This is a genomic window from Vibrio lamellibrachiae, assembly GCF_050337265.1.
In the GTDB taxonomy this organism is placed as follows: Bacteria; Pseudomonadota; Gammaproteobacteria; order Enterobacterales; family Vibrionaceae; genus Vibrio; species Vibrio kyushuensis.
Genome location: NZ_JAKJSU010000014.1, coordinates 1 through 57,671 on the forward strand (window position 1 = coordinate 1; position 57,671 = coordinate 57,671).

The following is a 57,671-nucleotide window of genomic DNA, read 5'->3' on the forward strand; positions in this document are numbered from 1 at the left end:
CTGTTGGGATAATAGCCCTATGGAGCGATTTTTTAGAAGCTTGAAGACCGAGTGGATCCCGACGGTAGGTTATCGTAGCTTTATTGAAGCACAGCAAGAAATTACTCGATACATAATTCAATATTACTGTCAGCTCAGACCCCATCAATATAATGGCGGGCTGACACCTAATGAGTCAGAACGGTTGTTCTGGTTAAACTCTAAGATCGTGGCCAATATTAGTTGACCACTACACAATCGACTTCTTCGTTACTTCAGGGGACACCAGCCCTTGGATAACAAAGGTAATTTCATCAAACTTCATATATTTCCATTGAACCTAACTCAACCAAAGAAGTAGACTATCGAAGCCTTTTAGACTCCAATGAATACTGCGTTTTTCATCTCTTTCTCAAACGATCACTTCAATCGGTCTAATTTCCCTTGCTTCCAGTTATTACCCTCTTGCTGGTAGCACTTATCAAAATCGATAACCCATAACACCTCATCAGTATCAATGAAAACATTGTGTATATTAAGTCGGGTTATGACTTGTCCATATCAACACTGACTTTAATGTTTAGACGTGTGTTTGCATGCATAATAAGCTTAGGATTGGGACCCGAATTCCGTGAATTATTATCCATATAAGGCACGTGAGGGACTCCATAAATGAACAATCATAAGTGTTATCTCATACTTTCCGAGTTAAAATCGGTAAAGTGTCATACTACTATAAAGTGATTTAAAAAGTGCAGGTGACAACGCTCAATCAATACTCAGATTTCAACACTTGGTAGCATGGAGCCTGTAGATATTTGGATACTGTTTAATGGTTTAGCGACGTTGATTCAGCCTATAATTGGCTCTTACCGTTAATCATCATGAGTACTATAGATATAGTGATTTCGGACTATAAGGTGTGAGTTCGTCGTGTTTTAGCATGTGCTTTAGTGTCGATATAAGCGTGGATATCTCAGAATCCATTTTTAACTCGTTGTTTCCGATAAAATCTCTAAAATCATAATTCCACCACTCTAATTCTATAAGTTGTCCTATCACTTGTTGAGAGAATCGGTATTTTATTACTTTAGCTGGCACCCCACCCACTACAGCATACGGAGGAACATCTTTTGTTACGACAGAATTGGCCGCAATTACAGCACCATCACCAATCGAAATCCCTTTCTTAAACAAAACATCATTAGCAACCCACACATCATTACCTATTGTTATTCCTTCTGCTTCTTGAAAAGAAGAGAATTGATAAGATGATTTTTTTAGGTACCTTGGTCGAGAATAAGTTATGTTAGAGGTGGTAAATCGCTCTAAAGGATGTGTAATCTCCATCAGCCTTACATTTGAGGCTATACTTGTATATCTACCAACGCTAGCATCAACGCTAAGGCTTGAACCTGAGTAGGAAAACGAACCTATAGAGAATAAGTTTCGACCAGAACAAAATCTAGAGTATGGCTCAATCTTTATTTCATGGTCTGGTAAAGAAAATAAAGACAAGAAGCTTTTCTTTGGTAGTAGTATGTTTTTTTTGTACATTTCTTGTCTAAGAAATGGATTTATAAAGATTTTTCTGCTCATTATCAAAACTCAAATATGGGGTCGCACCCAGTATTATAGAAAAAAATGATAAGGTTATCTATAACTGGGTTATTACTCCAAAACTGATGGAGTGTTCCATTAGAGGAGTTATTGACAGCTACTCTTTGGCTCTTCACGTTATAAATGGATTTCAAGATATCAACGGCCTGACTGCAATCATGTAAATCATCAGCAAATCTGAAATTCTAGATATATACCGTATTAGCTAGTGATACCTTTAAGTATATCTTCAAAACTGTCTGATACCCATTTGATTTGGCGCTTGTTTAACTCTTTCTCAAACGATCGCTTCAATCTGTCTAAGTTACTCGGCTTCCAGCCATTACCCTCTTGCTGGTAGCACTTATCAAAATCGATAATCCATACCTTCTCATCACTATCGATAAGAATATTATGGATATTAAGATCAGTATGATTCACCTGAGCATCGTGCATTTTTTTAATCTCTGTCCCTATCTTTTGATAAACCGTTTTGGATAGCGGCTTTTCCTGTAAAATAGCCACAAGATCACGAGCATTCACAATTTTTTCACTCAAGAGATCAGCTTGATAGGTAAACCCTGAACGAACTGCTCTTGCAGCAATAGGACGTGGCACATTGACCCCTGCATCGATCAATTGATTCAGTAACTGAAACTCTTGATAGCTGCGTGTTCTGTTCCAGCCAATAAATATATAACTATCAGATACTAACTTGCCAAACAAACCACCTCGGCGGTAGTGACGCAATGCAGCTTCCGTCTTTTCGGTTTTGACAAACCAAGTGGTGCCCCTGCCCTCTGCACTCCCAATAACCTTGTTATTTTGCTTCCAGAACTCTGGCTCAAACACTTGGGCGACTGGCTCTGACAATAATAGCTCGTCATAGCAAATTATTTGATTATCATTCTGTACTGTTTTCATAGAGGGCTTTCTGCTGATCACTAGGATTCGCTTAGTAATATTAGGAACCATTTTACATTTATTATGTTGGTCTGCATAATTCCATGTTCATTATGACTACTTGATTCTAATCATGGCCTTATTTACCTCAGCCCCATCGTCTATCTGCATACTCCGTTTATCCGCGATTGGTGACGTATGCAATACCATTGCCGCCGTTCAAGCTATCCAAAAGCAGTGGCCAACGACACGGATCACGTGGGTGACCGGGGCACTGGAAGCAAAGCTTCTTGCTGGCATTACAGGCGTTGAACTGATTGTTTTTGATAAAAAAAAAGGGTGGCATGCTTACCAAAAGCTTTGGGCTGATCTTGCTAACCAACACTTTGATGCACTACTTCATATGCAATATGCGTTTCGAGCCAGTATTGCAACGTTGGGGATAAAGGCCACTTATAAGCTTGGTTTTGATGCCAAGCGTAGTCAAGATTTTCAAACTCTTTTTACCAATGTCAAAGTTCCTTCACCTGAAGGAGCCCATGTTCTCGATGGGCTACTCGCATTTGCAGAGCACTTAGGTATCAAAGATGTCCAGCCCAAATGGTCACTGCATTATTCTGGACAAGATGCGACATGGGCAGAAAAACAATTATCGAGTTCGAAACGAAATTTAGTTATTGTACCCGGTGCCAGCAAGGCCTATAAAAATTGGCATGCAGAAGGCTATGCTAAGGTTATTGAGCATGCGACTCAGGCTAATTGGAATATTATACTGGCCGGTAGCCCTGCCAACGTTGAAACTGACTTAGCCCAGCAGATCACTGATTTAACTAGCTGTAGTACAAGTATCAGCAACACCGGTATCAACAATTTGGTTGGCCAAAGTTCATTGATGCAAATGTTGGCACTGCTAGATAAGTGTGATTTGGTGATCGCCCCTGATACTGGACCGGCTCACATGGCGAATGCCGTAAATACTCCTGTTCTTGGGCTATATGCTCACCATAACCCAAAACGTACAGGGCCTTACCAGTATCAAGACTATGTTGTGAGCGTTTGGGAGCAAGCTATTGAGCAACAGACAGGAAAGCTTCATACTGAACAAGATTGGCGATCTCGTGTCAAAGATAAAGATGCAATGAATTTAATTACTTCACATCAGGTTATTGATATGTTTAACCTGATCTGCCGAAAAGAGTCTCTGTAATGAACAATACGATCAAGCGATTCAGCATTGCAGCTGTGATTATTACCAAAAATGAACAAAGTTCTTTACGTCAATGTTTAGAGAGTCTTCGTTGGGTCGATGAAATTATTATTGTCGATTCTGGCAGTACAGATGCTACAGAATCAATCGCAAGAGAGTTTACAGAACATTTCTATGTAAATGCGGATTGGCCTGGCTTTGGTAAACAAAAACAGCTTGCACAGAGTTATGCTAAAAGTGATTGGATTCTGGCGGTAGATGCGGATGAACGTATTGATGAAATTTTACGTGATAATATTCTCGATATGCTGCAATCCCCGCCAGAAAATACCATGTTCGATCTCAATGAGCTCACATGGGTCTTTGGTCGCTTTCTTAAGCATTCTGGTTGGTACTATCGTCACGTTCGCTTATATCCAAATAGACTGACGACATACAACGATAACTTAGTCCATGAGTCAGTTATTATCCCTAAAGATTGTAAAATAGCAGAACTAGACGGTGATATTCTTCATTACTCATACCAAAATATAAACCACTATTTAGTGAAATCAGCTGGATACGCCAAAGCTTGGGCGGATCAACGCCAAGCCAAAGGCAAGAAAGCAACACTTTCACAGGGCTTCATACATGCTCTTGGATGCTTTTTGAAAATGTACGTACTTAAACGCGGTTTTCTAGATGGTAAGCAAGGCTTTCTTATCGCAGTACTTTCTGCGCACTCAACCTTTGTTAAATATGCAGACTTGTGGGCAAGAGATAACGATCCAAACTATAAATCTTAAGATAAAGAAGCTTGAGATATTCTCAAGCTTCTTTATCTCTATTGACGAATAACAGATGCTATCCAAGGTTTTAGTTCTACTAAAACCTTCCCAACTTCTATACGAGCCATATCTTCTTGACTAGTTTTATCCACTGCTTCTGGCGGACAAAAAGCAATATGATGGCCTTCAGAATTAATTGGTTTCCAACGTAATGGTGTTGCGGATCGTTTGCTTGGGAAAAAACCAACCGTTGGTATATCAATGGTGGCCGCAATGTGCAGTGGCCCTGTAGAGCCAGCAATAAACAGGTTGGCGCAGGCGATTGATTTAGAGAAGTCGACTAACCCATCATTGTTATCGTATAGCACAGCGGAGTGACCTTGCTGTTCAATCAAGACTTTTAATTCTGCTGCTTTTTGTTCTTCCCCAGGCCCCGCTGTAAGAATCACTTCACTTTCAAACTCTAAGCCGCACACAAGTCGAGTGTACTGCTCGAGTGATAGGTTATTGGCCGAACCACCACTGCCAGCATGGATAAACACCCAAGGCTTACTTTGGCTCAGTTTAAGTTGCGCCGCCAATTTCTGTCTCTGCTGCTGTAACTCTTCAAGATCAAAACTTAAGAATGGAGCTTCAGGTTCAATAATACTTTCACCGGCATCGTTCAAAAACGCGCGGATTAGATCTAAATTGTATTCAAACTCAGGTTTAGTCGATTGAGAACGCTTCTGTTTAATTCGATGATTATAAAAAATCTGAGCTAACTTAGTTGCAGGAGCTAGCCGGTATGGAATGCGAGCTTTCCACACAAGTAGTGCATTATAAGTCGTAGAAAATAAGCTGATAGAGGCGTCAAACTGCTGCGCCTTAATATCTGAGACTAACTGCTTCTGATCTGATTTACTGGCTTTATCAGTCGGATCAATCATTACTTCATCAATCCAAGGGCAAAGCTTCGCAAGTGCTACCGTATAGCTCGGCACCAAAGCGGTGATATGACAATAAGGCATTGATGATTTCAACATGGCGAAGCTTGGCCATGCCAACATAAAGTCACCAATTTTGTCATTTCTAATTACTAGCAGCTTTTTCATATCCAACTTATCTTCTGTTACTCACAATTCACAAACTCTATACTACCTACTTCAATAGGTAATTTTGAGCCTTTTTGTTAAGATTGAACGAGATATAACATAGTGAGTAAATATTGTGACTAAGAAACGCCTCTCTCGCGTCATCTACCCTGGTACTTTTGATCCTATTACTAACGGGCATCTTGACCTTATTGAACGAGCAGCTGAGATGTTTGATGAAGTGATCATAGCTGTTGCTGCAAGTCCCAGCAAAAAGACGATGTTTACCCTAGAAGAGCGAGTTGCATTTGCGACAGAAGTGACTAAGCACCTAAAGAGTGTCTCTTCAAAAGGTTTCTCTGGTTTAATGGTTGATTTTGCACGGGATGAAAAAGCAAACGTCCTGATCCGCGGGTTACGAACTACGGTCGATTTCGAATATGAGTTTGGTTTGACCAACATGTATCGACGATTAATGCCAGATTTAGAGAGTGTCTTTTTAACACCAGCAGAAGAGCACGCTTTTATATCTTCAACGATCGTACGTGAAGTAGCGATACATGGTGGCGATGTTGACCAGTTTGTACCTCAAGTTGTTGCTGATGCCCTACATAAAAAAGGCTCAGCAAAGTAGCAACGAATTACTCTCACTCGCTGCTATAAACTTCATTACACTTGGCACTGGGAGCAAAAGAACGTATTTCGTTGTCCTATTTTTTGCTCTTCAATTTTCTCGCCACAACTAGGGCAAGCTTCACCTGCTTTGCCATAGACTTGGAGCTCTTGCGCAAAATAACCAGGTTTGCCATCCGCTTGAGCAAAGTCTTTAAGTGTCGTACCGCCTTGCTTAATTGCGGTAGCCAGCACCTCTTTGATATTCGCCGTTAGCTCAACCCACTCATTGAGCGCCAATTTATTCGCTGGTCGTAATGGGTGGATACATGACGTAAACAAAGCTTCATTCGCATAGATATTCCCTACTCCAACCACGACCTTGTTATCCATTATAAATTGCTTCACTGCTATTTTTCTGACTTTGGCTTTATCTGAAATATACTCAGCATCGAACTCTTCGGTTAGCGGTTCAGGGCCAATGTTTTCTAACACCGAGTGTGACTCTCCTTTCTCCATCCATAACCAACAGCCAAATCGACGGGGATCGTTATAGCGTAGTACTTTGCCATTCGTCAGCTTAAGATCAACGTGATCATGTTTGGCAGCTTCAAAATCAGCATCTAGAACTCTTAACGAACCAGACATACCCAAATGCACAATCGCATTGCCAATGTCAGTCTCGATGATCAGATATTTAGCTCTACGAGAGATAGTTCGAATCACCTCACCTTCAAGTTGTTTTAATTCTTGAGGAATGTCCCAACGAAGCTTTGGCGTTCGAAAAGTGAGTGATTGAATGGTTTCGCCAATAAGATGAGGACTAATACCCATTCGGCTTACTTCAACTTCAGGCAACTCGGGCATGAGTTACAACTCCTTGATAAATTAGGTTATAGAAACGGTGTCTTAATAATTGGGAAGTAAATACTGAGTTTCGACAGAAAGGGCTATCCATTTATCCTGCCAATTCTTTAATAGCCAGAACTGTGGTGTTTGATAGTAAGTGATCCTTTGAGGCTCTTCTTGATCGATATACCAAACCTCTATGGTTTGTGGGTTGTTCAGTGTCGAATTGAGTGTTTGTCTTGTATCGTCATCGACTTCTGTTCCAACTAGCGATTGCCATCGTTTAGCCAGTTCTTCGGGTGCAATATCACTCGACACACTAATTCGCCATCGACCTTGGTTCTTCTCTAGTGACCACTGACTAAAATGGAGTGACTGAAGCTCTTCGTTAGGGTTGAGTAAATATGGGTACGGACTTTGTGGTGGTTCAATCAAATAGGTTTTGATCATAGTAGGGAGATACAAAATACCAATGAACGCCACAATCGCCAGCATAAGCAGATTGTTCCAACGTTTTCGACGTGCGGGTGGTACTCGCATGATGGTTCCCTATAAATACAATCAATATGATTTGAGTATAAGGGATTGTAAAAGTGACTGCGAGAAAACAGGATTAAAAGAGGAAGGAAAATAGGTATGAAAGAATTTAGCGACAAAAACTAAAAAACCCAGCTCGAAAGCTGGGTTTTATGCAATCTTCTCTAAACAAGAAGCTTTAAAAAGTTAAAACCAATTACTTGATTTTAGCTTCTTTGTACATAACGTGTTGGCGAACTACTGGATCAAACTTTTTGATCTCAAATTTGCCTGGCATGTTACGTTTGTTCTTGTCAGTTGTGTAGAAGTGACCAGTTCCAGCAGAAGATACTAGACGGATTTTCTCACGAATGCCTTTAGCCATTGCTTAATTCCTCTTAAACGTTTTCGCCACGTGCACGGACATCAACAAGTACAGCATCAATGCCTTTCTTATCGATAATACGCATGCCTTTAGCAGTTAGACGTAGTTTAACAAAACGTTTTTCGCTCTCTACCCAGAAACGGTGAGTTTGTAGGTTCGGCAGAAAACGACGCTTGGTAGCATTGCGTGCGTGTGAACGGTTGTTACCCGCTACAGGACGCTTACCAGTTACTTGACATACTCGGGACATGAAATGTCTCTCCAAATCGTTTCAGCTCGATATCAACCTTGGTGGCCGAACCTCTCTATCAATTCTGAAAATAGAGGTAAAAACCAAAATGGAAAATCCATTCAAGGCTATCAAAGGTCGCGCATTATACTAACTTGACATGCATTGCTCAAGACCCGAACAGATCCTTTTTACAGAATTTCGTGATCTTTTTTTGAACATCGCAGCTTATTGAGTAATCGAGGCTGATTTAAGGTTCTAAAAATGTGGCGGGAATGATAGCAGATTTTTATCAACTAACAAGGCAAAATGTGATTCAAATCCATCCACGTTCTGCAAAAGAAACGACTTCGCCATCACCAACAACAAAATGGTCTAACACTCGAATGTCCACGAGTGACAATGCATCAGTTAATTTTCGAGTAATTCGTCTGTCCGCTTGGCTAGGTTCTGCAACGCCTGAAGGATGATTATGCGCCAGTATAATAGCGGCTGAATTATGCTCCAGAGCCCGCTTGACCACCTCTCTTGGATAAACTGACGCTGCATCAATCGTCCCTTCAAAAAGAATCTCATCTTTTATTACCCGGTTTTGATTATCTAGAAAAAGAACATGAAACGCTTCACGCTGGCGATCTCTAAGGACACTAGAGAGATAAAGCTTGGTTTGTTGCGGGCTACTTAATGCGTCCCCCCGCTTTAATGTTTCCGCCAAATAACGTTGAGTCATCTCTAATACCGCTTGAAGTTGAACAAATTTAGCCTCTCCTAAGCCTTTGTGATAACAAAACTGATCTTTCGATGCTGAAAATAGCCCACGTAACGACCCCATATCTTTTAAAAGGACATCTGAAAGCTCCAAAACATTCATCCCTTTGGTTCCAGTTCTGAGAAAAATAGCCAACAACTCAGCATCAGTTAACGAGCTAGGACCATTTGCTAGTAACTTCTCTCTTGGCATTAATTCTGCGGGCAGTGCTTTAATACTCATAAATAAACTAGCCACTATTTAATAATGAAATAATCAATGTCGATAGAATAGAAGTCACTCCACTATTAATCTTGCCCTTTGATATTCATTGAGAGAGAACAATTGGAACGATGTAACTGTGATGTTTATTGAAGAGGATAAACGTATTCGCAAATAAGGGGGCTAGGAACAAAACCGAGCTCCGTGTTATCTTAGCGACAGAATTTTCAAAGGAAAACATCATGCAAACGCTAGCAGGAAAAAAGATTCTATTAGGTATCAGCGGTGGTATCGCAGCTTATAAGTGCGCAGAGCTTACCCGTCGCCTTATTGAACGCGGTGCTGAGGTCCGAGTCGTGATGACCAATGCAGCAAAAGAGTTCATCACTCCGTTGACCATGCAAGCGGTATCTGGAAACCCTGTCTCTGAAAGCTTATTTGATCCTGCAGCGGAAGCCTCTATGGGCCACATTGAACTCGCTAAATGGGCTGATCTTGTTTTGCTTGCGCCAGCTACTGCTGATTTGATTGCTCGAATGAGAGCGGGAATGGGTAACGATCTTCTCAGTACGTTAGTACTCGCTACCGATTCGCCTGTTGCCGTTTCTCCCGCGATGAACCAACAGATGTATCAAAATGCAGCAACCCAAGAAAATATTACTGCTTTAGAAAAACGTGGCATGAATATTTGGGGGCCCGGTTCTGGTGAGCAAGCATGTGGCGATGTGGGTCTAGGTCGAATGCTGGAACCTATGCAGCTTGTCGAGCGATGTGAGGCATTTTTCTTACCGAAATCTCAGCCACTAGCGGGAAAGTCTGTATTAATTTCTGCAGGGCCAACTCGTGAAGCGATTGATCCTGTTCGCTATATCTCTAACCACAGTTCAGGAAAGATGGGCTATGCACTTGCAGATGCAGCGGTAAGACTAGGCGCTGATGTTACCTTGGTGAGCGGGCCAGTATCACTATCATCACCTCAGAGCGCATCAGTAGTGAACGTAGAAAGTGCTCAGCAGATGTACGATGCTATTCTAGCCAACGCGCCTTCTCATGACGTTTTTATTAGCTGCGCTGCCGTGGCCGACTATCGTCCCGAGATCATTGCTGATCAAAAAATCAAAAAAACAGCCGATAGCGATCAAATGAGTATCACTATGGTGAAAAATCCAGACATCGTCGCTTCCGTTGCTGCATTGACTGAAAATAGACCATTTACTGTTGGCTTTGCGGCAGAAACTCAAGACGTTGAAAAGTACGCACGCGGTAAGCTAGTTAAAAAGAATCTTGATATGATCTGCGCCAATGACGTTTCAATCGCAGGACAAGGCTTTAATAGTAATGATAACGCGATCACCGTGTTTGATAAGCAAGGTGAGCATTCACTTCCCCTTGCATCAAAGTCTCAGCTAGCGCATTCAATCATGATACTTATCGAGAAAAGCCTCTAACATCACTATTTTTGCTTTAAAGCTCAGCATTTTAATTGAAACACTACGAACTCAATTCACTGTTGGTTACACTAACCGTCCACCAACCGTGAATTACTATTACGTTCTATTTCTCAAGTTGTCATCAAAAGGAAAGGGTCATGGCCGGCACAAGAAAATCCAATCGTCGTGAAGAAATACTGCAAGCATTGGCACAAATGCTTGAATCAACTGACGGGGCATCTCGAATCACGACCGCCAAACTCGCCAAACAAGTCGGAGTTTCAGAAGCAGCTCTATATCGCCACTTCCCAAGTAAAGCACGAATGTTTGAAGGGTTGATTGAGTTTATTGAAGAATCGCTCATGTCGCGAATCAACCGAATTTTAGATGAAGAAAAAGACACACTAAATCGTATTCGATTAGTAATTCAGCTTATTCTGGCCTTTTCAGAGCGCAACCCGGGGCTGACGCGCATTCTCTCTGGTCATGCATTGATGTTTGAAAATGAGCGCCTACGCGATAGAATCAATCAACTTTATGAACGCATTGAATTATCACTGCGTCAAATATTACGTGAACGTAAACTGCGTGAAGGTAAGTCTTTTCCAGTCGATGAGTCGGTGCTTGCTGCTCAGTTACTCGGTCAAGTTGAAGGTAGCCTCAACCGCTTTGTTCGTTCCGATTTTAAATATCAACCAACCGCTAACTTTGAAGAATATTGGGCGCTACTAAGTGCTCAAATCCAATAGTTATTGGTATTAAGTACTATGATGAAGAATAAAAAATTCGACCAACCAGAATTTTCCCGCTCACTACTGCACCCTAAACATTGGTTAACATGGCTCGGGTTTGGTCTATTTGCTCTTATTGTGAATGTATTACCTTATCGCGTATTACTCAGCCTAGGCTATTCTATTGGGCTGCTTAGTATGCGTTTTGGAAAGAAACGGATTCATATTGCGACTCGAAATCTAGAGCTCGCATTTCCTGATAAGCCACAAGATGAAATTGAGGTGCTAGTCAAAGAAAACTTTAAAAACACTGGCATGGCTCTGATCGAAACTGGAGTTGCATGGTTTTGGCCAACATGGCGCTTTAAAACTTTGCTTGTTGATAAAGATACCGAAGTCATGAAACAATATGAAGAAGAGGGCAAAGGTGTACTGCTTTGCTGTGTCCATGCTTTAAGTCTAGAAATTACTGCTCGCGCATTTAGCGTCATTGGTTTGCATGGTTATGGTGTTTATCGCCCTCACCACAATCCTGTTTATAATTTCCTTCAATTTCGTGGGAGAACTCAAAACGGCAATAAAACCATCGATCGTAACGACCTAAAAAAGATGATTCGTGTCTTAAGAAATGGTGATCGCTTGTTCTACCTTCCTGATCATGATTATGGCCATAAAAAATCAGTCTTTGTGCCATTTTTCGCTGTTGATGAGGCTTGTACTACTACTGGTACTAGCATTCTCGCCTACACCAGTAAATGTGCGATTGTCGTCGGCTCTGGTTTTAGAGATTCAAATGGTAAGTACGAAATGATGGCGGATAAATCGGTAGAAGCCGACTATCCTCAAAAAGATGAAGTCGCCGCCGCAGCATACATGAACAAATTTGTTGAAGAGATTATCCTACGAGCTCCTGAACAATGGATGTGGCTGCATAAAAGATTCAAGTCTCTACCTGACAAGTCTCTGACTAATTCGCGATACAAATAGCCCTCACCACTATCAATTAAGTAGGTTTCTCTATCAATGAGCAACGTAAATAGCACAGATAAACATTTGCATGACCCCACTTTTGAATGGTCTTTCCTACACCCTAAACATTGGGGCACGTGGATTGCCGTCGTTTTTGGTGCTTTTTTGGCCTTTATCCCGCCTAAATTACGTGATGGGCTAGCCAGAAAGCTCTCAACCATCGCTGTTAGAAAAAATGGACGAGTAGTACGTCGCTCACGTGTAAATCTAGAGTATTGCTTCCCTGAAAAGAGCAATGAAGAGCGCCAGGAAATATTAGAAGAAACCTTCGTAAAAGCAGCTCAATATATGCTTGGGTATTCAGAGTTTATTGTTCGCTCGACAAAACATAATCAAAACCGTGGAATAATGATTGGAGAAGAAAACCTACTACCACTCCTTGATGCAGGTGAAAACATCATTATTCTTGCCCCACACGCATGGGCAGTAGACTACCCCGCAGTCATGCTTGCAGCTAAGGGCTATAAAGTAACCACCATCATGAAACCGCAGCGTAGCCCTATCGGCGACTGGCTAATGCACGTGCAGCGTATGCAATATGGAGGCCGTATTTTCGCTCGTGATGCAGGTGTGAAACCTTTTGTCCGTTCTATCAAAGATGGATACCTTGGTTACTGGTTACCAGATGAAGACTTTGGTCTTGAAAACTCAGTGTTTGTGCCCTTCTTTGCAACCGAGAAAGCAACACTAAAAGGATTTGGTAAAATGGCGCGTTTATCGAAGGCAAAAGTAGTTCCAATTCTGCCAGCATACAACGACAAAACCAGCAAGTATGAAGTGCATATTTTACCCGCAATTGAAGATTTCCCATCAGGTGATGAAGAAACTGATGCTCGTGCCATGAATCAAGCGATAGAGGACCTACTTCGGCCTCGTCCAGAGCAATACATGTGGAATTTATCACTACTAAAGACACGACGAGATGGTGTAGGTATATACGATAACTCTCACTAATATAAGACTGAATAGTCCTTTCTAACAATAAAAAGCCAGCTATAAACTAGCTGGCTACATCAGATATCTTCACTTAGTTTTGCGAGTAATCTTACTATATTTAGATTCCGTACTGCGCACGATACGCTTTTACAGATTCTAAATTCGCAGCATCCGTTCCCTTCTCTTCCAAGAAAGTCACTAGATCTGTAAGGCTTACAATAGAGATAATCGCACAGCCAAAGTCACGCTCAACTTCTTGAATTGCAGAAAGCTCACCTTTGCCTTTTTCCTGACGGTCAATAGCAACCAAAACACCCGCTAAATCCGCACCGTTCGCTTGAATGATTTCCATAGACTCACGAATTGCAGTACCTGCAGTGATCACATCATCGACCAGCATGATACGGCCTTCTAATGCACTACCGACCAAGTTGCCGCCTTCACCGTGGTTTTTCGCTTCTTTACGGTTAAAGCAGTAAGGTACATCAGTATCGTGGTGGTCCGCTAGAGCAACTGCTGTTGTTGTCGCAATAGGAATACCTTTGTACGCAGGGCCAAATATAACATCATAGTCGATACCAGAGTCTGCCAGTGCCGCTGCGTAGAAGCGACCCAGACGCGCTAAATCACGACCTGTGTTAAACAATCCAGCATTAAAGAAGTAAGGGCTCTTACGGCCTGACTTTAAAGTAAACTCACCAAATTTTAATACTTCTTTCTCTAGTGCAAACTCAATAAATTCACGTTGATATGCTTTCATGCTTCTCTCTCACCTTTCAATTAACTTTTACAAAACTCTTTTTACAAATAACTGTTTCTACTTTCTTCATTTAAATAACTTAACGTCTATCCAAAATAAAGAAGGCAAAAAAATAGCCTCTATAATATAGAAGCCATTTCAAAAAACTATTCAGCTAACGCCGCTTTCTGCGCTGCGACAATCTCGCTAATGCCTTTGCTCGCCGACTCAAGTAGAGCCATTAACTCTTCGTGACTGAACGGTTCGCCTTCAGCTGTACCTTGAACTTCAATCATCTTACCGCCTTCTGTCATGACAACATTCATATCGGTATCGGCTTTTGAATCTTCTACATACTCAAGGTCACATAAAATGTCTTTACCTAGAATACCCACAGAAACTGCAGAAACATGCCCTTTCATTGGGTTCTTTTTAAGCTTACCGCTTTCAATTAGAGACTGAAATGCATCGGCCATAGCAACACTTGCACCAGAAATAGCAGCAGTACGCGTTCCACCATCCGCTTGAATTACATCACAATCAACCGTGATCATAATTTCACCCATCGCTTTCAAATCGACAACAGCACGTAGGCTACGAGCAATCAGACGTTGGATTTCCATCGTACGGCCACCTTGCTTACCACTTGCCGCTTCACGGCGAGTACGCGTATGAGTCGCACGTGGCAACATGCCGTATTCAGCTGTTACCCAGCCTTTGCCTTGACCTTTTAGCCAGCGCGGAACGTTCTCTTCGATCGTCGCGTTACAAAGTACTTTAGTATTACCAAACTCAACCAATACAGAACCTTCTGCATAAGCGGTGTAGTTGCGAGTAATTTTAATTGGGCGAACTTGGTCCGCTGCGCGATCGTTTGGACGCATGGGCATCTACCTTTATCTGAATTTGACGGATTGAATTGGGGCAAGATTATATAGGAAATGTCGCTTGGAGGCGAGTAGCGGATAGCGTACCTGCCCGTTTGTGCTACTATTACGCGGTTAATTTTCACCATATATTTAGACAGGAAAATTCGATGATTTATAGTATGACCGCCTACGCGCGCAAAGAAGTAAAAGGCGATTGGGGCACAGCTGTTTGGGAAATCCGCAGCGTAAACCAACGTTATTTAGAGACTTATTTCCGCATGCCTGAGCAATTTCGAGGCCTAGAGCCTGTATTGCGTGAGCGTTTTCGTAAGCGTTTAGCACGTGGCAAAGTAGAGTGCAATCTACGCTTTGAAGCTAACCCTGCCGCGAAGGGCGACCTTTCCATTAATGAAGATCTCGCTAAGCAAGTCATCAGCGCAGCCAATCAAGTAATGAACCTAACTGGTGAAGAGAGCCGTTTAAACCCATTCCAAGTGATGAACTGGCCGGGCGTGATGGAAACGCCAGAGCAAGACATGAACAGCATTAATAAAGACCTTCTTGTTGGTTTTGATGAAGCAATCAAAGAGTTCATCGAAGCACGTGCAAGTGAAGGTGCAAACATGAAAGCGCTGATTGATCAGCGTTTAGTCGCGATTACTGAAGAAGTTGTGAAAGTTCGTGCACGCATGCCTGAAATTCTAGAGTGGCAACGTGAACGTCTACTGAAGAAGTTTGAAGAAGCAAACATCGAGCTGGAAGGTTCACGCGTGGAGCAAGAGCTAATCCTACTCGCTCAAAAATCAGATGTGGCTGAAGAGCTAGACCGTCTTGATTCACACGTAAAAGAAGCGAATGCAGTAATGAAAAAAGGCGGTGCTTGTGGCCGTAAACTTGATTTCATGATGCAAGAGTTTAACCGTGAATCAAACACGCTAGCTTCTAAATCTATCAGCACAGACATCACTGCATCAGGCGTTGAACTGAAAGTTCTCATTGAGCAAATGCGCGAGCAGATCCAAAATATTGAATAGTGTAAGCATCACTTTTAATCGTTAATAAAAAGCCCTGTATTACAGGGCTTTTTTAGATTTCTATATTGATGCTTACTCAGCTAAACCCTTAACTCTTTCATACAGTGTTCACAAACCACTGGCGCTTTAGGCTTACGTGAAAAAACAAACTTTTGCCAAAATGACGGTTCTGCCTTGGTAATCAGAATTCCCCCTAGAAGCGGAAGCATCAGGAGTAAAGACGTCATTGAGATACTGTTTCCAGCAATCAACGTTGACAAGCTCAGCGCTATCAACGGAAAGAATAGAAAACAAATCGATGCAGTAAATGGCGTCGATACCTGCCCAAGTTTAAAATAAGCAACAATTCCCCCTACACTTGCAAATACCCCTAAGTAAATCACTGCAGTTATTGAGTCAGTAGAGAAAGACGCTATATCTGGCTGCTCCATAAGCCAAGATGTTGCAAACAGCCCCACCGACGCCACTAGGCTCGGAATTGCATTGTAAGTAAGCACTGGAATACCGCGACAGTACTTCTCAACAAATACATACATTACAGCGTGGATCGCAACCGCACCACCAAGAGCAAGAAATCCTAGTAGGTAATCGTCCCCTCCCAAGTTCATTTCAGTCGCTAGAATCAGAACTAAACTAAGCACCGCGATCAACAACCCTGCAATTTGCAATTTTTTCAACCTCAGGCCAAGGAACAAACTTGAGGTAATCATTACGGCTATCGGCATATTGGCGAAAATAATCGAAGCGAGACCAGAAGAGATGTACTGCTCACCAAAAATCATCAAGGTAAATGGAATCGCGAAATAGAAAGTCGCGACCATTAGCATCCAGTATCGTTGTCCTTTAGGAAAAAACAGCGGTTGCTTGAGTTTTTTTGCCAGTAATATCAATAAAGGCGATGCAATCAAAAAGCGCAGCCCTGTAGCAAAGATAGGTGGAATACTTGCCACCGCGATTTCCATCGCTAGCCAAGTCGTACCCCAAATCAGGCATACAGATACAAATAATAGAGCGGTTAAGTGCTTATGCTTCATAATAACCCCCGAAAACTAGGGTGTTATTAGGGGTAGTAATAAATTGCAGGTAAGCGTATTGCGCCAAGCGTTGCGCAGTAGAGGTTTTCATTTCAAATATCATTTTCTTATTCCCATCACAGGATGGTGCAAATAAACGTCGTTATTTACACAGGTATCAAAATCACACGATCAATTCGTGCAAATGTAGTGGTGCGATAAATCGCAGAGAAATAAGAGTTAGGCGATGGGAGGTCGGTAGAGCGAATGTAAGCTAGTGCTATTGTAACTAATGGATATGCTCGATATCTGAGCGAATTGAGAAGAAGCGTGATAAGAACGTACTGTGGTTTCAACTAGGGCTGTAGTCGAGGTTTGTACATGGTTACAGCACTGTTTTTCAAAGCATGAACCACCTGGCTCACAACACCCAGATTCAGCTTTATCTTTCACATCCGCATTGAAACTACATCCACCCAAGCTACTAATATCCAACATGACAGTTTGAGTAGCTGAGTAATTAGGAGAGACTTCCGCACGAACTGCACCACTAAATAGCGTAATAGCTACTAATGCCGTCAACAGGAAATAAATTGTGGATGTGTATTTACTCATCATCACACGGTCTCGTCACTAAAAAGGTAGGGTGTGAAGATAGCGGGACAAGCAGTAATTAACAATATCCGTTGAGAAGGTTTTACACTTCTTTACCCTAAAAGCTGCTTTCCACAAGAACAACAAAGCTAGAGCATCATCATGCTCTAGCTTTTTAGTTAATACTACTTGTCAAAAGTTAAGCCAACTGACGTTTAGAGAACCGATTAGTGCAGCGGTCGTTATTTCTCACTTGGTAATTTTTTATAGATTTCGACAAACTCACTGGCTAGCTCTTTCATCAATACCGCATTCATCAAGTGATCTTGTGCATGAACCATCACCAAAGTCACTTTCACCTTACCTTCACCTTGGTCCAAACCAATCAGTTTAGTCTGCACTTCATGAGCAAAGTTTAAAAACTTACGCCCCTCATCCAAGCTTTGAGCAGCATTATCAAAGTCACCAATTTTTGCAAAGCGAATGGCTTGCATGTATTCACTCTTCGCTTGACCGGCATTGGTGATTAACTCCATGACAATCATTTCGTATTCTTCCGTTGTCATCGTCATTAGCTCACCTTCTCTATCAAATTAAATTTCTGCCACGGCTTCAGCTGCTCTAAAAAGCGTAAGTTCTCTTCGCTAATTCGACCAACCACGTTTGAACAGCCCGTATTGGTATAGTCTTGCAGGGCAATATGCATTTCACCGGCGTATTTGGTGTAATCGTTATTTTCGACAATCACATCTCCACGCTTAATTTCCGCTTTGGTCAAGTTTGGAACGATTCTTTCGCCTCTATAGATGTCACGAGTGTGCGTAGAGCGAATCGTATATGGGTTAATATCGCCACGAACCCAATGGATTTGGTCAAACAAAACCTGCTTTTCTAATTTCACCGCTTTGTCGTCCAACTCAACGTCTAACTCGACCAACTGATTATTCACCGCTGCAAGTTCAGCAAGCTCTTGCTCAGAAGCAAAGGCATTAGCAATTAAGACATCATCTACCACGCCGGAATGAAATAACTCTTTCGCTTGAGTTGAAATTGACAACTCACGATGATCTTCTACTGTGCAAAGTCCTTCTGAAACCGGCCAGGGACCAAGCGTTGCACTAGGTGCGTTAACAAAAGCCGCTACACGTAATCCTTCTTTTTGGAAGCGATGAGAGCGCTCAATGAAGTAGTTCCAACCCAGTCCTGAATATTTCTTTGGATAGAAGTTATGGCAACCAATCAGCTTATCTCTGTTAGGTTGGTAACTTAAAATATTCTCCAAGTACTCTTGCTCTGGGCTAATATTGATTTCAATCAGTAGATTATCTTTGTTAAAGGTCATCATCGCTTCTTCAAAGCCGGTGAAACCTTCATCTAAGCGAATACCCGTTAACCCCATCTCTTTGAAAAAAGCCAAATCATCATGGCGTAGATTCAAGCTAGTAAACACTTTTGGAGCAACATCAGCGAGAATCATCATGTTGTGTTTCTTAGCGTGCATAACGACGGCTTTAAACTTTTCTAGTACCTCTTGTGCATCACCGTCGGCGCACAATAAGCAAGTAAATAGTCGGTTATAACCATAGCTAGCCGCTAGATCGATGTAATCTTTAATCTCTTCAACACTGCTGTGTTCTGGGTAAACCGAAATTCCGATACGTTTTGTTTTCATGTCAATAACCTATTTTGTCTTCGGCTTAGTAATCTTCTGGGAGCGTCTTTTCATACATACGTACAAATGGTAGGTACATAATCGCTGAGGTAATCATCAATACAATGCTCAAAATGAAAGCACTAACACCTAAGTTTGTTGCTAAGAAAGCGCCGAGTGGAGCAGGTGTTGTCCAAGGAAGCAGTGTCACAACGGTATCAATCAGGCCCATCTTAGTTGCTACCCAAGCAATAGTTGCGTTAATCATTGGAATCACAATGAATGGTAGGAACAGCACAGGGTTCATCACCAGTGGCGTACCAAAGATAAGTGGCTCATTGATGTTGAAAATGCCTGGAACAATACTGAGGCGACCAATCTTACGAAGATGCTGTGTACGAGCCCAGAATGCCATAACAATAGTCAGTGAAAGCGTACAGCCCGCACCACCAATAAAGATGAAGTAATCCCAGAAACCTGCTACGAATACTCGTGATGCCTCTTCTCCGGCAACAATCGCGTCTTGGTTGATTTGTAGGTTGGCAAACAGGAATGGCGTCAATACACTCAATACAATTGTGCCACCGTTAATGCCTGCCACCCAAAGTAGTTGCACAAAGAACACCGCCATCAATAGTGCAGGAAGTGAGTCAGACACCATAACCAATGGTTGAAGGACAGTAATAACGAGCTGTGGAAGTAGTGTCACGGCGCCGTCAGTTACAAAGTCTATGGTTAGATTAATAGGGTGCAGCAACACCATAATAAGTGCTACAGGCACAATCAACTCAAACGATTTAGCAATTGCAGGAGGAACTGCCTCTGGAAGCTTAATAGTAAAGCCTTTCTCAATCGAAAGACGCATCACCTGAATAGCAATAATTGAAGTAAAGATAGCCGTGAATATACCTTTTGCATCAAGGTACTGAACCGACATCATTCCACCTTCAACAGGAGCTGCCACGAGCATCAGCGAGAACATGGACAACAGCCCACCAGTCACTGAGTGCAATTTATAGCTGGCCGCCAAACTGCTTCCTATACCAAATGAGATAAAGAGCGCCATCACCCCCATACTCACATAGAACGGCTGCATATACAGACCACGTGCTTCTTCAACCCACCCTGTATACCAAGCCGAATATAAGAAGTTACTTGGATCGGTTAGCGGTAAATTCAATAAAAGTAGTACAAACGAACCAGTCAGTAAGAATGGAATTGCATAGGCAAAGCCATCCTTCATTGCATTGAGATAACGAGATTGACTCACTTTTGCTGCCACTGGCATGGCGTGATTCTCAATCATCGACATTACTTTTTCCATAATACTGCTCCTTGGAATTGTTCTAATTGATTGAGAAGTTAGGCAATCAGCTCTAGTGCGTAATCAAGAACTTTCTCGCCATTCATCACGGCGTAATCCATAGGGTTAATCACTTCAACTTGCTTGTTGTAATCGGCAGCACGATTTTTAAACTCAGCGTGCATGTACTTCAATTGAGGCCCTAGAAGCACCACGTCATATTGCTGAATCATCTCGTTGAAATACTCAGAACCATATGCTTCGACTTCAACTTCAATGTTGCGTTGCTCAGCGCTTTTTTGCATTTTTTGCACCATCATGCTTGTCGACATACCAGCGGTACACATCAGTAGAATTTTTTTCATAATCACACCTTAATTTTCATTATTATTCGTAGAGTTGCTAACTAACTTAGCCAGCCATTACTGCTTTCGTTAGATACAGTTTCAAATAGAGAAAATAATTTTCACAGCAGATAAATATGAAACTATTGCAGGGGTCACAATGAATTATCTTGTTACATTTTCGAGGTTACAGGCTAACCAAGTGACACTCTAACCAGCTAATACATTGAGACTTGCAGATTCTTTGCTGGCAATTTAATTTACTAAGTGAATTAAAAACAACGTTGAAAATAATTTTCATAGCAGTGAAAATATGAAAATGGATGTGCCTCATATAAATCGGTATTAAACATGGAACGAAAAGATGCGCTGTCTCTCATTTTTGAGCGTCAGAATGAATTTAGCGATACAGAAAAAAAAATAGCCTCCGCAATCACAAGGGATGCAACGTACTTTTCTATCACGGGTATTTCACAACTTTCAGAAGCGATTGGCGTCAGCGCCGCATCTATTAGTCGATTTGCTCGTAAAATAGGCTTTGAAAGTACCAAAGAACTTAAGTTCTATCTGGCACAACAATCAGGAAACGGAGAAGTAGCCAGTATTGATGAAAGACTCGTAACTGATGGGTTTAACGTCCTATACGAATCCATTAGTACGGTTTTACTAAATAATGTGGTCACTCTATCAGGGAGCTATATTTCAATTCTGGCTAACTTTATCGAGCAGTCAGAACGTCTGTTCATATTTAGCAAAGATCTCGCGTTTTCTGGCGTGTTAGTTGATGCTGAGTATCGCTTTGCCAAGCTCAATAAAAATATCACAACCGCAAGTCATTCTGATCTCATCAGGGTACACAGCCACTCTATACGTTCATCCGATGTCGTCATTTGTATAGATATAGACGGGCAAGATGAGGATCTGCTGAACGTCATTATGGCTGGAAAAAAAGCGCAAGCGAGGACGGTGAGCGTCTGTGCGGCGATGTCAGCCATTACTCAACATGCTGACTTAGTCATTGCCATTAATAGTATGGATCTCACTAATGACAACCAAACCTTAGCTTACCGCCACCTATTGATGGCCTACCTCGACTCGATTGAATTTGAAATCGAAAGCAAAAGGCGCGCTATGTACGATGCATTGATTGAATCAACAGATAACTAAAATGCTCCCCCTCCAGAAACCAAAAAGCCAGAGCATCTTGCTCTGGCTTCCCAATATCAATCAATGTTTCAAGATTAAAGCAGGACCAAGTAAGTCATAAACAGCACACACAGCGCATAAATCACTGGGTGTACTTGTTTGCCTTTACCTGCAACAACCATAGTAAATGCATAGCTAATGAAGCCCATCGCCATACCGTTAGCTGGAGAGAAGCTCAGTACTGTAAACATGATGGTGAAGAAAGCGGCAATACGTGACTCTTTCTTTTCCCAGTTTATTTGTCCAAGACGACCAATCATGTAGATACCAACAACAACCATCGCAGGTGCAACCATCGCTGCCGAGAAAATTGAGAACAGTGGGTATAGGAATAGCGAGATTAGGAATAACCCAGCCACCATTACAGCCGCCAAACCCGTCTTCGCACCTTGAGAAGAAGCAATGCCAGACTCAGAGAAGGCCGTAATAGATGTCGTACCTAATACAGAACCAATCACCGTGCCGCCAGCGTCAGCAACCAGTGCAGAGCGCGCATTTGGCACCTTACCGTCTTTATCAATAATACCTGCATCACGGCCAACACCAACAATGGTGCTTAAACCATCAAAGAAATCGACAATCAAGAAGATGATAACGATAAACAGTAGGTCGAACATCTTCTCTGCCGTGAAGCCTGAGAAGTTAAAGATCGCACCAAAGCTGCCTTCCATGCTTGGTGGCATAGTGACAAATTGCTCTGGAATCGGCGCATGGTTAGTACCAAGAAAGATATCCGCCAGAATCGTTAATACAATCGCGGAGATAAACGAGATGAACGTTGCCAGCTTGATATCACGAACCATACAACCCAAAGCGATAAAAATACTCACGAAAGCAATCAATACTTGCGGGTCAGTAATATCGCCCATTCCCACTAATACAAATGGGTTTGAAACAATGATGCCAGCGTTTTTTAGGCCCAAGAAAGCAATGAACAGACCGAGTGAAACGGTGATTGCTAGCTTCAAATCCTCAGGAATCGACTCAATCATCGCTTTACGCATGTTGGTCATCGACAGAATCAGATAAAGCACACCTGATAGGAAAATACCAAACAGTGCTTCATGCCATACTAAGGCAACAGAACCACTAAATAACAATCCCTTGAAGAAGCCGTTCATGCTCATGCCCGGAGCAAGCATCACTGGGTAATTACCAAATATTCCCATGATTAGCGTAGCAAGTGCCGCTGCTAATGCCGTTGCTGTAAAAATCGCACCGCGATCCATACCTGGAATATCGCCAAGAATGGCTGGGTTCACTGCCAATATGTAGCTCATTGCTAAAAAAGTAATGAAACCGGCGTACAGCTCAGTGCCAATAGTGGATTTTCTTTCGGTAATTTTGAAGGTAGATTCAAGAATAGAATCAGACGCTCTCTTCTTGATTGCAGTATCGACGCTCACGGTGAGACCTTATTCAGTTAATTTATAAATCGGTGGGATTATCACGCTGAATATGGTTAAACGCTCAATACAAGCAACCAACATAGGACTGTAGCAACCGAGTTAGGCTCAGTAGTAGAAACGTTTAGACCAAATCACTAAACATATACAGTGCGATAAAACTTTGGCGCGAATTCTAATTGCTCTCATGAATAATTCAATGATTTTCGACATTATTTTGCACAAAAATTACGCCATAAAATCAACTTGTTGATAAACAAGCAAACGTTTGCCAACAATTGAAAAACATACACTTTAATTTTGGCCCGTTTTATTTGAAAAATTAATGCTCTCTTGCCCTCAACAATTGCGGATTTCTCTCATGCACTCATCCGCTTGTCGAAATATGGCAAATCATGCTATTCTTCGCCTCCATTTTTCTGACCAAAAATCCATCGACTTAAACAGATAAATCAATGAATGATTTACCTCTCGATGACGATTATTTCGGTCAGTGCTATCTTTAATTGAAGACGAATCACTTTCGGCTTCCATCCAACCAAACGTGGAACAGTACAGATGGGCAAAGGTACTCTATATATCGTATCTGCACCTAGCGGCGCAGGAAAATCTAGCTTGATCTCAGCGATGCTAGAAACCAATCCAACATACGCGATGAAAGTATCGGTTTCTCATACCACTCGTGGTATGCGTCCGGGCGAGCAAGATGGCGTACACTACCACTTCGTACAAAAAGAGCACTTTGAAGAACTGATCAGTAAAAATGAGTTCCTCGAATACGCTGAAGTGTTTGGTAACTACTACGGTACGTCTCAGGTTTGGATTGAACAGAATCTAGAGAAAGGCATTGATGTCTTCCTTGATATTGACTGGCAAGGTGCTCGTCAAATTCGCCAGCAAATGCCACTAGCACGCAGTGTTTTCATTTTACCGCCATCGAACGGTGAGCTTGAGCGTCGTTTAAATGCTCGCGGCCAAGATAGCGATACAGTGATTGCAAAGCGTATGGCAGAAGCAAAAGCAGAAATTTCTCACTACAGCGAATACGACTACGTCATTATCAACGATGATTTTGATGCAGCATTAATGGACTTTAAAGCCATTATTCGTGCAGAAAGATTGAAGCAAGATAAGCAAGCTGCTAAATATAAAGGCATGCTTAACGCGCTTTTGGCGGAATAAGTCAGACAAACTGACTGAAACCGTTCAATTAACGTCATGACCCTAGCAATGAAATGATCATGCATAGCGTCATAACACCCCAAGATCCTTTAGGATCAAATCTATTTAATCGCTAGAAAGTGTCACATTAAACTTGTATACTTTCTCGTCATTAAAAATTTAAGTTAACTAATTGGAGTCCTCATGGCACGCGTAACTGTTCAAGATGCTGTTGAAAAAGTAGGCAATCGTTTCGACCTAGTTCTGATTTCGGCACGCCGCGCTCGTCAAATGCAGACTGGTGGTAAAGATTCACTAGTGCCAGAAGAGAATGATAAGCCAACGGTTATCGCTCTACGCGAAATCGAAGAAGGCCTTATTACTAAAGATGTTCTAGACGCACGTGAGCGCCAAGAACAGCAAGAGCAAGAAGCAGCAGAACTAGCAGCAGTAAGTAGCATCGCTCACACTCGCTAACCAGTTCTTTTTAAGGGATTAGTTCGCAAGGAATCTCTTTGCAAAGTAAGTTGCTTATACAATTAAACAACCTGCCGGGCCTATAATTTGTATCTATTTGATAGCCTCAAAGACGTTGCCCAAGAATACCTAACAGAGCCTCAAATTGAGGCTCTGCGTCAATCTTATGTGGTAGCAAGAGACGCCCATGAAGGGCAAACCCGCTCAAGCGGTGAACCATACATCATCCACCCTGTCGCTGTGTCTCGTATCTTGGCTGAAATGCGCCTTGATATTGAAACACTACAAGCCGCTCTCCTTCACGATGTCATTGAAGACTGTGATGTCACTAAAGAAGACTTAGAAGAGCAGTTTGGCAATACAGTTGCAGAACTCGTCGATGGTGTGTCTAAGCTGGATAAGCTTAAATTTCGAGATCGCAAAGAAGCCCAAGCCGAAAACTTCCGTAAGATGGTCCTTGCCATGGTGCAAGACATTCGCGTTATTTTGATCAAGCTTGCTGACCGTACTCACAACATGCGTACCCTTGGGGCACTTCGCCCTGATAAAAAGCGTCGTATTGCTCGTGAAACCCTCGAAATATACTCTCCTTTGGCGCATCGCCTCGGTATCCATAATATTAAGACAGAGCTTGAAGAGCTCGGTTTTGAAGCGCTTTACCCTAATCGCTACCGCGTCCTTAAAGAGGTGGTTCGAGCAGCGCGTGGCAACCGAAAAGAGATGATTCAACGCATTCACAGTGAGATTGAAGGTCGCCTAGAAGATGTTGGGCTTAAGGCTCGTGTTTTCGGTCGTGAAAAAAACCTTTTCTCTATCTACAACAAAATGAAAACCAAGGAACAGAAATTCCATACCATTATGGATATCTACGCCTTCCGAGTTGTCATTGAAGATGTAGACACCTGTTATCGCGTTCTCGGCCAAGTTCATAGCCTGTATAAGCCACGCCCTGGTCGCATGAAAGATTATATTGCGGTACCAAAAGCGAATGGCTACCAATCTTTGCACACCTCCATGATCGGCCCTCACGGTGTCCCTGTCGAAGTACAAATTCGTACTGACGATATGGACCAAATGGCTGACAAAGGTGTCGCAGCGCACTGGTCTTATAAAGGCGATGGCGATCGTACAGGTACCACCGCGCAGGTGAAAGCTCAACGTTGGATGCAAAGCTTACTTGAACTACAACAAAGCGCTGGTAACTCTTTTGAGTTCATCGAAAACGTAAAATCGGATCTGTTCCCAGATGAGATTTATGTCTTCACGCCAAAAGGCCGCATTGTTGAGTTACCTGTTGGTGCAACAGCCGTTGATTTCGCTTATGAAGTGCATACTGATGTCGGCAATATGTGTGTCGGTGCGCGGGTTGACCGCAATCCATACCCACTGAGCAAGTCACTTAAGAATGGCCAAACCATTGAGATCATCAGTGCGCCGGGCGCGCGTCCAAACGCCGCATGGCTCAACTATGTTGTGACCTCTCGTGCTCGAACTAAGATTCGTCAGGTTCTTAAAACCATGCGTCGTGAAGAATCCGTGACTCTTGGTCGCAGGTTACTGAATCATGCATTGGGTGACCAATCGATTTCTGATCTGTCTGAAAGTAATATTGAGCAGGTATTAAGCGATCTTAAAATCAACGATATCGAAGACTTACTCGCAGCGATTGGTTTGGGTGAGCTAATGAGTATCGTCATTGCACGTCGTCTACTTGGTGACAGCGATGAACTCAGCGAAGTCGTCAGCAAAGATGGCAAACCGAAGAAGAAACTGCCTATTCGTGGCGCTGAAGGGATCTTACTGACCTTTGCTAACTGTTGTCATCCAATTCCAGATGATCACATCATTGCGCACGTCTCTCCGGGTCGTGGGTTAGTGGTTCACCGTGAAACCTGTCCTAATGTTCGTGGCTACCAAAAAGAGCCCGACAAGTACATGGGTGTTGAATGGTCTGAAGATTACGACCAAGAGTTCATCACCGAGTTAACCGTTGATATGCAAAATAGCCAAGGTGCTTTAGCAGAATTAACCAATGTTATCTCTAAGACAGGCTCTAATATTCACGGCATTTCTACAGAAGAACGTGATGGCCGTTTGTATACCATCACGATGCTACTGACGACGAAAGACCGCGTGCATCTAGCTGGAATCATGAAGAAGATTCGTGTCATGCCTCACGCTCTCAGAGTTAGACGTAAACGAAACTAGCTTCTCTATTGAATGCGCTCAGATTGAGCGCATTTTTATTATGGCTTTAACAATATTTATCTTAAATAAACGAACACATCATGAATTTAGAAAGATACCAGCGTATTCAAGAGGTGCTGACAGCGCGCCAAACAGACCTGACTCTCTGTTTAGAAGAGGTCCACAAACCTAACAACGTATCAGCGATTATCCGCACCGCTGATGCCACAGGCATTCATAAAATCCATGCAATTTGGCCGAGTGCCCAAATGAAAACCCTTAGTCACACCTCAGCAGGTGCAAGAAACTGGGTGGAAGTGGACACGCATAATGACATTGTTGATGCAGTTGCCGAATTTAAAGCCCAAGGCATGCAGGTATTGGTCACTAACCTTTCTGATACCGCGGTAGACTTTCGTGACGTTGATTACACCAAACCAACTGCCATTATTCTCGGCAATGAAAAAGTCGGTGCTTCAAAAAAAGCGCTAGAGCTTGCCGATCAAGACATCATCATTCCAATGATGGGCATGGTTCAATCACTTAATGTCTCAGTGGCAAGTGCAATTGTGATGTATGAAGCCCAACGTCAACGCCAACAAGCGGGGATGTATGACCGTGAAGAGAGCTCTATTCCTAAAGAGTCTATTCATCGAACTCTGTTTGAACGTGGTCATCCGGTTCTAGCCAAAGTCGCGAAACGGAAAAAACTGCCTTACCCGCCACTTGATGACGAAGGCCAAATCGTTGCTGACGAATCGTGGTGGAAAGAGATGCAAAGCAAATAGCTACAACTCTTGTTAAACGTAGTCTTTATTGATACCCAATCTATCACAGCACTCGCCAGATTAAGTGACGCTTATTCTGGCTAGCTTCTGTATCGCTAATTTTTCCTGTACAAAAACACAGCCCAATGGTTAACTACCCTCATCTATCTGCTGCTGACATGTGAGCCTATTTATGTCCCAACTTCTTTCTGCTATCTCTCTCACTTCGCTCTCAGGCGTAGGCGCAAAAGTTGCAGAAAAACTCGCAAAAGTTGGTCTGCACTCCGTTCAAGATTTACTGTTTCATCTGCCTTACCGCTATGAAGATCGTACCCGCGTTTACCCTATTGCTAAACTTCATGCAGGGCTTTGGGCCGCAGTACAAGGCAAGGTGATGAGCGTTGATACCCTGTTTGGTAAACGCAAAATGCTAGCGGTTAAAATTAGCGATGGGAATGGCACAATTACGCTACGTTTTTTCAATTTCACTGCAGGTATCAAGAATAACTTTGCAGAAGGAAAGTGGGTCCATGCTTATGGTGAGATTAAACGTGGGGGGATGGGACTTGAGATCATTCACCCTGATTACAATTTTTCATCACCCGATCAAGCACCAGACATGGAGCAAACTTTAACCCCCGTTTATCCAACGACCGATGGGTTAAGGCAACTAACACTGAGAAACATTACAGACCAAGCCCTAGCTTTACTGGATAAAGCCGCAGTACAAGAGCTTCTGCCTAGTGGACTTTACGACCACCAACAAACATTAGGCCAAGCATTGCATACCATCCATCGCCCACCTCCGAACATCAATTTAGAGCTGTTCGATGAAGGTAAGCACCCGGCTCAACTTCGTTTAATTATTGAAGAGTTACTAGCTCAGAATCTATCGATGCTCGCGGTTCGCAGTAAAGGGCAACAAGATAACGCGATTCCACTACCTACTGTTACTAACCTAAAAAAACAGCTTCTCGATCAGCTTCCATTTACACCCACTAACGCACAGGCAAGAGTCGTCAGCGAGATTGAACACGATCTGACACTTCCTCATCCAATGATGCGTCTAGTTCAAGGTGATGTGGGCTCAGGTAAAACCTTGGTCGCCGCACTTGCAGCCGCTAGAGCTATTGAACACGGCCATCAAGTCGCACTCATGGCGCCCACCGAACTATTGGCAGAACAGCACGCGATTAACTTTGCAAATTGGTTTGAAAAGATGGGAATTCAAGTCGGGTGGCTGGCAGGAAAGTTGACAGGGAAAGCGAAACAAACAGAATTAGCGCGTATCGCCTCAGGTGAAGCGCAAATGGTGGTTGGAACGCACGCACTGTTTCAGCAGCATGTTGAGTTTCATAATCTCACGCTAGTGATTATTGATGAACAACACCGTTTTGGTGTCCATCAGCGATTAGAACTTAGAGAAAAAGGGGCCAAACAAGGCTATTACCCACATCAACTGGTAATGACAGCGACACCTATTCCGCGAACTCTGGCGATGACGGCCTATGCAGATTTAGAAACCTCCATTATCGATGAGCTACCACCGGGAAGAACGCCGATTCAAACTGTGGCGATTCCTGATACCAAACGAGATGACATTGTTGAGCGTGTGAGAAATGCTTGCCTGAATGAAGGTAAGCAAGCGTATTGGGTGTGTACCTTAATTGATGAATCGGAAGTCCTTGAAGCACAAGCTGCGGCAGATACCGCCGAAGAGCTGCAACGAAGGCTACCCGATGTGAAAATTGGTTTGGTTCACGGTCGAATGAAAGCGGCAGAGAAACAAGCTGTGATGCAAGAATTTAAAGAGAACAAACTGCACCTATTAGTGGCGACGACCGTCATTGAAGTGGGCGTGGATGTACCTAATGCCAGCTTAATGATCATTGAAAACCCTGAAAGGCTTGGGCTTGCTCAGCTTCATCAGCTTCGAGGTCGTGTTGGCCGAGGTAAAGTGGCTAGCCATTGTGTATTGCTTTACCACGCACCGCTGTCGAAAACCGCACAAAAGCGTTTAGGGGTTCTGCGTGAAAGTAACGATGGATTTGTGATTGCTCAGCGCGATTTAGAGATCCGTGGCCCCGGTGAATTGCTAGGGACTAAGCAGACTGGCTTGGCTGACTTTAAAATAGCAGATTTAGTTCGAGATCAGCACCTGATCCCAGACATTCAACGCATGGCGCGTCATGTTCACGACCAATACCCTGTCAATGCGGCTGCCATCATCGAACGCTGGCTTGGAGAGAGGGACTTCTACGCGAAAGCATAGAGATACTGTCTGAAATAAATGAGTAGGTCTGAAATAAATTAGCAGAAAAAACAAGGCTGGCACTACACCAGCCTCATTTACTCTACGTCATTCTTTTTGAGGCAAATCTCTACGATCTAAATTAGCTATTTAGTAGGGAAACTCAGCTGTGCTTTTAATCCACCACTGCTTCGATTATTGACCACAACCGTTCCACGATGCTGGCTAACAATACGTTTTACAATTGCCAAGCCAAGTCCCGTGCCCTCACTACCTCTCGCGGTATCTCCACGAGTAAAGGGTTCAAATAGCTTACTAACCTGATCAGGAGCAATGCCGACACCATTATCCTCAATGCAGACCCACACTAGCTTTTTGTCAGCGGTCACTCCAGTGCTAATTCGTATCCAACCGTTACCGTAGCGCACCGCGTTTACTACTAAGTTGGTGATCGCCCGTTTAATCGCAATTGAATTACCAATCGCTGGCTTTTCGTTTTGCTCAAAGACGGTTTCAATTTCAACATCAGCATTCATTTCAGCCAAAACAATCTCATTGGAAATATCATTCAGATAGACTGGCGTAAAGGTCTCTCGATTTACCGGCTTAAGGTAATCCATAAACTGACTGATGATCTCATTACACTCTTCCGTATCACTGATAATACCTTCCGCAAGGTAACTGTCTTCTGCAGACATCATCTCAGTGGCTAGACGAATACGAGTCAAAGGCGTCCGCAGATCATGACTGATACCCGCCATAAGTAGTGCTCGGTCTTCCTCTAACGCTTGGATACCTTTCGACATCTGGTTAAAGGCACTGGTTACTGAGCGAATCTCCGATGGTCCTTTTTCTGGCAACGGAGGTGGTATTTCCCCACGTCCGACACCCTTCGCCGCTTTCTCAAGCGCAATTAAGGGACGATTTTGCAAACGAATAAACAGCCAGCCACCCGCTATAACCAGTAGCGCAACGATTAGACTATTATAAAACAGCGGCTTAAAGTCATTCTCTTGCAGTTCGGAAAGTGGAATACGAATGAGAGAGTTCGGTAGTGAATCAATTCTTAACCATAAAATATAGCTATCACTACCAAGGATCATTCTTACTTCTGTATTGATATTTAATTCGTGAGTCATATCTTCACTCATCAAATCAATACTCATCGCTTTGTCAAACTTGCTCGCAATTGGGCTATCTTTGGCATGAATGGTCACCCCAAGCTGCTCTAAGACTCGCCTGCGCAGTGGCGCATCCATCTCAAGATCTTCAAGACCACCATTGGACTCATCCAACATCAAACGAATTTCATGACCAATGATCTTATTGAACTGCTGCAAACTCGGCATTAAGGCGTAATTAAACACCGCATAATACGAATAGACTTGGCTTGCGATAAGCAGGGTAAGAAAAAGGAGGATGGTTTGAGTGAACGAGCTGCGAATGCGCATAACAGGAAACCTTTGCTAATCCTTAGCAATTTGCCCAAATGGCCAGTAGAAAACTAACCGTTTGGGCATACAAATAAGGTGTGAAGAGAGATTAAACTTCTTTACCGTCTGGTACGAATACGTAGCCCAGACCCCATACTGTTTGAATATAGCGAGGCTTACTTGGGTCAACTTCTAGCATGCGGCGCAAGCGAGAAATTTGTACGTCAATCGAGCGCTCCATTGCTGAATACTCACGACCACGTGCCATGTTCATCAGTTTGTCACGAGACATAGGCTCACGAGCGTTAGTCACTAGCGCTTTCAGTACTGCAAATTCACCTGAGGTAAGAGGCATTGGCTCTTCACCACGGAACATTTCACGTGTACCTAGATTGAGTCGGAACTCACCAAATTCAACCTGAGCTTCTTCTGAGCTTGGCGCACCTGGTGCTTCAATCGTTTGACGACGAAGTACCGCTTTAATACGAGCGAGCAACTCACGCGGATTAAATGGTTTTGGTAAATAGTCATCTGCACCCACTTCAAGGCCAACAATACGATCAATCTCATCGCCTTTTGCTGTCAGCATCAAAATCGGCAGCAGGTTATTTGAGTTTCTCAGGCGACGACAAATCGACAGGCCATCTTCTCCTGGAAGCATTAAATCTAACACCATAAGGTGAAAGTTTTCGCGTGTTAATAGGCGGTCCATCTGCTCACTATTGGCAACACTGCGTACTTGGAATCCCTGCTCTGATAAGTATCGCTCTAGCAATGCGCGTAATCGTGCATCGTCATCTACCACTAAAATTTTAAAGTTTTCTTGCATGTAATGATTCCACCTATTAATAAGCTTGCACTCAAAACAGAGTCGCAGTTGGAAATGTAACATTGTTAAGCACAATGTGGCGCAAAGAATTGTTAACGTTTATTACTTTTCTACTTACTGTATTAAGCACTTTCAATAATCATACGTCAAATATATGAAAACAAACCTAATTACTCGCACAGACTATGAACTGGTTTCATTATTCCGGTCACAAACTTTTTGAATGATATTACCTTGCTCTGGATGATTTTATACTCGTGACTCAACGCTTATCGTATTCAATCGAATTAATGAACCACTCTTTTTCACCTTCTGGTGTTTTAACCACAAACTCATCGTCTACTTCTTTTTTAAGTAGTGCTCTCGCCATAGGGGAGTCAATCGAGATATAGCCTTTCGCATCGCCATATATCTCTTCAGGGCCAACAATACGAAATCTCTTCACTTCGCCCTCTTCATTTTCAATCTCAACCCACGCACCGAAGAAGACTTTGCCTTCTTGCTGTGGTGAATAATCGACGATCGTGACATCCGGTAAGAATTTTCTAAGAAATCGAACACGGCGGTCTATTTGACGAAGTAATCGCTTGTTGAAGGTGTAATCTGCATTTTCAGAGCGATCGCCAAGGCCTGCCGCCCAGGTAACTATCTTAGTGATTTCGGGTCTCTTTTCATGCCACAAATGATCATGTTCTTGTTTGAGCTTATTGTAACCTTCTCGGGTAATGAGCTTGGTTTTCACTTTTTGATACCTCTTTTAGGGTTACTGACTTAACACTAATCAACTGTGGCTAATGTACAACATCTCTATCGATTTGCGACCTACAAAAATAAAATCCCTGATTTGGGCTGCAAATCAGGGATCAGGTCAATCTATCGAGCGTTATTTTTTATCAGCCGGATCGCCGCCTAAGATGAAGTTCTCATCGCTACTGACCACTGCACCGTATTTTAAAAAGTTCTTACCCAAGATCATGCTGTAGCGGAAGCGCTCACGGTCTTGCAGGTTCACATGCACAATCTTCTCCAGATCGCCCAGCTTCACCATCATCTCAACCACAGGTCGTACATTGGCCTCTTCCCCTTTCTTAGCGCGAATACGCATTATGTCCACAACTGGCTTGGTGAATGCGTGTTTATCCCCTTGACGGTTTTCATATATAAAGCTCACCATATCTTGGCCATCTTTCTTGAACAGCTTAATATCATGCGCGTTTATTGAACTCACATCGGCCCCTGTATCCAGTTTTACAGGGAACTCTAAACCTTCCACTTTTGCCATTTCTATATGGCCCGCTTTAAATAATGGGTAGGATTGCAGTAAGTATTCAGAGCGAGGGTTTATGTACACCCCATCTTTACTCATTTTCTGCCCAAGAATGAAATACGGTGTTTTCTCATCTTCATCCAACACTTCTAGTGCGTATTGAAGCTCGGTCGCTTGACCATTTCGCGTATAGCTGCCTTCAACAACAGGGCGAACGGTATCGCCAACTCGAATGTTTTTGACTACCTCTTTATTGAGTTTTTTCTCATTGCCTTGTCGATCTTCTACATAAAACTCAACTTGGTCTTTACCCTCTTTTTCAAACACTTCGAAACTGGTTACTTTCAATAACGGTGTTTTGACCGACAAAGAAGGTTTTGCTTTTAAGCTCAAGCCATCAAGCTCTATCTGTTCAAGTGGGGAGATAATCAGTGGTTTTTTATTCTTAACGATGTGGCTAAACGCAATAGGCGCTTTATCAAGCACATTAGACGCGCTGCTATCTATCATGAAGTTTTGATTAATAGTACTAGTGCCCACTCGCAACTGAGACTTGCTGCCTGAACGATCGCGTAAATAGACCATCCAGTGCTGAATATTGCCTTTGCTCACTTCAACAGGAATATAAACCAATGGGCGTTTATCACCACCGACTTTGAGCATGCGAACCATTGGCAATGACATCGCTTTCTTCTTACCATCTTTGCCAACCATGTCAAAGCTGACTAAGTTCGCTTTCTTATCCACATCAATATTAAGTGCATGCAGCATACTGTAATCATTTCTCAGAGAGAAACTCACGTTTAACTCAATACCATCTACATTAACCTGCTCTTTTTTACCCACAACTTGAGCACTCTCTTGCTCTTGAAGGTAATCATAGCCAGCAAAAACCCAAGCGTTATCCGTCAAAAAAGTTTTGCCAATCAAAATAGGTGCAGAGAACTGGCTGCGATCCGTTAAGTTCACATCTGTCATCACAGTGGTGCCCGCAATGGTCAACGGAATATCAATCACAGGGCGATACAGCGGCTCTTCACTGGTGCGACTTTTAATCACACTGGTGCGCGCAAGTGGACGTTCTATAGCAATTTTTTCACCGGTATAAGGATGACGAATAGTAAAGCTCACCACACCTTGAATATTACGTTCAGGCGTATCAAAGCTCTCTAGCCACCAGTTACTTTTTGGACCACCGTACTCATCGACAATGGTCTTCATTAATTCTTTATCTTTTAAGCCTTTATACTTAGGGTTTCCACTGGTGATATGAATATCTTCAGCATGCATTGACGTGGTATCTGCACCGGTGTCAATTTTCCCCGCAAAAGGGATACCTGAAATATCATCCACGGTATCAAGGTAGACACTTTCAACACGCCCAAGTACGACCTTTTTATCAAGCTGATAAATGGGGTGTTGCGTGGTGTATTTAGAGTCCAATGCCAAAGAAGCACCAGAAAAAAGAGTCGTACTAAGCATCGCAATTACTAAAGACATTTTTTTCATTATTGATTCCGTAATTCTGAGAGAAAAGTCGTTACTTCTCTTCCTTGAGAAATTTGAGCTCTGGAAAGCGGATAAGTTCGAGTTACTTTATTTTTTTACATAACTTTAACCAAAATCGACCAAAAATCTCTGATCGACTTGGAAATTTGACAGCTGACTTGCAAAAATATTGGAAAATCCACTGGTTACCCCAATATTAAGATAAATCAAAGGTGCTAATGTCCACGTGTCGTTTCAATACATGTACATTAGTCAATATTAGAACAAAAGAGAATTCTCAGATGAGCCAAGCTATCTGCAATGCTATTGCCCGTGAACTGAATGTTCGCCCAGAGCAAGTTACTGCCGCTGTCACCCTAATTGATGATGGTAATACCGTACCCTTTATTGCTCGTTACCGAAAAGAAGTCACAGGTGGGCTTGATGATACTCAGCTACGTAATTTAGACAGTCGCCTTTCATATTTGAGAGAGCTAGGTGATAGACGTGAAACGATATTAAAATCGATTCGTGAACAAGGAAAGCTGACTCCTGAACTAGAAAATGAGCTAAATCAAGCAGAAAGTAAAACCCGTTTGGAAGATCTCTACCTGCCGTACAAACAAAAACGTCGTACTAAAGGGCAAATCGCGATTGAAGCAGGGCTAGAGCCACTTGCGGATACCTTATGGTCAAATCCTCAAACAGAACCTGAGTCTGAAGCGGCCAAATACATTAAAGATGATAATGGCATCAAAGACACCAAAGCAGCACTTGATGGTGCTCGCGCTATCGTCATGGAGCGTATTGCTGAAGATGCCAACCTATTAGAAAAAGTGCGCCATTACTTATCGCGTAATGCCGAACTCAGTTCACGTGTGGTTGAAGGTAAAGAACATCAAGGCGAGAAGTTTAAAGATTACTTTGAGCACAATGAGCTGATCAGTAAAGTCCCTTCCCACCGTGCGTTAGCTATGCTTCGTGGTCGTAATGAAGGCTTTCTGTCCATCGCTATGAATGCTGATCCAGCTCAGGAAGCAAGTGTTCGCCAATCGTATTGTGAAACCATTATTACCGACCACTATGGTATTAACCTTAACAGTGCTCCTGCTGATGCTTGGCGTAAACAGGTAATTAGCTGGGCATGGCGCATCAAAGTATCGATGCACATGGAAACAGAGTTGATGGGCGCATTGAAAGAGCGTTCGGAAGTGGAAGCGATTGAAGTGTTTGCCACCAACTTAAAAGATCTGTTGATGGCCGCTCCGGCTGGCCCAAAAGCAACACTAGGCCTAGACCCGGGTTTACGTACTGGCTCTAAAATCGCGATTGTTGATTCGACAGGTAAAGTTCTAGCTACCGATACCATCTACCCTCACCCGCCACAAAAGCAATATGACCAATCGGCTCATACGGTTGAGAAGCTGGTCAAAAAATACAATGTAGACCTAATTGCCATCGGTAATGGTACGGCTTCACGTGAAACCGATACGTTTGTGGCAGATGTCATTAAACGTGGCAGCCTAAAAGTACAAAAGATCACAGTGAGCGAAGCAGGTGCATCGGTGTATTCCGCTTCAGAGTTAGCCGCGAATGAATTCCCGAATATGGACGTATCACTGCGTGGTGCGGTGTCGATTGCCCGTCGCCTACAAGATCCACTCGCCGAGCTTGTGAAAATTGATCCTAAGTCTATCGGTGTGGGCCAATACCAGCACGATGTGGGTCAATCAATGCTCGCAAAACGTCTAGACGCAGTCGTCGAGGATTGTGTAAACGCGGTGGGCGTGGATGTGAATACCGCGTCTGCGGCACTGCTTAATCGCGTCGCTGGCTTAAGTGCCACGATGGCGCAAAATATCGTTGATTATCGCGATACTAATGGTCGCTTTGAAGCACGTACCACACTGAAAAAAGTCGCTCGCCTTGGGCCAAAAGCATTTGAACAGTGTGCTGGGTTCCTACGTATCATGGATGGAAAAAACCCACTCGACGCATCGGCGGTTCACCCTGAAGCCTACCCAGTGGTAAAAGCGATTTCAGATAAAAACAGCACCGCGGTGAAAGCCTTAGTGGGTAACAGTGAGTTCTTGCGTAACCTAAAGGCCGTCGATTACACCAATGACAGTTTTGGGGTTCCAACTGTAACGGACATCATCAAAGAGCTCGATAAACCGGGCCGAGATCCTCGCCCTGAATTTAAAACCGCGAGCTTTGCTGAAGGTGTCACTAAGGTTTCAGACCTAGAAGTAGGTATGGTCTTAGAAGGCGTGGTGTCGAACGTAGCTAATTTCGGTGCGTTTGTTGACATTGGTGTTCATCAAGACGGTTTAGTGCATATCTCAGCTCTGACCGATCGTTTTGTTGCAGACCCTCGTGAAGTGGTCAAAGCGGGTGATATTGTGAAAGTTAAAGTGGTGGAAGTCGATGCCCAACGTAAACGCATTGCCCTTACGATGCGCATAAACGATGAACCGGGTCAAGATAATCGACCGCAACGTTCTAATTCTGGTTCTCAGAAGCAAAATAGTTCACCAAGATCGAATCAAAGCCGTTCGCAAAATCAAGGCTCTCGTCAGCAAAATGATGCATCTGGCGGCGCGATGGGTGGTGCGTTTGCCGCAGCCTTTGCTAAAGCAAAAAAATAGTCTCTGTTTAAGAGCAGCAACAAATAGATAAAAAAATACCCACTGAAAGTGGGTATTTTTATAGATAGCGATAAACACTTGAGCACTTGTAACCTAACTTACCTATCTAGCTATATAACTCTCTATATAAATAAGTAAGCATTCGTACTCATGTCTACAACACCGCTATAACCTCAGACGGTACGTTAGGGGCAACTGCGTGACCGTAATGATATTTTATTACTGTTCGCCGTTTTGCCATCTGTCCCTCAGTTATCGCTGCATCAACAATGTGCTTAGGTAACCTAAATCGCATTGCATAGCCTTTGCCTTGCTTTTTACTGTAAGTATTTAAAGCTAATAAACTAAAAAGCCGCTCTAACACACTTTTTGGTTCTTCACTTTGCGGCTCAGTAACTTCGCCATCAGCTTCCGTATCGTAACTTGGATGCTCTGACGGATCCCATGAGGATCGCCTTCGCCGTTTATCGTCCGCTTTTAACTTACGCTCTGCATTCGACTTTACTAACTCTGCGGTTGGTACGACAGGCTCACGAATTCTATTGTCTCTCGCGGCCTGCTCCGTTTGCACATTAACCGATGGGGCGATAAGTGGCACACTAACGTTAGTCGGTGACACGATCATAGCCAAATACCTCCTTGGCATCGCCCAACCCGATAATGCTTTTTCGTATTATCAGCTATATTGGGTTAATTAACTTATCGGCTAGAGTGGTTAAAAATTTAGCAATTCTTGGCGTTTTTCTTCAAAAGCGACAATTATTTCTCCCCAAAAGCGACAATTTGATGACAGAAAGAATCCAGCTCCGTCATAAATGGCGCGTGTGATGACTGACTAAAAACATATTGCTCCGTTAGCGGAAGGTGCGCTTCAACATCTGTGGCAACCTTAATCGGCACTAAGCCATCTAATCGTCCATAAAGCCTCAGCATAGGCACTGAGAGCGTTTCTAATTGAGGGCGTAAATCAACATTCGCCAACATCTCTAAACCCGCCAGCAGTGATTGTGGATTGGGAGTAGGACGCGACAGTACCGCTTTTTTAAGCTGCTTTACATCTTGCCTTGCGGACGGGCTACCCATCGCTTGTAATGCCATGAAACGTTCAATGGTGGTTTGAAAGTCATCGACTAACTGCTCGGTAAACGCATCGAGCACCTTTGGTTGAATACCTCGCCAAGGCCGCGCGGCTGCAAATTTAGGTGAGCTCGCCACCGTAATAAGCTTACTGACTATCTCACTGTGATTCAGCGCCATGTGGGTCGCCACTAAACCACCCAATGACCAACCAAGCCAAATTGCCTGTTCAGGAGCATGAGGCAGTAAACATTGAGCGATCTCTTCTAAACTGGCTGCATGTAAATGAGCGCTGTGACCATAACCCGGTAAATCGACAACGTGTACTCGATAATGCTGATTGAGTACCTCAACCGTTTGATCCCATACTGCACCGTTCATTCCCCAGCCATGCAGCAAAACCAAATCCTCACCTTGCCCACTCACTTGCCAATGCAACGCGTTATCCATGGCGCTTTCTCTCTTCATGATTACAGTCTCTATTCAACGTCACAATATCCCCTACTAAATCAGCCCTATACCCACACTCGTTCAATTCACAATGAAGGTATGTTCATCAAACTATGTATGCTCATGTTATCTGATTGGCTACAAAAAACCATGCATCAGCATGTCGGCTGCTATTGCGATTTATGTCGATTACCCATTGAACCAAGACATCGCGCTTTAGCACACTTGCCCAGCTCCATCTGGTGTTACAGTTGTCTTGCGCTGTTTGCACCCACACCACGCTGTTTACGTTGCGGCCTAACCACGATTACAACGACACCCCAATGTGGGCAATGCCTAAGCAACCCACCACTATGGTCTAGTCTCTACTGTGTCGGTGACTATACTGCTCCGCTGTCGGGATACATTCATCGCTTCAAATATCAGCAGCAATTCTGGCACGCCAAACCTCTTTCGGCTCTGCTTAGCCTGCACATTGACTCCAAGCCAGAGCTGATTACCTGTGTACCTTTACACTGGCAACGCTACTTACTGCGAGGCTTCAATCAAAGTGAGTTACTTGCCAAACAGTTAGCAAAAATCATGAGCATCCCAACATCAACCGATCTGTTTTCTCGCATCAAACATACGCCTCAGCAAAAGGGGCTAAACAAACGTCAAAGACAGAAAAATCTACAGCAGGCGTTTCGTCTCAACTTTAATCCTAAGCAAAAACATATCGCGATTTTTGACGATGTGGTCACGACAGGCAGTACAACCCATCATTTATGTAAATTACTGCTTGATGCTGGCGTCGAAACCATTGATATTTATTGTATCTGCCGCACTCCTGAATTGGATAACTCGATATAAAGACTATAGATTTCGTTTTTAGGTCTAGAAATTAGATTTATCAGGAGTAGAATGGCGCAATAATAGCTTACAAAATTACTCAGGTATTCGTCGTGTCAAACACTATTACTATTACAGAAACAGCGCAAACTCACTTCGGAGGCTTACTTGGCCAACAACCCGAAGGTACTAATATTCGCGTATTTGTTGTTAACCCTGGTACACAAAATGCTGAATGTGGCGTTTCTTACTGCCCACCAGAAGCGGTTGAAGCAACGGATACCGAGTTAAAATTTGAACTATTCTCCGCTTTTGTTGATGAACTTAGTCTTCCATTTCTAGAAGATGCTGAAGTCGACTTTGTTACAGACAAAATGGGGTCTCAGCTAACGTTAAAAGCACCAAACGCTAAAATGCGTAAAGTATCAGATGATGCTTCACTGATTGAACGTGTTGAATACGCGATTCAAACTCAAGTGAACCCTCAACTTGCCGGTCACGGTGGTCACGTTAGCTTGGTTGAAATCACTGAAGATGGCATTGCAATTGTTGCCTTTGGTGGTGGTTGTAATGGCTGTTCAATGGTTGATGTCACTCTAAAAGAAGGCATCGAGAAAGAGCTACTTCAACAATTTGAAGGTGAGCTAACGGCTGTACGTGATGCAACTGAGCATGACCGCGGTGAGCACTCTTACTACTAAGAGTGAAAGATTTGAAATTAAGCCGATGTAATTACGTCGGCTTTTTTGTATTAAATCCAATAATTTGATTTACCTCCAAAGGATCCCTTTTCATCTTAGTGAGTTATTTCATATATTAGGAACTGCTTTCTTTGTTATGTTAACAACAGAACATACCTATTGCGCTTAAGACTCAACCTATCGGAGCGAATATTATGACAACACTGAGTCCACCAACCATTCTCGCTATACGTTCGGTTGCTCAATCAAAACTGTTTACTATCGAATCTCTCGACCTGCGTTTTAGTAATGGTGTGTTGCGTACCTATGAGCGAATGAAGCCAAGTGGTCGTCATGCTGTAATGATGGTGCCTATCACTGAACAAGGTGATCTACTGTTGGTGCGAGAATACGCTGCCGGTACAGAGCGTTATGAGCTTGGGTTCCCTAAGGGCCTAATTGATCATGGTGAATCGGCAGATGAAGCCGCTAACCGAGAGCTTAAAGAAGAGATTGGTTTTGGCGCCAACTCACTCACACCACTCAAGCGCGTGGTCTTAGCTCCTTCTTATTTTTCCAGCCAAATGACCCTATTCATCGCACAGGACCTATACTCTGAGAAGCTAGAGGGTGATGAACCTGAACCGTTGGATGTGGTACGTTGGCCATTAGCTCAAGCTGAAGAGCTAGTAACTCATTTAGATTTTTGTGAAGCACGAAGCATTACCGCCTTACTACTCGCTCTGAAGCATTTAAAAAAATAATAACAACAGAGTCTTAGGAATTATTATGTCTACTGATAAAGACTTATCTCATCTATTGCCTTCCGTAATTGAGGTGGCTCGCTCTGCCGGTCAACTTATCCTCGATATTTACCAAACTAAACAGTATGAATCGTATGTGAAAAGTGATGAAACGCCGGTCACGAGTGCCGACATTGCTGCACATAAACTCATCCTTAAACAGATGTCTGAGCTAACTCCTGATATTCCCGTACTCTCTGAAGAGGCAGCGGATATTAGCTTAGAGCAGCGTAAACAATGGGACCGTTACTGGTTAGTGGACCCACTGGATGGCACGCAAGAGTTCATTGCTCGAAGCGGTGATTTCGCCACGATCATTGCCCTTATCGACAACAATAAACCGATCATGGGCGTTGTGTACGCACCGGTTTCAGGTGTCACTTACTACGCATACTCTGGCAAAGGGGCGTGGAAGATTCCTAATACAGACGAAGCGCCAAATGTTGAAAATGCGGTGAGTATAGAGTCGCACAAACATAAACAGGACCAAAAGCAATCTATTGGTATCGCAATTAGCCGTCGACAAGATATTAATGGTATTACTGGCCGAATGAGCAGCGCTTGGGATTATGACCTAGTGCCACTGGGTTCTGCTGCGCTAAAAGCCTGTATCGTTGCAGAAGGCAGTGTTGATTGCTATTTAAGAGTCGGCCCGACAGGGGAATGGGATACCGCAGCAACCCAATGTATCGTTGAAGAAGCGGGTGGGCGGATACTGAGCACTAAGCTTGCCCCTCTCTCCTACAACGAACGCGAAACGCTAGAGAATCCTAATTTCATTGTGCTTGGTGATGAAGGTTTACCGTGGGATGAAATTTTAACGGTAAAGGATTAAAGCCCACCGAATAACATATGCATTTGAAAAAAAAGCGAGCTCCTAAGAGCTCGCTTTTCTATTTAATGGCTGTAATTTACAGCCATTTATGAATTAGTTTTCATCTAACTCTAACGGCAACTCTATAGCGTGCCTTTGAAATCAAGTGGATAACGCCCTTGGTTGTTAGGATTACCAAGCCACTTTAATTGACTGGATAAGTTAGCTGGGAATGCCGCTTCCGGCTTAAACCAACCACTGGCTTGATACTGATGTTGACCGTTAGCACTCACTTCTAGTTTGGCCTCAAACTCAGCTGTGACTTGTTCACTGCCCTGATCGCCATTAAGTGAAATCACATTATCTTGGCAAGTTATGTTCACAACGACTGGACCCAAATCTAATTCAGCAATTGGCGTAAACGCTTTATTACCACTCCAAACCATCGATCCTAAGCCCTTTTGGCAATATGGCATCGGTTTATCAAGTTCAGTGATAGCGAGTTCCGTTAGAGAAACCTCCAGTTGCCCTTCAAGATCGAGTGGCAATGGCAGGTTCAGTTGTTCCACAGCAAATTGAGCGGGTAGTGATGCAATCGTCTCTTTCGCATAGGCTCCAGAAAAGCTGTAGCCAATGACGCCACGCCCTCTTAATTCCATTACGCTGCCTTGACCAAATCGGACTTCAGCTTGAGCCTTGCCTAGTAATAACTGGCTAGGATTAATGTTCCAATGAACCTGACCCAATGACGTACCTTGCCAACTAACTTGTTGTACGCTGCCTTGCCAAACGGTTCCCTGAACACTCTGAATCACCAATGCACGAGGCATAGGAATATACTGCAATGCAAACCTTGCTGGCATATGTGCCACAAGACTGACGGTTAAGGTAAGTACGATAAGTAACGCAATAACGATAATACGCTTCATTAACCACCTCGTTTAAACTGTAAGCGCTTCACATCCACCACTCCAGGCTGATCGGTACGAGCGATATCAAGGTGTTCAACATCAACCCCTTGCTGCTCTTTTAGATAAGTAATCCAACCTAAGAACTGATTAAATTCGAGTGGCTGCACCCAAACTTGAAACATATCGTCACGAGGTTGAATACGAATAAGTTCAACCTTAAAACGGTTAGCCGAAGAAGAGATCACCTGATTAAGCGGCTGAGTGGTTGTCGCTAGCCCACTTTTCGCTCGCAACTGAACAATTTCATCGGCTTTGCTTTGTACCCAATTCAATAGCTGTTTTTCACTGTTGATTCGATTATTCGCTTGTATACTGCGTTGATTCAAAGGCTCAAGAATGCCCCAGTAGCCAATCCCAACGATCAATAATCCCGAACAGATCAACACTAATCGCTGCTCTCGCAAGCTAATGCTTTGCCACCAAAGCTTAAAAGACGTGACTAATTTATCCATCATCAAGCTCCCTTTCTTTTCAATACAAAGCTGCCATTGACCCACTCACCCGAACGACTGAGCTGCCCCTGTTCAACATCGAAACTTTCAGAAAACTTGACTCTAACTTGCTCGAAGCTTTGGAAGTCTTTGCTTTGAGCCTGAATTCGAATCTCTTCTCGATTACCATCATATCGAATGCTTAATAGCGTCATAGAGCTGTTTCCCTTCAATGATTCAGGGATTTTTATCATCCACTCAAGCATCGGGTAGCCCGAACCACCGCCAGATAAACGGCTGGCTTCATCATTCATCTGCCTTTTCAAATAACTCACAGTTGGTATACGAGTTTTACCCGGTAGCGCTTCACGGAAAATACGCTCACTTTCGGCTCTATACGCCTGTGCTTGTGTTTCATCATGATTGATTTTCAACCAATGCTGACCCGCAAACACGCAGACAAGTACCGCCGCCGCAACAGCCGACTTCTTCCAAATTGACCAATACTTCAACATTGATGAGCTAGGTTTGAATTCCCCAGTCAGCAGGTTCACTTTAGAGCCAATTGCACCCTCGCTAAGAAGCTGCATTATCAAAGGCGCATCAACACTTTTCCACGGCTGTTCGTGGGAAAGCGCGATTTCTGGCAGAGCACTGTAAGCGGTCAGGGGTAGATAGTCGCCCCCTTCTTTTACCCAATCTGAAGCATGTAAAAGCTCAAACCATGGAGACTCAATGCAAAGACCTAAGTAATCGCCTTTTCGTACTAGCCATTGCTGGTTGATATTGGCAGCCGTCAGGTGTTCACTGTGTGGCAGAGCCAATACGTCAGGCAGCACTTTATGAACGATGATGCCAAGGCTTTTTAACTCACCTAAACAATCGCTTAACCAATTTTTATCAACGGCTGCAATACTCGCTCGCTTAGCATTTTTACCTAAACCGGTACTTTTAGATAATATGGTAAAGTGCAATTCATCGACATCTTGGGCGATATCGTCTTCCATTAGGTACGGCAGCATCGATTCCAATTGACGAGAAGAACCCGCAGGTAAATCGACCTCAGCCAGTACGACATCCTCGCCAGACAGCAATACAATCACTTGTCTTTGATCGGCATAATCCGCTAATTCAGATACGATTTGCCAATCAGCTAGTTCACCGCTGGCAATGACTTCGTTTTGTGTTGTCGACCAAACGAGCCATTGAATCTGTGCATTTTTGTCACTACTCAGTCGAACTGTCAGAAACTCGCTCACTGATCCCTCCAAAGCGACGGCGAATCACCGTTGCTGTTTCTCTATTATCACTAAATAACAGACTCCGAATTCTTACTCGAGAGTCATTGACTAATACTTGTGCGTCCAATTCAAAATAAGCGCTATCGACACTCAAATACGCTTTTGCTTCATCACGAACGCTTTGTTCTATCGCGCTAACCGAGCCTTCAGCCATAAAGTCATCAATGGATGACCACCCATCAAAAGGGCGAGATTCAATTAACGATTTTGCATTTTGTTCACTCAAATGAGGTTGGAATAGAGCCACCAACAACGCCGATTGTTCAACATCAATCGTGTTGATATTTAAACGCCAATCATCATTTGGTAACGCGCAAATATACGGTGCGATCTTTTGCATCACATCACCCGAGACTTGTTGAACAGATCGCAACTCACTGATATCAGCAATCAGTCCATTCGCGGCCATATAGGCTGGAGAGAGCGATTCATAGTAACTATCACCAGCACCCGATGATGACTGAACGGAGTGCTCTTGGCTGATGTAATCCCACGTTGAATCTGCGATGACCTCTGCTTGATAGCCTTCGACTTCAACCTCTTCGAGTAACGCTTGCCAAAATCGAACTAAATACGGTCTATTCGATTGAGAAGAGTCACTTTTAACTCGAGAAAAAACATTGAGATTAAAGCACGCCTGTTTATCAAACATACGTCCATTTAATGTGCCGTAATCCAGCGGGTATGTTTGCTCTTCAAGCGCCCAAGGCTGAGACAGATTAATCGTATCACTGTCTTGGTAGCTCTGCTCAATACCAACCTTAGCTAAACTCTCAACGCCAATGCTGTACCAATAGGCCTGCTGATAGGTTAATTGGTTGCTACCTCGCTTGAACTGAGTAAACAGTCGGCTCGACATCGTAGCGGCAATTGACACCATCACAGCCAGTAACATCAGTACGATAATCAGTGCTACACCACGCTGTTTAGCTTTAGGCTTACGGTTAGCTCTAGACTTGCCATTGGCTCTAAGTATCATCATCCGAGCCTCCGCTGCTAGAGCCATCATCGTTATTTGGTGTATCCTCGACATGAGTAATTGAGCCACTTGCCACTAAATAGACTCGCTCAATTTTCCCATAATCGGTTAACTCTAATTCGAGTGCGATGGCCTGTGGTAATGCTTGTTCGACACTCCACTCTTCTATCCAAGAGCCTTGATAATAAAAACGCATGCTGAACGCTTCTACTTCAGTGAGCAGCGGGGTAACCACCGCTTGTTGACCGATTGGAGTATCAGGGTAGCGCCACCATACTCGCTCTAACGTTTTATCTTTAATTCGATAGCCCACTTTAATGATTTCACCACGTGGGAACTGTTGCTGTGGGTTATGCCAACCTAAGCGCGTGAAAAGTACACCTTTACTGTCTGACTCTAACAAGTAATCTTGCCACTGCAGTAATTGAACGCCTTCCTGATCGCCGCCTTGTTCACCATTGGTGCGAAATTGTCTGGTCGCTATCTGACGAAAATCACTGTCCATGATAACCAAACTTCGTTGCAACTCTTTCAGTCGTTCACCACGTTCAAGTGACATGGCGTTGCTAAGCCGCACTTGATCAACCACTTGGTATGCGCTGACACTCAATGCAGCAAAGATACCCATTGCGACCAAAACCTCTAACAAGGTAAAACCTTGCTGAGCTTTGGCAAATTTAAGAGCTTTTGGGTTGCTATGGGTCAATTGCTTATGAGGCTGCTTTCGACTACTTATTACCCGCAAAAAAATCGGGAATAATTTACTCAGGAACATAGCTTCTCACCGTGACAATCGCGTCACCCTGTTTACTGAGTGATGAGCTCACATCAAATGCTTTTAGTAAGCCGTCAGAGGTTTTAACTGGCGTTACTTTCCAGTACCACTCTCTGCTCGCTAGCTCTTCGCTCCCTTGCTGCGCCTTTAACGCTGTCGGGTTGAGCATCACTTTTGCCATTTGGTTATCTACTACCATAGCTGCAAAGGTTTTGTCTTCTAAATGAGTAATGGTATTAATGTGCTGACCCACCGAGCGTATGACAGAAATGGCGGCAGTGGCAAAAATGGCTAATGCAATTAGAACCTCTAGCAGAGTCATACCTCGTACAGAGTGTTTTCTTCGCTTAGAAGAAGCGCAATAAGTCGGATGATGTTTAAAATTCATCTTGATCCCCCGGGGCCAATAATAAAATCTGGCCATTCTCTTTGACAACAACTTGCCAGCTATCGAGCTTGGCATCTCGTTCTTGAGGGTAAATCGCGATAGAAACGGGGGTTACCTCGCCACTTGAGAAGATGAAAATTTGTGGTGGAAGTGGTTTCTCGTCAGCATCAATATCAGCAAACATCTCTTCATCAAATAGCGACCCCGGATTAAACAAACGATCTTTATCATTCCAGATATCACCGCCCAACGTCATTTGAATCGCTATATTCTCTTCAGCTAAAGAGGTTTGCTCTGGAATGGTGTCAAAACCCATGGTTTTCCATTCACCGTTCTCAATTCCCATCCAAAGGTAACGAGAGCGGGTTTCGTCCACTCTTAATCCAAAATCTTTACCGCTCAATATCGCTTCATCATTGAGCAGTTGGAGGCGTTGGAACAGTGACTGAGCCTGACTTTTGGCTTTGTCTTCACTGTTATTAGGCAATACAGAAAGTGTTGTAACCACAGCCACGGAAATCACCACTAGAACTAACAGTATTTCTAGTAAGGTAAAGCCCTGCTGTTTGAATTTCATCATGCTATGACAACTCTAACTGTATGATTTTAATTCACTCGCTTAAGCAAGTGCCTAGCTACTGATGATTACTGAAAATCTTGTAGATTCCAGTTACCAATATCAGAGTTAATCCCTTCTCCACCTTCTTGAGCATCAGCACCTAGAGTAAAGATATCAATCACGCCGTGCTCACCTGGATTTAGGTATTGGTATTCGTTGCCCCACGGGTCTGTTGGTAAGCGTGTTACGTAACCATTTTCAGGGTAATTACGTGGCTCTGGGTTGTTTGGTTTTGTCACCAACGCTTCTAAACCTTGATCGGTCGTTGGGAATGTATGGTGGTTGAGTCGGTACTTCATTAACTCACTTTCTAATGCTGCAATATCAATCACAGCTTTTTTCTGATCCGCTTGGTCTTTACTACCTATAAGGTTAGGTACAACAAAGCTCGCGAGTAAACCTAAGATAACCACGACTACCATGACTTCTAATAGGGTAAAGCCTGACTGTTTGTTCATTTTACGTCTCATTTTTTCTCCAAAAACCATTGAGGCATAGATTGTGGTCTTAACGACTCATCAAATTATTCATTTCTAAAATTGGCATCAAGGTCGCCATTACAATAAACAGCACTAGCCCTGCCATTAAAGCAATCAGCATTGGCGTAAATAACCCCAATGCTATGTTTACGGTTGATTCAAACTGAGTATCTTGGTTATCCGCTGCGCGAGTTAGCATACTTTCAAGCTGACCACTTTGCTCACCACTGGCTATCATATGTAGCATCATCGGTGGAAACAGTTTGGTTTGATCGAGCGCTTTTCTTAAACTCGCCCCTTCTCTGACATTATCAGACGCCAACAGGACTTGCTGTTTAATGTACTGATTAGTCATAACATCCACCGCGACCTGCATCCCTTCTAAAATTGGGATGGCGCTGGATGTACAGATAGATAATGTTCGAGCAAAGCGAGCCGTATTAAGCCCTTTAATTATCTTGCCAATTAATGGCAGCGATAACATGGTTTCATCCCAGCTTAATCGAATTTCTGGCTTGGTTAACAACCACTTAATAAACGCTATAACAGTGATTGTGCTAATAAGTAGAACCAAGCCCCATTGTTGTACAAAATCACTCGCGGCTAATAGGATCTGGGTCGATTGAGGTAAGTCTTGCGCCATCTGCACAAATTGATCGATGATTTTAGGTACAACCGCAGCCAATAAGAACGCCACAATACTGATCGCAAAGACTACTAATACAATCGGGTAGATCATCGCTTGAAGAAGCTTAGAACGCATTTTTTCACGGTTCTCTGCGTAATCAGCTAAACGCTCTAATACCGCATCCAAGTGGCCCGACTTTTCACCCGCAGCCACCATCGAACGAAACAGATCATCAAACACATGAGAATAATCGGCTAAGCTATCCGCTAAGGTATAACCTTCTGTCACCTTAGACCTCACCGCAGCCAACATGGTACGAATGCGCGGCTTTTCTGACTGTTCAGAGACGGCTTTTAAACACTCTTCAAGTGGCATGCCGGATTGAACCAGTGTCGATAACTGTCTAGTAATGAGAGCTAAATCTGGCGTGCTGAGTCCACGTTTAAAGCTCAGCCCACCTTGCGCAGATTGAGCACTGTTTTTGGCGCGAGTCTCCGTCACCTCAATAGGGATAAGACCTTGCTCTTTTAGGCGTGAACGAACTTGACGAGCATTATCACCATCGATAACCCCCTTCTTTTGCCGCCCTTTGGCATTTAACGCTTTATACTCAAATGCCGCCATTAGGTTTCCTTAGTCACTCGCATTACTTCTTCAATAGACGTAATACCTCGACGAACTTTCAATAAACCATCACTACGAATGCTCGGCGTTTTCTGGCGAACGGCTTGTTCTATTGCTTGCTCACCCGCTTCACTGTGGATTAGGGCTTGCACGTTCTCATCAACCAAGAGCAGCTCATGGATACCAGTACGACCTCGGTAGCCTTTGTTATTACAGCTTTCACAGCCCTCGGCACGATGCAAAATAAGTTCTTCATCGGGAGCAACGTCAAACAACGCCTTTTGATCAGGCAGTGCTTGGTATGGCTGCTTACAATCACGGCATAACGTTCGTACCAATCGCTGAGCCAATACACCAAGCAGAGAAGATGAGATCAAAAATGGCTCGATCCCCATGTCTCGTAGACGAGTGATCGCACCGACAGCAGTATTGGTGTGCAGAGTCGACATAACCAAGTGACCCGTTAATGACGCTTGAACACCAATTTGAGCCGTTTCTAAATCACGAATTTCGCCAACCATAACCACATCAGGATCTTGACGAAGAATCGCTCTTAAACCACGAGCAAAGGTCATCTCAACTTTCGGGTTAACCTGTGTTTGGCCGATACCATCGATATCAAATTCAATCGGGTCTTCAACGGTTAAGATATTTCGTTCGTTACTGTTTAGCTCTTGAAGACCTGCATACAGGGTGGTCGATTTACCAGAACCGGTAGGACCCGTCACCAAAATAATGCCATGTGGTCGTTCAATCAGCGTTCTAAAGCTGTCGTGATTAGGTTTAGTCATGCCTAAGCTGTGCAGGTCCAAACGGGTCGCGTTCTTATCAAGTAGACGCATAACCACTCGCTCACCGTGAGATGAAGGCATGGTTGAGACACGAACGTCAACGGCTCGGCCACCAATACGCAGTGAAATACGACCATCTTGAGGGACACGTTTTTCAGCGATATCGAGCTTCGCCATCACCTTCACTCGAGAAACAAGTAACGGTGCTAGCTTGCGACTTGGCGCAAGAACATCACGTAAGACACCATCGACACGAAAACGAATCGACAATGATTTTTCAAACGTTTCGATGTGTATATCAGATGCGCCTTCTTTGATTGCTTCACCCAGCATGGCGTTAATCAATTTGATGATCGGTGCATCGTCTTCAGCTTCAAGCAAGTCCTCATCATGAGGAAGCTCTTCCGCTAAAGAGAAAAAGTCATCACTGTCAGCACCGATATCTTCCATTAACTGACGCGCTTCTGAAGAGTCACGCTGATACACTTCCGTCAGTTTGCTATCAAACTCTTCAACGCTTTGCTCAATGGGCGTAAAGGCAACTTTCGCGACTCGCTTTACTTCCACTAAAGCTTCAATCGCCAGCGGTGCTACATAAAATAGTGTGCTGCCTTGCTCGTTGTGCTCAAGTACGACCTTGAAGCGATTAGCAAAACTAAAGGGCAAGCGCTGTATGACGCTATTGTTTAGTTGCTCGCTCATTTCCCTGTGCCCATTTGATCGAGGAAGGCTTGAATTTCCGCAGGGTGACCTATCTCTTGACCAAACTCTGGCAGTACTGGAATGTTATTATCTTCCATCAACTTTAAGCCTTGATCGGCTTTAAACAGTTGCTCTGCACGAATGTAGTTGTATTTACGTTGAGTGATACCATCAGCCGTCATGCCATCGCGAATGATGGTTGGCTTGATGAAGACCATTAAGTTCTTTTTCTCAACCTGAGTGCTAGTCGATTTAAATAAGTGACCTAAGAAAGGAATATCGCCCAGTAGCGGTACTTTCGACTCACTCTCAAGGGCGCGCTCATCGATAAGCCCACCTAAGACAATCATCTGCCCGTCTTCGATCATAACGGTGGTATTTATCTGACGCTTAGCAAAGCGAACATCAACCGCGCCTTGGGCACCCAGTACATTTGATACTTCTTGTTCGATATCCAGTTGTACTGAATTACCTTCGTTAATTTGTGGTACCACTTTAAGCTTGATACCAACTTCTTTACGGTCAACGGTTTGGAATGGATTATCGTTATTGGAGCCAGAGGTTGAGCCTGTGACAACCGGCACTTCCTCACCAACGATGAATGAAGCTTCGCCATTATCCATTACCGTAATACTTGGAGAGGAAAGAATATTTGAATTGGAATCGGTGGATACCGCACTAATCAATGCCGTCCAATCGCCCATCGCAATACTCACAGCAGCACCGTTCACGCCAGATAACGCAGCGGCTAAAGTCGAGTAATCCCCTTCCTCGGTGGTTTCACGAGATTCCCATTTATTATCGCTTGAGTTCCAGTAACTTTCCGTTTTAGTCGTGTCTTTAGCTTCTTCTAAGCCAATCATCACGTTGCCAATAGATGCACCAGTATTGCCATATTGAACAACAGCACCGGTTTCCAAGTTACCCCATTGAACGCCAAGGTTAATACCATCACCCTCTGACATTTCAACAATTAACGCTTCAATCAAAACCTGAGCACGGCGAATATCAAGCTGAGAGACGACATCTTGAATCGCATTCATTATATCTGGCGGCGCCGTCACAACTAACGCGTTGGTACCGGTATGAGCCGCTATCATCACTTCGTTTCGGTTGTTACTTCCACCACCAGTTCCAGAACCCGCTCTAGCCGCTTGTTTTTCAGCTTGCAGGTTATCCGAGACACCTTTAAGCACATCAACCAATTCATCGGCTTTTGCGTACTTTAGATAGATAACGCGATTGTTGCCTTTTGAAGCCATCTCGATATCGAGCTGAGTAATCAATCGTTTCAGTCTTGCACGTACTTTTGGATCGCCAGAGATAAGAATAGAATTGGTGCGATCGTCGGCTACAAGCTTAGGCTGTAAGAATGCTGGAGTATTTTTCGTGTCAGTGGTTTTGTTTAACGCTTCAACGATACGAACCATTTCAGCGGCTGAAGCGTTGTTAAGCTCAATAACTTCTATTTCTTTATCGCCCGCTTGGTCAACACGCTTAATGATTTCAGCCAAGCGATTTACAACCGCAGCACGACCTGTAATTAAGATGATATTGGCAGGATCGTAGTGCACAACGTTACCCGCCCCGGCATTATCGTTAAGTTGGCGCAGCAGTGGTGATAACTCTCTCACAGAGACATTTCGCACTGCAACAACACGTGTGATGACACTATCGCCCTGAGCACTATCGTCACTGACGACTGGAATCGCGGAGGTTTTGGCGTCTTTCGATTTCACCACTTTCAACACACCGTTATCCATCTCAATGACAGCAAAACCGTACACTTCAAGAACATTGAGGAAGAAGCTGTAATATTGCTCAGAGGTCAACATGTCGTAACTGCGCACATCTACTTTGCCACGCACAGACGGGTCAACAATGATGGTTTTTTCTAAGTTACGACCAACAATGTTAATAAACTCTTGAATATCCGTACCTTTAAAGCTGGCACTAAAATCATTGGCTACCGCCGCTGGGGGTGCCACTAAGCTTCCTGCTAATAGGCTTCCTGCTAATAGACAAGCACTCTTGTTAAACCAATGCTTCACTTTTTACTCCTCATACTGACGCACTGTGCATCAGCATTAAAATTCAATATTAATATCATGGCTTTGACCATCTCTTTCTACAGTGAGACTTAACTCACTTAACTCAGAGATCGTTTTAAAAATTTTGCTCATTGATGCGGGGTCAGTCAGATCATGACCATTGAGTTGCGTCGCAATATCACCACTTTCTAAACCCACTGAACGAAACAGCTCTGGCTCTTTACCTGGTGTGACTCGATAACCCATCACTTTGCCATCACGCTTCACTTGCGACATGCGAACGTACTGGAATATCTTTTGTGGGTCTTTTGAAATCTGCTCACGAATCGAATCAAGTTTCGATGCGCTAGTCGCGTTACTATTCGCTACATTATTACCTTGGCGATTTTGGCTCGGTTTTGCTGCGGGGGTATTGGCTGATAACTTGCTGTAATCAATACCAGCGAGCATCAAAGTTTCATCACGCCCAGAATTATCAATAATCACTCGATCACTGAATACCGCTTTCAGCTGTGCTCGAGTGCCTTCAATCTGCTCTCGAATGCCGTAAGTTGACTGACTACCTCTGTTAGCAATAACCGCTAAACTCTTGCTTTCATCACTACTGGCAACGACACCAACTAAGGTCAAATTCAGTTTCGTTTTCGGCGCATCCTGTACGACAGGTTTTTCAACCGGTTTACTCTCTTGTTGATAAACACCAAATAAGTGGCTGTTCTTTAGCGAAGAGGTATCGAGGCTCGATTGAGGTTGGTTTTGTTGATTGATCGCTTGGGGTGTCCACGGTGTCACTGAATCCGATGGGCTTTGCACCAACCAGAACATTTTTCCCAACATCCATGCAGCAGACATCAATAACATTAAGCAGCAGACGATACTCAAGCGTTGTTGAATAGCGACGGATTTCCCCGTTATTTTCTGTAGCCAAACATTTGAAGCGACGATGTGAGAGAGATGGTTCTGCTTCACCCAAGAATATCCTTATAAATACCAATCCAAAATCACTGACAGGAAGCAGTGATTAATATTACTGATCATACAGTTATGACCCTTTAATATAACATAGGGTTGTTAAGCTACCGTGAAATCGCACGAATATTTACTGTTTACCTTGAAAAAATGGAATCACAACACCATTGTTTACCCACATTTGATGACTGATTCTCACATGTCAGTGATCGTAAACTGTCGACTTATTACCGTGCGCCAATCAATTAGAGGTATTTTTTTACTATGAGTTCCAACTCTACAGCAATAAGACTCGATAAATGGATCTGGGCCGCCCGTTTTTATAAAACGCGCTCTATTGCACGTAACATGATCGACGGTGGCAAAGTTCATTATAATGGTCAGCGCAGTAAACCAAGTAAACTTGTAGAACTGGGCGCGCTCATTACACTTAGACAAGGTCACGAAGAGAAAACCGTCGTGATTGAAAAACTGTCAGACCAGAGACGTGGAGCGCCAGAAGCACAGACGCTTTATACTGAGACAGCAGAAAGCATCGCAAAACGAGAAACAAATGCAGAGCAGCGTAAACTTCACGCTCATAGCCCTGCCCCAGAACGTCGACCTGACAAAAAGCAGCGTCGAAACATTATTAAATTTAAGAATCAATAAGCTGGAGCTCCCTAGATGGAAAGCAATGTATTAAACCGCTACCTTTTTGAAGATCTTTCTGTACGCGGTGAGTTGGTACAAGTGGATGAAGCCTACCAACAAATTATTTCTGGCAAGGAATACCCTGTAGCCGTGCAAAAGCTACTGGGTGAGCTACTAGTATCAACAACCCTGTTAACCGCAACGCTTAAATTCGAAGGTTCAATTACCATGCAACTGCAAGGTGATGGCCCAGTATCACTGGTTGTGATCAATGGCGACCATGATCAGAAAATTCGTGGTGTTGCGCGTTTTAAAGATGATATTGACGATCAGGCATCACTTCATGAACTCATCGGTAAAGGTCACCTCGTGATCACGATTGAACCAAAGAAAGGTGAACGATACCAAGGTGTGGTTGGACTTGAAGGTGACAACCTAGCTGAAATCCTAGAAGGCTACTTTGAGCGCTCTGAGCAATTAAAAACGCGCCTCTGGATTCGTACAGGTGAAGTTGAAGGTAAAAAATGCGCAGCTGGTATGTTGCTGCAAGTCATGCCCGATGGCACAGGCTCTGCTGATGACTTCGAGCACCTTGAACAGCTAACTGATACAGTTAAAGATGAAGAGCTATTCACACTAGAAGCGAACGAATTGTTGTATCGCCTTTATAACCAAGAGAAAGTTCAGCTTTTCACACCACAGCCAGTCGAATTTCACTGCGGTTGCTCTCGTGAACGCAGCGGCGCAGCCATTATTACCGTTAGCCAAGAAGAGCTTGCCGACATCATCGCCACCGAAGGTGCTGTTTCTCTGCATTGTGATTACTGTGGAACGAGTTATTCATTTAACGAAGAACAGGTGAAAGAGCTGTTTATTGAAGCCAACTCTGGCAACAGTACGCTGCATTAATTCGTACAAACTGTTTAATTTACCTGTTCTAATTCGCAAAGCGTATTAAGCACGTAAAAACCGCCATACAAGCCAGCTCATTGCTGGCTTTTTTTGTGATCAAACCCCGGTAACACAAGGGTTTTCACCATAAAATAACCACACTTAATTTCTTCAACTTAATAATTCTTTTGATCTAGCGCAAAGGTTTGCTTACAGGATAAAATGGTTCTTGCCATTATGTGATGGGACACATAAGCCACACCGGAATTGTGGGTATTTTTTGAACTACATCCCTTTTTTCCGTCTACCTCGTTGGTAGTATGATGAGCAAATAAAAAAATAATAAAATTTCAAATCCCTACAAAATCTATCCTTACAAGGAGCACCTATGACCGTTATGGAACATACAAAGGCTGCACAAATCGATCTAACAAAGCACGGAATTACTGGCGCAACTGAGATTCTTCGCAATCCTAGTTACGAGCAATTATTCGAAGAGGAAACCCGTTCAAGTTTAGAAGGCTACGAAAAAGGCGTAGTAACTGAACTTGGTGCTGTTGCTGTTGATACTGGGATCTTTACTGGCCGCTCGCCAAAAGATAAGTACATCGTTAAAGATGCGACAACAGAAGAGCACATGTGGTGGACATCTGACGCGGTTAAAAATGATAACAAAGCAATCGACCAAGCGGTTTGGAATGACCTTAAGGCGCTTGTGACGAATCAGTTATCTGGTAAACGCTTGTTTGTGATTGATGGTTACTGTGGTGCTAACCCTGATACTCGTTTAAGTATTCGCGTAATTACTGAGGTTGCATGGCAAGCTCACTTCGTGAAAAACATGTTCATTCGTCCAAGCGAAGAAGAGCTAACAACATTTGAGCCTGACTTCGTCGTAATGAACGGCGCAAAATGTACCAACCAGAAGTGGGAAGAGCATGGTCTGAACTCTGAAAACTTCACGGTATTTAACCTAACTGAGCGCATGCAGCTGATTGGCGGCACTTGGTATGGCGGTGAGATGAAAAAAGGTATGTTCGCAATGATGAACTACTTCTTGCCTCTACAAGACATCGCCTCTATGCACTGTAGTGCTAACGTAGGTGAAGAAGGCGACGTAGCTGTGTTCTTCGGCCTATCGGGGACGGGTAAAACAACACTGTCTACTGATCCTAAACGTGCGCTTATTGGTGACGATGAGCACGGTTGGGATGATGATGGCGTATTTAACTTTGAAGGTGGCTGTTACGCAAAAACCATCAAGCTGTCTAAAGAAGCTGAGCCAGATATCTACAATGCAATCCGCCGTGATGCACTGCTAGAAAACGTAACTGTTCGCAATGATGGTTCTATTGATTTTGATGACAACTCAAAAACTGAGAACACTCGTGTTTCTTACCCAATCCACCACATCGATAACATCGTTAAACCAGTATCTAAAGGTGGTCACGCAAACAAAGTGATCTTCTTATCAGCGGATGCATTTGGTGTGCTTCCTCCAGTGTCTAAGCTGACACCTGAGCAAACTAAGTACCACTTCCTATCAGGCTTTACCGCGAAACTAGCAGGTACTGAGCGTGGTATTACTGAACCAACGCCTACGTTCTCTGCATGTTTCGGTGCGGCGTTCCTAACGCTACACCCAACTAAGTATGCTGAAGTACTGGTTAAGCGTATGGAAGCGGCAGGTGCTGAAGCTTACCTTGTCAACACAGGTTGGAACGGCAGTGGCAAGCGTATCTCTATTCAAGATACTCGCGGAATCATCGATGCAATCCTAGATGGCTCGATTGAGAAAGCTGAAACGACGTCTATTCCAGTGTTTAATTTAGAAGTTCCAACATCCCTACCAGGTGTTGACCCTTCCATCTTAGACCCTCGTGATACTTACACAGACCCACT

At 43.5% G+C, this 57,671-nt stretch carries 57 protein-coding genes, 2 pseudogenes and 1 riboswitch (1 of these 60 running past the window's edge); of the genes and pseudogenes, 23 read left to right on the forward strand and 36 right to left on the reverse strand.

Annotation, left to right across the window (positions count from 1 at the left end; genetic code table 11):
• Nucleotides 1-226: integrase core domain-containing protein (locus tag L4C54_RS20520; RefSeq protein ID WP_428809608.1), on the forward strand; the 226-nt coding region annotated here is incomplete at its 5' end.
• 93 nt (nucleotides 227-319) lie between these two features.
• Here the strand turns inward: L4C54_RS20520 and L4C54_RS20525 are convergent.
• The 3 genes and pseudogenes from L4C54_RS20525 to L4C54_RS20535 form a co-directional block, all read right to left on the reverse strand.
• Nucleotides 320-525: pseudogene (locus tag L4C54_RS20525) on the reverse strand (lipopolysaccharide kinase InaA family protein); the annotation flags it as partial.
• Nucleotides 526-1,025: 500 nt separating this feature from the next.
• A pseudogene (locus tag L4C54_RS20530) lies at nucleotides 1,026-1,209 on the reverse strand (LbetaH domain-containing protein); the annotation flags it as partial.
• A 591-nt stretch (nucleotides 1,210-1,800) separates the two neighbouring features.
• Complete coding sequence (locus L4C54_RS20535) at nucleotides 1,801-2,502, reverse strand: 3-deoxy-D-manno-octulosonic acid kinase (protein WP_428809609.1); 702 nt, start codon at nucleotides 2,500-2,502, stop codon at nucleotides 1,801-1,803.
• 112 nt (nucleotides 2,503-2,614) lie between these two features.
• Here L4C54_RS20535 and L4C54_RS20540 point away from each other — a divergent pair, with 112 nt between their 5' ends.
• Both L4C54_RS20540 and L4C54_RS20545 read left to right on the forward strand, forming a co-directional pair.
• Entirely contained in the window at nucleotides 2,615-3,688 is a 1,074-nt protein-coding gene (locus tag L4C54_RS20540; protein WP_428809610.1) for a glycosyltransferase family 9 protein, read from the forward strand.
• An 11-nt stretch (nucleotides 3,689-3,699) separates the two neighbouring features.
• Nucleotides 3,700-4,473: a glycosyltransferase family 2 protein gene (locus tag L4C54_RS20545; protein ID WP_428809682.1), complete on the forward strand. Its 774-nt coding sequence runs from the start codon at nucleotides 3,700-3,702 to the stop codon at nucleotides 4,471-4,473.
• 38 nt (nucleotides 4,474-4,511) lie between these two features.
• On the opposite strand, the gene L4C54_RS20550 is transcribed toward L4C54_RS20545, so the two are convergent.
• Entirely contained in the window at nucleotides 4,512-5,549 is a 1,038-nt protein-coding gene (locus L4C54_RS20550) for a glycosyltransferase family 9 protein (protein WP_428809611.1), read from the reverse strand.
• A 115-nt stretch (nucleotides 5,550-5,664) separates the two neighbouring features.
• On the opposite strand from L4C54_RS20550, the gene coaD reads away from it, so the two are divergent.
• Nucleotides 5,665-6,162: a pantetheine-phosphate adenylyltransferase gene (gene coaD, locus L4C54_RS20555; protein WP_428809612.1), complete on the forward strand. Its 498-nt coding sequence runs from the start codon at nucleotides 5,665-5,667 to the stop codon at nucleotides 6,160-6,162.
• A 35-nt stretch (nucleotides 6,163-6,197) separates the two neighbouring features.
• On the opposite strand, the gene mutM is transcribed toward coaD, so the two are convergent.
• The 5 genes from mutM to radC all read right to left on the reverse strand — a co-directional run bounded on the left by mutM (nucleotide 6,198) and on the right by radC (nucleotide 9,110).
• On the reverse strand, nucleotides 6,198-7,007 hold the full coding sequence (mutM, locus tag L4C54_RS20560) for a bifunctional DNA-formamidopyrimidine glycosylase/DNA-(apurinic or apyrimidinic site) lyase (RefSeq protein ID WP_428809613.1): 810 nt from the start codon (nucleotides 7,005-7,007) through the stop codon (nucleotides 6,198-6,200).
• A 42-nt stretch (nucleotides 7,008-7,049) separates the two neighbouring features.
• Nucleotides 7,050-7,529 carry a hypothetical protein gene (locus L4C54_RS20565; protein ID WP_428809614.1) on the reverse strand — a complete coding sequence of 160 codons (480 nt, stop codon included), beginning with the start codon at nucleotides 7,527-7,529 and terminating at the stop codon, nucleotides 7,050-7,052.
• 193 nt (nucleotides 7,530-7,722) lie between these two features.
• Nucleotides 7,723-7,890, reverse strand: a complete 168-nt coding sequence (gene rpmG / locus L4C54_RS20570; protein WP_002535344.1) for a 50S ribosomal protein L33 — start codon at nucleotides 7,888-7,890, stop codon at nucleotides 7,723-7,725.
• Between the two features lie 13 nt (nucleotides 7,891-7,903).
• Nucleotides 7,904-8,140, reverse strand: a complete 237-nt coding sequence (rpmB, locus tag L4C54_RS20575; protein WP_017036316.1) for a 50S ribosomal protein L28 — start codon at nucleotides 8,138-8,140, stop codon at nucleotides 7,904-7,906.
• 295 nt (nucleotides 8,141-8,435) lie between these two features.
• Entirely contained in the window at nucleotides 8,436-9,110 is a 675-nt protein-coding gene (gene radC, locus L4C54_RS20580; protein WP_428809615.1) for a RadC family protein, read from the reverse strand.
• A 221-nt stretch (nucleotides 9,111-9,331) separates the two neighbouring features.
• Between radC and coaBC the strand changes: the two genes are divergently transcribed.
• The 4 genes from coaBC to lpxM all read left to right on the forward strand — a co-directional run bounded on the left by coaBC (nucleotide 9,332) and on the right by lpxM (nucleotide 13,233).
• Nucleotides 9,332-10,537: a bifunctional phosphopantothenoylcysteine decarboxylase/phosphopantothenate--cysteine ligase CoaBC gene (gene coaBC / locus L4C54_RS20585; protein WP_428809616.1), complete on the forward strand. Its 1,206-nt coding sequence runs from the start codon at nucleotides 9,332-9,334 to the stop codon at nucleotides 10,535-10,537.
• A 140-nt stretch (nucleotides 10,538-10,677) separates the two neighbouring features.
• Complete coding sequence (slmA, locus tag L4C54_RS20590; protein ID WP_428802796.1) at nucleotides 10,678-11,268, forward strand: nucleoid occlusion factor SlmA; 591 nt, start codon at nucleotides 10,678-10,680, stop codon at nucleotides 11,266-11,268.
• Nucleotides 11,269-11,289: 21 nt separating this feature from the next.
• Nucleotides 11,290-12,237, forward strand: coding sequence for a Kdo(2)-lipid IV(A) acyltransferase (locus tag L4C54_RS20595; protein WP_428809683.1), 948 nt, complete (start codon nucleotides 11,290-11,292; stop codon nucleotides 12,235-12,237).
• A 36-nt stretch (nucleotides 12,238-12,273) separates the two neighbouring features.
• Nucleotides 12,274-13,233 (forward strand): lauroyl-Kdo(2)-lipid IV(A) myristoyltransferase, encoded by a 960-nt coding sequence (gene lpxM / locus L4C54_RS20600; protein ID WP_428809617.1) that lies wholly within the window; start codon nucleotides 12,274-12,276, stop codon nucleotides 13,231-13,233.
• A 100-nt stretch (nucleotides 13,234-13,333) separates the two neighbouring features.
• Here the strand turns inward: lpxM and pyrE are convergent, their stop codons facing one another.
• Nucleotides 13,334-13,975 carry an orotate phosphoribosyltransferase gene (gene pyrE, locus L4C54_RS20605; protein WP_428809618.1) on the reverse strand — a complete coding sequence of 214 codons (642 nt, stop codon included), beginning with the start codon at nucleotides 13,973-13,975 and terminating at the stop codon, nucleotides 13,334-13,336.
• 146 nt (nucleotides 13,976-14,121) lie between these two features.
• Nucleotides 14,122-14,838, reverse strand: a complete 717-nt coding sequence (gene rph / locus L4C54_RS20610; RefSeq protein ID WP_428802799.1) for a ribonuclease PH — start codon at nucleotides 14,836-14,838, stop codon at nucleotides 14,122-14,124.
• Between the two features lie 152 nt (nucleotides 14,839-14,990).
• Between rph and L4C54_RS20615 the strand changes: the two genes are divergently transcribed.
• On the forward strand, nucleotides 14,991-15,857 hold the full coding sequence (locus L4C54_RS20615; RefSeq protein ID WP_428802800.1) for a YicC/YloC family endoribonuclease: 867 nt from the start codon (nucleotides 14,991-14,993) through the stop codon (nucleotides 15,855-15,857).
• An 80-nt stretch (nucleotides 15,858-15,937) separates the two neighbouring features.
• Here L4C54_RS20615 and L4C54_RS20620 read toward each other — a convergent pair whose 3' ends face one another.
• The 6 genes from L4C54_RS20620 to L4C54_RS20645 form a co-directional block, all read right to left on the reverse strand.
• On the reverse strand, nucleotides 15,938-16,891 hold the full coding sequence (locus tag L4C54_RS20620) for a DMT family transporter (RefSeq protein WP_428809619.1): 954 nt from the start codon (nucleotides 16,889-16,891) through the stop codon (nucleotides 15,938-15,940).
• 219 nt (nucleotides 16,892-17,110) lie between these two features.
• Entirely contained in the window at nucleotides 17,111-17,488 is a 378-nt protein-coding gene (locus L4C54_RS20625; protein WP_428809620.1) for a hypothetical protein, read from the reverse strand.
• A gap of 218 nt (nucleotides 17,489-17,706) precedes the next feature.
• On the reverse strand, nucleotides 17,707-18,030 hold the full coding sequence (locus L4C54_RS20630) for a PTS lactose/cellobiose transporter subunit IIA (protein WP_428809684.1): 324 nt from the start codon (nucleotides 18,028-18,030) through the stop codon (nucleotides 17,707-17,709).
• Nucleotides 18,031-18,035: 5 nt separating this feature from the next.
• A complete protein-coding gene (locus L4C54_RS20635; RefSeq protein WP_428809621.1) occupies nucleotides 18,036-19,136 on the reverse strand; it encodes a DUF871 domain-containing protein in 1,101 nt (366 codons plus the stop codon).
• Nucleotides 19,137-19,161: 25 nt separating this feature from the next.
• Entirely contained in the window at nucleotides 19,162-20,439 is a 1,278-nt protein-coding gene (locus L4C54_RS20640; RefSeq protein ID WP_428809622.1) for a PTS sugar transporter subunit IIC, read from the reverse strand.
• Nucleotides 20,440-20,477: 38 nt separating this feature from the next.
• Nucleotides 20,478-20,783, reverse strand: coding sequence for a PTS sugar transporter subunit IIB (locus L4C54_RS20645; RefSeq protein WP_428809623.1), 306 nt, complete (start codon nucleotides 20,781-20,783; stop codon nucleotides 20,478-20,480).
• Nucleotides 20,784-21,113: 330 nt separating this feature from the next.
• On the opposite strand from L4C54_RS20645, the gene L4C54_RS20650 reads away from it, so the two are divergent.
• A complete protein-coding gene (locus tag L4C54_RS20650; protein ID WP_428809624.1) occupies nucleotides 21,114-21,929 on the forward strand; it encodes a MurR/RpiR family transcriptional regulator in 816 nt (271 codons plus the stop codon).
• A gap of 74 nt (nucleotides 21,930-22,003) precedes the next feature.
• On the opposite strand, the gene L4C54_RS20655 is transcribed toward L4C54_RS20650, so the two are convergent.
• Nucleotides 22,004-23,374: an NCS2 family permease gene (locus L4C54_RS20655; RefSeq protein ID WP_428802803.1), complete on the reverse strand. Its 1,371-nt coding sequence runs from the start codon at nucleotides 23,372-23,374 to the stop codon at nucleotides 22,004-22,006.
• Between the two features lie 71 nt (nucleotides 23,375-23,445).
• Nucleotides 23,446-23,545, reverse strand: a riboswitch (purine riboswitch).
• Nucleotides 23,546-23,932: 387 nt separating this feature from the next.
• On the opposite strand from L4C54_RS20655, the gene gmk reads away from it, so the two are divergent.
• From gmk to recG, 5 genes are all read left to right on the forward strand, one after another.
• The gene (gmk, locus tag L4C54_RS20660) at nucleotides 23,933-24,556 is read left to right on the forward strand and encodes a guanylate kinase (RefSeq protein ID WP_428802804.1); all 624 of its coding nucleotides are present in this window, start codon (nucleotides 23,933-23,935) and stop codon (nucleotides 24,554-24,556) included.
• A 183-nt stretch (nucleotides 24,557-24,739) separates the two neighbouring features.
• Nucleotides 24,740-25,012: a DNA-directed RNA polymerase subunit omega gene (gene rpoZ, locus L4C54_RS20665; RefSeq protein WP_004735648.1), complete on the forward strand. Its 273-nt coding sequence runs from the start codon at nucleotides 24,740-24,742 to the stop codon at nucleotides 25,010-25,012.
• Nucleotides 25,013-25,099: 87 nt separating this feature from the next.
• Entirely contained in the window at nucleotides 25,100-27,220 is a 2,121-nt protein-coding gene (spoT, locus tag L4C54_RS20670) for a bifunctional GTP diphosphokinase/guanosine-3',5'-bis pyrophosphate 3'-pyrophosphohydrolase (protein WP_428802805.1), read from the forward strand.
• A gap of 80 nt (nucleotides 27,221-27,300) precedes the next feature.
• Nucleotides 27,301-27,987 (forward strand): tRNA (guanosine(18)-2'-O)-methyltransferase TrmH, encoded by a 687-nt coding sequence (gene trmH / locus L4C54_RS20675; RefSeq protein ID WP_428809625.1) that lies wholly within the window; start codon nucleotides 27,301-27,303, stop codon nucleotides 27,985-27,987.
• A 172-nt stretch (nucleotides 27,988-28,159) separates the two neighbouring features.
• The gene (gene recG, locus L4C54_RS20680; protein WP_428809626.1) at nucleotides 28,160-30,238 is read left to right on the forward strand and encodes an ATP-dependent DNA helicase RecG; all 2,079 of its coding nucleotides are present in this window, start codon (nucleotides 28,160-28,162) and stop codon (nucleotides 30,236-30,238) included.
• Nucleotides 30,239-30,363: 125 nt separating this feature from the next.
• Here recG and envZ read toward each other — a convergent pair whose 3' ends face one another.
• The 4 genes from envZ to L4C54_RS20700 form a co-directional block, all read right to left on the reverse strand.
• Nucleotides 30,364-31,668, reverse strand: a complete 1,305-nt coding sequence (gene envZ / locus L4C54_RS20685; protein ID WP_428802808.1) for a two-component system sensor histidine kinase EnvZ — start codon at nucleotides 31,666-31,668, stop codon at nucleotides 30,364-30,366.
• 91 nt (nucleotides 31,669-31,759) lie between these two features.
• Nucleotides 31,760-32,479, reverse strand: a complete 720-nt coding sequence (gene ompR, locus L4C54_RS20690) for an osmolarity response regulator transcription factor OmpR (RefSeq protein WP_428802809.1) — start codon at nucleotides 32,477-32,479, stop codon at nucleotides 31,760-31,762.
• 262 nt (nucleotides 32,480-32,741) lie between these two features.
• Entirely contained in the window at nucleotides 32,742-33,221 is a 480-nt protein-coding gene (greB, locus tag L4C54_RS20695; protein ID WP_428802810.1) for a transcription elongation factor GreB, read from the reverse strand.
• Nucleotides 33,222-33,362: 141 nt separating this feature from the next.
• Nucleotides 33,363-35,255 (reverse strand): ATP-dependent zinc protease family protein, encoded by a 1,893-nt coding sequence (locus tag L4C54_RS20700; protein ID WP_428809627.1) that lies wholly within the window; start codon nucleotides 35,253-35,255, stop codon nucleotides 33,363-33,365.
• A 281-nt stretch (nucleotides 35,256-35,536) separates the two neighbouring features.
• On the opposite strand from L4C54_RS20700, the gene L4C54_RS20705 reads away from it, so the two are divergent.
• Nucleotides 35,537-37,882, forward strand: coding sequence for a Tex family protein (locus tag L4C54_RS20705; protein WP_428809628.1), 2,346 nt, complete (start codon nucleotides 35,537-35,539; stop codon nucleotides 37,880-37,882).
• 154 nt (nucleotides 37,883-38,036) lie between these two features.
• On the opposite strand, the gene L4C54_RS20710 is transcribed toward L4C54_RS20705, so the two are convergent.
• A complete protein-coding gene (locus tag L4C54_RS20710) occupies nucleotides 38,037-38,507 on the reverse strand; it encodes an ATP-dependent Lon protease (protein WP_428809629.1) in 471 nt (156 codons plus the stop codon).
• A gap of 134 nt (nucleotides 38,508-38,641) precedes the next feature.
• Entirely contained in the window at nucleotides 38,642-39,409 is a 768-nt protein-coding gene (bioH, locus tag L4C54_RS20715) for a pimeloyl-ACP methyl ester esterase BioH (RefSeq protein WP_428809685.1), read from the reverse strand.
• 123 nt (nucleotides 39,410-39,532) lie between these two features.
• On the opposite strand from bioH, the gene L4C54_RS20720 reads away from it, so the two are divergent.
• The 4 genes from L4C54_RS20720 (at nucleotide 39,533) to cysQ (ending at nucleotide 42,558) form a co-directional block, all read left to right on the forward strand.
• Complete coding sequence (locus L4C54_RS20720) at nucleotides 39,533-40,261, forward strand: ComF family protein (protein ID WP_428809686.1); 729 nt, start codon at nucleotides 39,533-39,535, stop codon at nucleotides 40,259-40,261.
• A 92-nt stretch (nucleotides 40,262-40,353) separates the two neighbouring features.
• Nucleotides 40,354-40,941, forward strand: a complete 588-nt coding sequence (gene nfuA, locus L4C54_RS20725; RefSeq protein ID WP_428809630.1) for a Fe-S biogenesis protein NfuA — start codon at nucleotides 40,354-40,356, stop codon at nucleotides 40,939-40,941.
• 194 nt (nucleotides 40,942-41,135) lie between these two features.
• Complete coding sequence (nudE, locus tag L4C54_RS20730; RefSeq protein WP_428802816.1) at nucleotides 41,136-41,684, forward strand: ADP compounds hydrolase NudE; 549 nt, start codon at nucleotides 41,136-41,138, stop codon at nucleotides 41,682-41,684.
• A gap of 25 nt (nucleotides 41,685-41,709) precedes the next feature.
• Nucleotides 41,710-42,558 (forward strand): 3'(2'),5'-bisphosphate nucleotidase CysQ, encoded by an 849-nt coding sequence (gene cysQ / locus L4C54_RS20735; RefSeq protein WP_428809631.1) that lies wholly within the window; start codon nucleotides 41,710-41,712, stop codon nucleotides 42,556-42,558.
• A gap of 122 nt (nucleotides 42,559-42,680) precedes the next feature.
• Here the strand turns inward: cysQ and L4C54_RS20740 are convergent, their stop codons facing one another.
• From L4C54_RS20740 to gspC, 12 genes are all read right to left on the reverse strand, one after another.
• Nucleotides 42,681-43,466 carry a type II secretion system protein N gene (locus tag L4C54_RS20740; RefSeq protein WP_428809632.1) on the reverse strand — a complete coding sequence of 262 codons (786 nt, stop codon included), beginning with the start codon at nucleotides 43,464-43,466 and terminating at the stop codon, nucleotides 42,681-42,683.
• Nucleotides 43,466-43,963 carry a type II secretion system protein M gene (locus L4C54_RS20745; RefSeq protein ID WP_428802819.1) on the reverse strand — a complete coding sequence of 166 codons (498 nt, stop codon included), beginning with the start codon at nucleotides 43,961-43,963 and terminating at the stop codon, nucleotides 43,466-43,468. Before L4C54_RS20745 ends, L4C54_RS20740 begins: the two co-directional genes overlap by 1 nt.
• A complete protein-coding gene (gspL, locus tag L4C54_RS20750) occupies nucleotides 43,963-45,198 on the reverse strand; it encodes a type II secretion system protein GspL (RefSeq protein WP_428809633.1) in 1,236 nt (411 codons plus the stop codon). The genes L4C54_RS20745 and gspL overlap by 1 nt, the downstream gene beginning before the upstream one ends.
• Entirely contained in the window at nucleotides 45,167-46,219 is a 1,053-nt protein-coding gene (gene gspK, locus L4C54_RS20755) for a type II secretion system minor pseudopilin GspK (protein ID WP_428809687.1), read from the reverse strand. The genes gspL and gspK overlap by 32 nt, the downstream gene beginning before the upstream one ends.
• On the reverse strand, nucleotides 46,209-46,994 hold the full coding sequence (gene gspJ / locus L4C54_RS20760; protein ID WP_428809634.1) for a type II secretion system minor pseudopilin GspJ: 786 nt from the start codon (nucleotides 46,992-46,994) through the stop codon (nucleotides 46,209-46,211). The genes gspK and gspJ overlap by 11 nt, the downstream gene beginning before the upstream one ends.
• On the reverse strand, nucleotides 46,981-47,382 hold the full coding sequence (gspI, locus tag L4C54_RS20765; protein ID WP_428809635.1) for a type II secretion system minor pseudopilin GspI: 402 nt from the start codon (nucleotides 47,380-47,382) through the stop codon (nucleotides 46,981-46,983). The genes gspJ and gspI overlap by 14 nt, the downstream gene beginning before the upstream one ends.
• Nucleotides 47,372-47,962 carry a type II secretion system minor pseudopilin GspH gene (gene gspH / locus L4C54_RS20770; protein WP_428809636.1) on the reverse strand — a complete coding sequence of 197 codons (591 nt, stop codon included), beginning with the start codon at nucleotides 47,960-47,962 and terminating at the stop codon, nucleotides 47,372-47,374. The genes gspI and gspH overlap by 11 nt, the downstream gene beginning before the upstream one ends.
• Before the next feature lie 65 nt (nucleotides 47,963-48,027).
• Entirely contained in the window at nucleotides 48,028-48,471 is a 444-nt protein-coding gene (gene gspG, locus L4C54_RS20775) for a type II secretion system major pseudopilin GspG (protein ID WP_428802824.1), read from the reverse strand.
• A gap of 37 nt (nucleotides 48,472-48,508) precedes the next feature.
• Nucleotides 48,509-49,732: a type II secretion system inner membrane protein GspF gene (gspF, locus tag L4C54_RS20780; RefSeq protein ID WP_428809637.1), complete on the reverse strand. Its 1,224-nt coding sequence runs from the start codon at nucleotides 49,730-49,732 to the stop codon at nucleotides 48,509-48,511.
• Nucleotides 49,732-51,225, reverse strand: a complete 1,494-nt coding sequence (gene gspE / locus L4C54_RS20785; RefSeq protein ID WP_428809638.1) for a type II secretion system ATPase GspE — start codon at nucleotides 51,223-51,225, stop codon at nucleotides 49,732-49,734. Before gspE ends, gspF begins: the two co-directional genes overlap by 1 nt.
• Nucleotides 51,222-53,276: a type II secretion system secretin GspD gene (gspD, locus tag L4C54_RS20790; protein WP_428809639.1), complete on the reverse strand. Its 2,055-nt coding sequence runs from the start codon at nucleotides 53,274-53,276 to the stop codon at nucleotides 51,222-51,224. The genes gspE and gspD overlap by 4 nt, the downstream gene beginning before the upstream one ends.
• Nucleotides 53,277-53,312: 36 nt before the next feature.
• The gene (gene gspC / locus L4C54_RS20795; RefSeq protein WP_428809640.1) at nucleotides 53,313-54,245 is read right to left on the reverse strand and encodes a type II secretion system protein GspC; all 933 of its coding nucleotides are present in this window, start codon (nucleotides 54,243-54,245) and stop codon (nucleotides 53,313-53,315) included.
• A gap of 264 nt (nucleotides 54,246-54,509) precedes the next feature.
• On the opposite strand from gspC, the gene hslR reads away from it, so the two are divergent.
• From hslR to pckA, 3 genes are all read left to right on the forward strand, one after another.
• Complete coding sequence (gene hslR / locus L4C54_RS20800; protein ID WP_428802829.1) at nucleotides 54,510-54,896, forward strand: ribosome-associated heat shock protein Hsp15; 387 nt, start codon at nucleotides 54,510-54,512, stop codon at nucleotides 54,894-54,896.
• A gap of 15 nt (nucleotides 54,897-54,911) precedes the next feature.
• Nucleotides 54,912-55,787: an Hsp33 family molecular chaperone HslO gene (gene hslO / locus L4C54_RS20805; protein WP_428802830.1), complete on the forward strand. Its 876-nt coding sequence runs from the start codon at nucleotides 54,912-54,914 to the stop codon at nucleotides 55,785-55,787.
• A gap of 370 nt (nucleotides 55,788-56,157) precedes the next feature.
• A protein-coding gene (gene pckA, locus L4C54_RS20810; protein WP_428802831.1) for a phosphoenolpyruvate carboxykinase (ATP) crosses the window boundary here: on the forward strand, nucleotides 56,158-57,671 show its 5' portion. It continues 115 nt past the right edge of the window; the window shows 1,514 of its 1,629 coding nt (coding positions 1-1,514); it begins with the start codon at nucleotides 56,158-56,160; its stop codon lies beyond the right edge, outside the window.

Excerpts from the sequence above, each read along its gene's own strand:
- coaBC (WP_428809616.1), top strand. The coding sequence starts at position 9,332 with ATGCAAACGCTAGCAGGAAAAAAGATTCTATTAGGTATCAGCGGTGGT.
- gspE (WP_428809638.1), bottom strand. The coding sequence starts at position 51,225 with ATGAGCGAGCAACTAAACAATAGCGTCATACAGCGCTTGCCCTTTAGT.
- lpxM (WP_428809617.1), top strand. The coding sequence starts at position 12,274 with ATGAGCAACGTAAATAGCACAGATAAACATTTGCATGACCCCACTTTT.
- L4C54_RS20710 (WP_428809629.1), bottom strand. The coding sequence starts at position 38,507 with ATGATCGTGTCACCGACTAACGTTAGTGTGCCACTTATCGCCCCATCG.
- L4C54_RS20705 (WP_428809628.1), top strand. The coding sequence starts at position 35,537 with ATGAGCCAAGCTATCTGCAATGCTATTGCCCGTGAACTGAATGTTCGC.
- rpmB (WP_017036316.1), bottom strand. The coding sequence starts at position 8,140 with ATGTCCCGAGTATGTCAAGTAACTGGTAAGCGTCCTGTAGCGGGTAAC.
- gspH (WP_428809636.1), bottom strand. The coding sequence starts at position 47,962 with ATGATGAAATTCAAACAGCAGGGCTTTACCTTACTAGAAATACTGTTA.
- L4C54_RS20615 (WP_428802800.1), top strand. The coding sequence starts at position 14,991 with ATGATTTATAGTATGACCGCCTACGCGCGCAAAGAAGTAAAAGGCGAT.
- envZ (WP_428802808.1), bottom strand. The coding sequence starts at position 31,668 with ATGCGCATTCGCAGCTCGTTCACTCAAACCATCCTCCTTTTTCTTACC.
- recG (WP_428809626.1), top strand. The coding sequence starts at position 28,160 with ATGTCCCAACTTCTTTCTGCTATCTCTCTCACTTCGCTCTCAGGCGTA.
- L4C54_RS20645 (WP_428809623.1), bottom strand. The coding sequence starts at position 20,783 with ATGAAAAAAATTCTACTGATGTGTACCGCTGGTATGTCGACAAGCATG.
- hslR (WP_428802829.1), top strand. The coding sequence starts at position 54,510 with ATGAGTTCCAACTCTACAGCAATAAGACTCGATAAATGGATCTGGGCC.
- ompR (WP_428802809.1), bottom strand. The coding sequence starts at position 32,479 with ATGCAAGAAAACTTTAAAATTTTAGTGGTAGATGACGATGCACGATTA.
- L4C54_RS20625 (WP_428809620.1), bottom strand. The coding sequence starts at position 17,488 with ATGATGAGTAAATACACATCCACAATTTATTTCCTGTTGACGGCATTA.
- L4C54_RS20565 (WP_428809614.1), bottom strand. The coding sequence starts at position 7,529 with ATGCGAGTACCACCCGCACGTCGAAAACGTTGGAACAATCTGCTTATG.
- L4C54_RS20535 (WP_428809609.1), bottom strand. The coding sequence starts at position 2,502 with ATGAAAACAGTACAGAATGATAATCAAATAATTTGCTATGACGAGCTA.
- L4C54_RS20700 (WP_428809627.1), bottom strand. The coding sequence starts at position 35,255 with ATGAAAAAAATGTCTTTAGTAATTGCGATGCTTAGTACGACTCTTTTT.
- L4C54_RS20720 (WP_428809686.1), top strand. The coding sequence starts at position 39,533 with ATGTTATCTGATTGGCTACAAAAAACCATGCATCAGCATGTCGGCTGC.
- L4C54_RS20620 (WP_428809619.1), bottom strand. The coding sequence starts at position 16,891 with ATGAAGCATAAGCACTTAACCGCTCTATTATTTGTATCTGTATGCCTG.
- trmH (WP_428809625.1), top strand. The coding sequence starts at position 27,301 with ATGAATTTAGAAAGATACCAGCGTATTCAAGAGGTGCTGACAGCGCGC.
- radC (WP_428809615.1), bottom strand. The coding sequence starts at position 9,110 with ATGAGTATTAAAGCACTGCCCGCAGAATTAATGCCAAGAGAGAAGTTA.
- rpmG (WP_002535344.1), bottom strand. The coding sequence starts at position 7,890 with ATGGCTAAAGGCATTCGTGAGAAAATCCGTCTAGTATCTTCTGCTGGA.
- gmk (WP_428802804.1), top strand. The coding sequence starts at position 23,933 with ATGGGCAAAGGTACTCTATATATCGTATCTGCACCTAGCGGCGCAGGA.
- L4C54_RS20635 (WP_428809621.1), bottom strand. The coding sequence starts at position 19,136 with ATGAAAACAAAACGTATCGGAATTTCGGTTTACCCAGAACACAGCAGT.
- rph (WP_428802799.1), bottom strand. The coding sequence starts at position 14,838 with ATGCGTCCAAACGATCGCGCAGCGGACCAAGTTCGCCCAATTAAAATT.
- gspG (WP_428802824.1), bottom strand. The coding sequence starts at position 48,471 with ATGAGACGTAAAATGAACAAACAGTCAGGCTTTACCCTATTAGAAGTC.
- hslO (WP_428802830.1), top strand. The coding sequence starts at position 54,912 with ATGGAAAGCAATGTATTAAACCGCTACCTTTTTGAAGATCTTTCTGTA.
- L4C54_RS20630 (WP_428809684.1), bottom strand. The coding sequence starts at position 18,030 with ATGACAACGGAAGAATACGAAATGATTGTCATGGAGTTAATCACCAAT.
- slmA (WP_428802796.1), top strand. The coding sequence starts at position 10,678 with ATGGCCGGCACAAGAAAATCCAATCGTCGTGAAGAAATACTGCAAGCA.
- mutM (WP_428809613.1), bottom strand. The coding sequence starts at position 7,007 with ATGCCCGAGTTGCCTGAAGTTGAAGTAAGCCGAATGGGTATTAGTCCT.
- nudE (WP_428802816.1), top strand. The coding sequence starts at position 41,136 with ATGACAACACTGAGTCCACCAACCATTCTCGCTATACGTTCGGTTGCT.
- pyrE (WP_428809618.1), bottom strand. The coding sequence starts at position 13,975 with ATGAAAGCATATCAACGTGAATTTATTGAGTTTGCACTAGAGAAAGAA.
- L4C54_RS20640 (WP_428809622.1), bottom strand. The coding sequence starts at position 20,439 with ATGGAAAAAGTAATGTCGATGATTGAGAATCACGCCATGCCAGTGGCA.
- L4C54_RS20740 (WP_428809632.1), bottom strand. The coding sequence starts at position 43,466 with ATGAAGCGTATTATCGTTATTGCGTTACTTATCGTACTTACCTTAACC.
- L4C54_RS20540 (WP_428809610.1), top strand. The coding sequence starts at position 2,615 with ATGGCCTTATTTACCTCAGCCCCATCGTCTATCTGCATACTCCGTTTA.
- gspK (WP_428809687.1), bottom strand. The coding sequence starts at position 46,219 with ATGATACTTAGAGCCAATGGCAAGTCTAGAGCTAACCGTAAGCCTAAA.
- rpoZ (WP_004735648.1), top strand. The coding sequence starts at position 24,740 with ATGGCACGCGTAACTGTTCAAGATGCTGTTGAAAAAGTAGGCAATCGT.
- gspJ (WP_428809634.1), bottom strand. The coding sequence starts at position 46,994 with ATGTTCCTGAGTAAATTATTCCCGATTTTTTTGCGGGTAATAAGTAGT.
- L4C54_RS20550 (WP_428809611.1), bottom strand. The coding sequence starts at position 5,549 with ATGAAAAAGCTGCTAGTAATTAGAAATGACAAAATTGGTGACTTTATG.
- bioH (WP_428809685.1), bottom strand. The coding sequence starts at position 39,409 with ATGGATAACGCGTTGCATTGGCAAGTGAGTGGGCAAGGTGAGGATTTG.
- cysQ (WP_428809631.1), top strand. The coding sequence starts at position 41,710 with ATGTCTACTGATAAAGACTTATCTCATCTATTGCCTTCCGTAATTGAG.
- gspI (WP_428809635.1), bottom strand. The coding sequence starts at position 47,382 with ATGAATTTTAAACATCATCCGACTTATTGCGCTTCTTCTAAGCGAAGA.
- L4C54_RS20745 (WP_428802819.1), bottom strand. The coding sequence starts at position 43,963 with ATGATGGATAAATTAGTCACGTCTTTTAAGCTTTGGTGGCAAAGCATT.
- L4C54_RS20595 (WP_428809683.1), top strand. The coding sequence starts at position 11,290 with ATGAAGAATAAAAAATTCGACCAACCAGAATTTTCCCGCTCACTACTG.
- L4C54_RS20650 (WP_428809624.1), top strand. The coding sequence starts at position 21,114 with ATGGAACGAAAAGATGCGCTGTCTCTCATTTTTGAGCGTCAGAATGAA.
- gspF (WP_428809637.1), bottom strand. The coding sequence starts at position 49,732 with ATGGCGGCATTTGAGTATAAAGCGTTAAATGCCAAAGGGCGGCAAAAG.